Origin of the sequence: Streptomyces sp. NPDC012835 (assembly GCF_042900885.1) — a bacterium.
GTDB lineage: Bacteria > Actinomycetota > Actinomycetes > Streptomycetales > Streptomycetaceae > Streptomyces.
The window spans coordinates 685,283-742,953 of record NZ_JBIBBW010000004.1 but is presented as its reverse complement, the minus strand read 5'-3'; the positions used below and the strand labels follow the sequence as shown (position 1 = coordinate 742,953).

The following is a 57,671-nucleotide window of genomic DNA, read 5'->3' as shown; positions in this document are numbered from 1 at the left end:
CAGGAGCTGCGCGCCGCGGGCGCCGAGGCCATCCAGGTCAACGAGGTCCGTGTCGTCGCCCGTACATACTTCTCCGGTACGGGTGGTGACGTCCAGGTGGACGGCAGGGCCGTCACCGCGCCGTACAGCTTCAAAGTCATCGGCAAGCCGCAGGATCTGGAGCCCGCCCTCAACATTCCCGGCGGGGTGGTCCAGACATTGGAGAAGGAGCAGGCCACAGCCACGGTGACACGTGCTGAGAAGATCATCGTGGATGCCTTGCGACCGGCGAAGCGTCCTGACTACGCTCGGTCGTCAGCACGGTGATGCAGCGGTGCATGGCAGTTGCCGGACGCGGGCATGAGGTTGCGGGGGGTCGGCGCGCGATCAGCGTGGTGTGTGGTGGAAACTGTCCGGTGGATACGGACGTTGTCAAGATGTCCGGGTCGGCAGGTGTGTTCATTCAGGGTTCGTCCTGCCCCACGGGCGGGTCTGTTTCGGTCAAGGGGAATCGCCCGTGAAGTTGTTTGGGAAGTTGTTCGGCAAGAGCGCGCGCGAGGACGGCGGTTCCAACCGCCATCGTGCATCGCGCCAGGGTGGGAGTGAGGAACCGAGCGGTGAGCGTCCGCTCTTCCGGGACCAGGTGGGTGGCGAGCCGGCGCCTGGTCACGGCGCGTCGTCTGTTGACCCTGCCGGTACCGGACGCATAGGTTTCGGGGAGTCATCTGCCCCCGGCGGGCAGTCCCGGCAGGAGGAACCCACGATGGCGGGCTTGCCGGTCTGTACGAGATGCGGGCACCGGAACGCCGAGGCGAGCCGGTTCTGCTCCAACTGCGGTGCGCCGCTGCGGGGCGGGGTCCCCGCGGAACGCGCGTCGGAGACGACCTCGACGATCTCCATCTCGGGTCTTGAGGCGTACGACTCGGAAGTGACCGGACAGACGTCGCTTCCCTCGCTGTCCCCGGAGGCACAGGCCGCCGTCGACGCCCTGCCGCCCGGCTCGGCGCTGCTGGTGGTGCGCCGCGGTCCCAATTCGGGCAGCCGCTTCCTCCTGGACGGCGATCTGACGACGGCCGGCCGTCACCCCGAGAGCGACATCTTCCTTGACGACGTGACCGTGTCCCGTCGTCACGTGGAGTTCCGCAGGGGCGCGGACGGGCACTTCACCTGCTCGGACGTGGGCAGCCTGAACGGTACGTACGTCAATCGTGAGCCGACCGATTCGGTCCTGCTGGCGAACGGCGACGAAGTCCAGATCGGCAAGTACCGGATGGTCTTCTACGCGAGCCAGCGGGGCGTGTGACCCTCACCAGGGAAGGTCCATGCTGCGAACATCCAAGGGCGGTGCCGGACACGGCACCGCCCGCACGGCCGAGCCTCTGATCAGCATCGGCGCGGTGCTGGCCAGGCTGCGGGACGAGTTTCCCGAGGTCTCGATCTCCAAGATCCGCTTCCTGGACGCCGAGGGCCTCGTCGAACCGAGCAGAACACCCTCCGGCTACCGCAAATTCAGCCCCGACGACGTCGAGCGGCTGGCCCGGATCCTGCGCATGCAGCGGGACCACTATCTGCCGCTCAAGGTCATCAGAGAGCATCTGGACGCCCTGGCGCGGGGCGAGCGGGTTCAGCTGCCCCCGCCGCAGCGCGGGCCGCTGGAGGGCGTCCCGGACGCCGAATCGGGGCACCCGACCGTCGCGCGGATCGGCCGGGACGAGCTGCTGGCCGCCGCCGAGGTCTCCGAGAGCGCGCTGGAGGAGTGGGAGTCGTACGGACTCATCACCCCGTTGCGGGAGGGCGGGTACGACGCCGAGGCCGTCACCGTGGCGAAACTTGTCTCGGATCTCGGACGCTTCGGTCTGGAGCCACGGCATCTGCGCGTGATGAAAGCGGCCGCCGAGCGCGAGGCGGGACTGGTCGAGCAGGTGGTGGCGCCGCTGCGCCGGCACCGTAACCCGCAGACCAGAGCCCATGCCGAGGCGACCGCCAAGGAGCTGGCCACGCTCTCCGTACGGCTGCATCAGGCCCTGTTCCGCACGGCCCTCGGGGACCACCGGTACTGATCACGGGGGAGTCCGACTACCCAAACCTGCCGGGCACGTCCTAGGGTTGCTGTGTGAACGAGCTCGACGTTGTGGGTGTCCGGGTGGAAATGCCCTCCAACCAACCGATCGTGCTCCTGCGTGAAGTGGGAGGCGACCGCTACCTCCCCATCTGGATCGGACCGGGGGAGGCGACCGCGATCGCCTTCGCTCAGCAGGGCATGGCCCCGGCCCGGCCGCTGACCCATGATCTCTTCAAGGACGTGCTGGAAGCGGTCGGCCAGGAGCTGACCGAGGTCCGGATCACGGACCTGCGCGAAGGGGTCTTCTACGCGGAGCTGGTCTTCGCGAGCGGGGTCGAGGTGAGCGCCAGGCCGTCGGACGCCATAGCGCTGGCACTGCGCACGGGCACGCCGATCTACGGCAGTGACGGGGTTCTGGACGATGCCGGCATCGCCATCCCGGACGAGCAGGAGGACGAGGTGGAGAAGTTCCGCGAGTTCCTCGACCAGATCTCTCCGGAGGACTTCGGGACCAACAGCCAGTGACCGACCGGAGCGCCGCACCGGTCCCCGTCCGGGCATTCGGTCAGCCTTTCCCCGTAACGGGACACGGGAAACCACTCTCAGGGTGATTATCACTCGGCGTGGCGAGTGTGGCGATCGTTGACGCACCCCTGGTGACTGCCTACCTTCGACAGGGCAGGTCAAGGACGGAGGGTCGGCGTGAGAAGCAGCGGCGACGGCAGGGCGGCGGGCGGTCCGTATCCGCTGCACGGCAGCGTGCCCGACCCCGGTGCGGAGGCGGTCGGCTACCGGGGTCCGACCGCGTGCGCGGCGGCGGGCATCACGTACCGCCAGTTGGACTACTGGGCGCGTACGGGGCTGGTGGAGCCGAGTGTGCGCCCGGCGTACGGATCGGGCACGCAGCGGCTCTACAGCTTCCGCGACGTGGTCGTCCTCAAGATCGTGAAGCGGTTCCTGGACACCGGGGTGGCCTTGCAGAACATCCGGGCCGCCGTGCAGCATCTGCGGGCCAGAGGCTTTCAGGATCTGGACCGGATGACCCTCATGAGCGATGGCGCGACCGTCCACGAGTGCACCTCGCCCGACGAGGTGGTGAGCCTGCTCCAGGGGGGCCAGGGCGTCTTCGGGATCGCCGTGGGCGTGGTCTGGCGGGATGTCGAGGCCGCGCTGTCGCAGCTGCACGGGGAGCGGATCGACACCGGTGAGACGCTGATCGGGAACAACCCGGCCGACGAGCTGGCGCGCAGGCGCCGTGACCGGGCCGTCTGACGCCGTCGTCGGCGGCGATGAGCGGCCCGTTGTCAGTGGCGTGAGGCAGCATCGGTGGTGTGAGATCCGCGCCGACGATCCTGCATCTGGACATGGATGCCTTCTACGCCGCCGCCGAGCAGGCGGCGAAGCCGAGTCTGCGCGGAAAACCGGTGGTGGTGGGCGGTCTCGGCCCGCGCGGGGTGGTCTCGACCGCCTCGTACGAGGCGAGACGGTTCGGGGTGCACTCGGCGATGCCGATGGCCCAGGCCAGACGCCTCGCGCCGAACGCCGCGTATCTCGTGCCGCGCTTTGCGCTCTACCGCGAGGTCAGCGAGCAGGTCATGAGGCTGCTGGGGGCCCTCTCGCCGCTGGTGGAGCCGCTGAGCCTGGACGAGGCGTTCGTGGACCTGGAGGCGGGCGGATCGGCCCATGACACCGCCTCGGCGCTGGCGGCCGGTGAGCGGCTGCGCCGGGACATCAGGGCGGCGACCGGGCTGGCGGGCTCGGTCGGGCTCGCCGGCTCCAAGATGCTGGCGAAGATCGGCTCGGAGCAGGCCAAGCCCGACGGCCTGGTCCTCATAGAGCCGGGTACGGAGCGGGCGCTGCTGGGGCCCCTGTCCGTACGGACCCTGCCGGGGGTGGGCCCCGCGACCGGGGAGCACCTGCGCCGGGCCGGGATGACGACGGTCGCCCATCTGGCGGAGGCGGGCGAGGACGAACTCGTACGGCTGCTGGGCAGGGCCCACGGCGCCTCGCTGTACCGGATGGCCCGGGGGCACGACGACCGGCCCGTGGTCTCCGACCGCGAGACCAAGTCGGTGTCCGTGGAGGACACCTTCGACATCGACCTGCACGACCGGGTGCGGGTGCGCGCCGAGGTCGACCGGCTCGCCGAGCGGTGCGTGGGACGGCTGCGGGCGGCCGGGCACTCGGGCCGCACCGTCGTCCTGAAGGTCCGGCGGTACGACTTCTCCACGCTGACCCGTTCGGAGACGCTGCGCGGGCCCACGGACGACCCGGGAGTGGTGCGCGAGGCCGCCGGGCGGCTGCTGGAGGCGGTGGACACCACCGGCGGGGTGCGGCTGCTGGGGGTGGGGGTGACGGGGCTCGCGGACTTCACGCAGGAGGACCTGTTCGCCCAGGCGGCGGCCGACCGGGACCTGGCGGACCGGGCGGACGCGGCCATGGCGGCTGACAGCTCCGGTACGGCGCCGAAGGACCCGGAGGGCGACGGAGGGACACCGTCGGCGTCCGAGGCCGCGAGCGGGCCCGTGGCAGGGCCTTTGGCGGGCCCCCCGGAGCTGTCCGAGCGGCGCTTCCCCGCCGGACACGATGTGCGCCACACCGCGTTCGGGCCCGGCTGGGTGCAGGGCAGCGGGCTGCGGAGGGTGACCGTACGGTTCGAGGAACCGGGGTCCGCGCCCGGCCGGGTGCGGACGTTCTGGATCGACGACCCCGAACTGACCCTCTCCGAGCCGCTGCCCCTGGTGCCGGACCCTCCGCCGGGGCCGCGGGATCCCGACGTGCCGGAAGGCCCCGCGGTGCCCGGCGGACCCGGTCAGTCCTCCTGTCCGGCGAGCCGGCCGAAGTCGCGTTCCGAGTCCCGGTCGGAGAGGGACGCGGGGCGCTCCGGCGGCTGGGGATCGGGGAGGGCGAGACCGTAGTGGTGGTACAGCTGGAGTTCCTGGTCGGGGGAGAGGTGGCGGCCCACGCCGAAGTCGGGCGCGTCCTTGATCAGGGCGCGCGCGAACGGGACCAGCAGCCCGTTGTCGGCCAGCGTGCTGGGACCGAGCGGGACGAACGCGTCCCGGGTGAACAGGCCGGTGCGCACCGCCGCCCACTCCGGTACGCCGGTCGCGTCGTCCAGATACACCTCGTCGACCGTGCCGAGCTTGTTGCCGTCCCGGTCGAATGCCTTGCGCCCTATCAGGCTGCGCGGATCGATGTCGGTCTCCACGGTCCCTCCAACTGGTCACACCTGCTCGTAAGGACTACAGAAGTGCAGATCCCGGGCGGCGGCCACTCGAAAGCCGCCCCGGGAAGCCCGCTGGTAGGCTGGCGAACGGCTGCTGACCCCGTGCGGGAGAGTCCTCCGGTGAGACCACCGGAGGCGCCGAAGGAGCAAATCCTCCCCGGAATCTCTCAGGCCCCCGTACCGCGCGGACGAGGTCACTCTGGAAAGCAGGGCGGTGTCGGACGGCACCCGCTCTCACCGACGGTGAAAGCCGGACCGCCTCGCGGCGGACCGGTGAAGCTCTCAGGTCGAGATGACAGAGGGGGAGGCCGTCCGGGCACCCGCGTCCTGGTGCCCCTCGTAGGTCGTGGCAGACCAGGAGGCCCTCCGCAATGAACGCCCACCGCATTCCGCTCTCCCAGCTGGAGCGAGGCACCCCCTTCGAGCAGCGCCACATAGGTCCCGACGCGGGTGCCCAGGCGAAGATGCTGGCGCAGGTCGGTTACGGCTCGCTCGACGAGCTGACCGCCGCCGCCGTGCCCGACGTGATCAGGAGCGCCGAGGCGCTGCGGCTGCCCGAGGCCCGCACGGAGGCCGAGGTGCTGGCCGAGCTGCGCGGTCTCGCCGAGCGCAACCAGGTGCTCGCCCCGATGATCGGCCTCGGCTACTACGGCACGTTCACGCCGCCGGTGATCCTCCGCAATGTCATGGAGAACCCCGCCTGGTACACGGCGTACACGCCCTACCAGCCGGAGATCTCGCAGGGCCGGCTCGAAGCCCTGCTCAACTTCCAGACCGTGGTGGCCGAGCTGACCGGGCTGCCCACCTCCGGCGCCTCCCTGCTGGACGAGTCCACGGCGGCGGCCGAGGCGATGGCGCTCTCCCGGCGGGTCGGGAAGGTCAAGGGCGGCGTCTTCCTGGTGGACGCCGACACGCTGCCGCAGACCGTCGCCGTGATCGAGACCCGTGCCGAGCCGACCGGGGTGGAGGTCGTGGTCGCGGACCTGAGCGAGGGCATCCCCGACGGGATCGCGGAGCGCGGTGTCTTCGGTGTCCTCCTCCAGTACCCGGGCGCCTCCGGGGCCGTCCGGGACCTCCGCGCCGTGATCGAGCGGGCGCACGCGCTGGGCGCGGTCGTCACGGTCGCCGCCGACCTGCTCGCCCTGACGCTGCTGACGCCGCCCGGCGAGCTGGGCGCGGACATCGCGGTCGGCACCAGCCAGCGCTTCGGGGTGCCGATGGGCTTCGGCGGGCCGCACGCCGGGTTCATGGCCGTACGGGAGAAGTTCGCCCGCAGCCTGCCGGGCCGGCTCGTCGGGGTCTCCGTGGACGCCGACGGCAACAAGGCGTACCGGCTGGCGCTCCAGACCCGCGAGCAGCACATCCGCCGCGAGAAGGCCACCAGCAACATCTGCACCGCGCAGGTGCTGCTCGCCGTCATGGCCGGAATGTACGCGGTCTACCACGGCCCCGAGGGGCTGCGCTCCATCGCCCGCCGCACCCACCGCTACGCGACGCTGCTGGCCGAGGGCCTGCGGGCGGGCGGGGTCTCCATCGAGCACGGGGCGTACTTCGACACGCTGACTGCCGTCGTGCCCGGCCGCGCCGCCGAGGTGGTGGCCGCCGCCCGTGAGGGCGGGGTCAACCTCCGCCAGGTCGACGCCGACCGGGTCCTCGTGGCCTGCGACGAGACCACGGGCCGCGCCCAACTCGGCGCCGTCTGGAGCGCCTTCGGTGTCTCGGGCGACATCGAGGCGCTGGACGGGAGCACGGACGACGCCCTGCCGGCGGCGCTGCTGCGCGGCGACGACTATCTGACGCACCCCGTCTTCCACCAGTACCGCTCCGAGACGGCGATGCTGCGCTACCTGCGCCGGCTCGCCGACCGCGACTACGCGCTGGACCGCGGGATGATCCCGCTCGGCTCCTGCACGATGAAGCTGAACGCGACGACCGAGATGGAGCCGGTGACCTGGCCCGAGTTCGGGGCGCTGCACCCCTTCGCCCCGGCCGAGCAGGCGCAGGGCTATCTGACGCTCATCCGCGAGCTGGAGGAGCGCCTCGCCGAGGTCACCGGTTACGACGCGGTCTCCCTCCAGCCCAACGCCGGTTCGCAGGGCGAGCTGGCCGGTCTGCTCGCCGTGCGCGCCTACCACCGGGCCAACGGTGACACCGGGCGTACCGTCTGCCTCATCCCGTCGTCCGCGCACGGGACGAACGCGGCGAGCGCGGTGATGGCCGGTATGAAGGTCGTCGTCGTGAAGACCCGTGAGGACGGCGACGTCGACGTCGAGGATCTGCACGCCAAGATCGATCAGTACGGCCCGGAGCTGGCCGTCCTGATGGTCACCTACCCGTCCACGCACGGGGTGTTCGAGGAGCACATCGGCGACATCTGCGCGGCCGTGCACGACGCGGGCGGTCAGGTGTACGTGGACGGCGCGAACCTGAACGCGCTGGTGGGGCTGGCCAAGCCGGGCAGGTTCGGTTCGGACGTCTCGCACCTGAACCTGCACAAGACGTTCTGCATCCCGCACGGCGGCGGCGGTCCCGGCGTCGGCCCGGTCGGGGTGCGGGCCCACCTCGCCCCGTACCTGCCCAACCACCCGCTCCAGCCCGCGGCCGGGCCCGCGACGGGCGTGGGGCCGATCTCGGCGGCGCCGTGGGGCTCGGCCGGCATCCTGCCGATCTCCTGGGCGTACGTACGGCTGATGGGCGGCGACGGCCTCAAGCGCGCGACGCAGGTCGCCGTGCTGGCCGCCAACTACATCGCCAAGCGCCTGGAGCCGCACTACCCCGTGCTCTACACCGGGCCGAACGGGCTGGTCGCCCACGAGTGCATCGTGGATCTGCGGCCGCTGTCCAAGGCCAGCGGAGTCAGCGTCGACGACATCGCCAAGCGGCTGATCGACTACGGGTTCCACGCGCCGACGATGTCGTTCCCCGTGGCGGGCACGCTGATGATCGAGCCCACGGAGAGCGAGGACCTCAACGAGATCGACCGCTTCTGCGAGGCGATGATCGCCATTCGTACGGAGATCGAGAAGGTCGCCTCGGGCGAGTGGCCCGCCGACGACAACCCGCTGCGCAACGCCCCGCACACGGCGGCGGCGCTGGGGGGCGAGTGGGACCACGCGTACAGCCGGGGCGAGGCGGTCTTCCCGGCCGGTGTCCACGCCGCGGACAAGTACTGGCCGCCGGTCCGCCGGATCGACGGCGCCTTCGGCGACCGCAATCTGGTCTGCTCCTGCCCGCCGCTGGAGGAGTACGACCACTGAGCGGTCGGGCGACGAGCCGCTGAGGTGCCGCGCGGGCGGGGCCGAGGGCGGCGCGGGGCGGCATACGTCGGGGCCGGTGCGGAGGAAGTCTCCGGGCCGGCCCCCGTCATACCCGCGGCGTCAGGCCGCCGTCACCACGCGTTCGGTGCGCAGCGGCCGGTGCGGGGCGATGATCTTCCCGTTGGGCAGCAGCTCGCCGGTGTCCTCGAAGAGCAGAACGCCGTTGCACAGCAGACTCCAGCCCTGCTCCGGGTGGTGCGCCATCAGTCGGGCGGCGTCCCGGGCGGCGGAGTCGGCTGTCGGGCAGGCTGGTTGATGCTGGCACATGGGCGGGTTCTTTCGCTGAGTCGTGGTGAGAGTCCTGCGGCTCGATGGGTTCACGGCCGCCCCCCGAATCTGTCGTGTCCTGTCCTAAGGGCTGTCCCGTCATGCCCGCCGGGCATGACGGGACAGCCCTTAGTGTTGCCCCACGGACGGCGATCCGCAGGGATTTCGCGGCAGCGCTTCCTTCTGCTCAAGGACGCGTCACCCGGGCGGGCGGTTCAGCTCAACTGGGCTGACTTTTCGGATGGTTCGACGTGGTCCCAGCTGACTAGTCCGGATGGGCCATCGCCGTTCCGTGGATGGTCGTACGGGTGAGCGGCACCGTGCCCCGCGGCCGTCGGGGGCTGCGGGGCACAAGAGGCGCTGGCGCGGGGGCGGGGCGAGGAGTACGGGCGGCTGCCGTACGGTGCGGGGCTTCAGGCGGTGAGCAGCGGTGGCGGGGCGAGCCGCAGTCCGATCACCGGCAGCAGCTCGGCGACCCGGTGCGGACGGTGCGCGGCGATGCCCGGTGGGGCGGGCGCGAGGGGGACCAGGATGTCGGAGGGGGCGGGTGAGCCGGTGGCGGCGTCCGCCTCCGTGTCGCCGTGCAGCCAGAGCGTGAGCATGTACAGCTCGGGCACGGACAGCAGCCGTGGCTGGTACACGGTCGTCAGTCCGTCGGCCTGACGCAGCGCGCGCTCGGTGGCGGTGAGGTACGGGCCTTCGAAGAAGCGCGAGAAGGTCCAGCCGTCCGCGGTGAGCATCGTGTCGGCGGCGGCCACGGTGCGGTCGCCGCTCCGGATCAGGAAACGCCAGCCGGTCAGCCTGGTCCGCGGGGCACGGACCTCGGGCTCGGCCGCGCGGACCGCCGGGGTGACGTGATCGAGCACATGGACGGGGAGCGGGAGTTCGGGGCTGAGGGATCCCTGGACGGACTGGAGAGCGGGGGTGCGCGGATCGCGCACGGCGGTGGGGGAACTGAGTGCCGCGAGAACGCTGCGCAGGGCGGGCGCCGGGGCCGGGGGTACTTGCAGCGGCATGGTGGGTTGCCTCTCACTCAGGAGACAGGGTGATGCGTGAGGTGGAGCATGACTTCTGCGGACGTCGCTGTCGGCATGCGGGGTCAGAGGTGGGCTCCAGCACGGGTACGGCCGGACGCCGACTCTCTGCCTCGTACGCGGAGTTTATACGACGCGTGTTCACATCATGTTTCTTCTAGCTGTCCCGGATATTGCGGACAAGACACTATTAAGTCGTTCTCCCGCTGACTTTCCGTGGATAAAGCCTGAACAGAGGGTGCCTGGCCTGGAGTGATTCGCCCGGCGGGGACGGCTGAAACTCGTCTGCGTTATTCGCCGCGGAGCGGGCAGAGGAATCACAGCGCACGCCATGCCAAGGGAATGTGCCGCACGACTACAGGGCAACACTAGCGGTCCCGGCGCGTCAACGGGGCGGTAAGACGTTACGGATCACCAGGCGTGGGCATTATCGATCGTGACGCGAGCGGCCGGTGCCGCGGGCTGCCCACTGGAGGAGGGACCCTTCGATGGGGGAGAAGGTCGAAGCGGACGGTTCCGACCTGTCCGATCGGCAGAAATACCGCAGGAAGCTGCAGCAGTGCCTGGCGGTGCTGGAGCGGCTCCTGGCGGAGGAGCGGTTCGACCGGCCCAAGAATCTGATGGGCCTGGAGATCGAACTGAATCTGGCGGGCTCCGACGGGATGCCCCGCATGATGAATGCGGAGGTGCTGAAGCGCATCGCGAGCGGTGATTTCCAGACCGAACTCGGAATGTTCAACCTGGAAGTAAATGTGGCGCCGCACCGGCTGGGCGGCCGCGTTCTCGATCAGCTCGCGGAAGAACTGCGCACCGGACTGGGATATGCCCACCGAAAAGCGACGGAGGTGGACGCCGGGATCGTGATGATCGGAATTCTCCCGACGCTCACCCGGCAGGACGTGGTCTCCGCGAATCTCTCCGACGTGGACCGCTACACGCTCCTCAACCAGCAGATGGTCGCGGCCAGGGGAGAGGATTTCACTCTCGACATCGAGGGGGTGGAACGGCTCACCTGCACCTCGGCCTCGATCACTCCCGAAGCCGCCTGCACCTCCGTGCAACTCCACCTCCAGGTCACCCCCGACCGCTTCGCCGACGTGTGGAACGCGGCGCAGTGCGTGGCCGCCGTGCAGGTGGCACTCGGTGCCAACGCGCCCTTCCTGTTCGGCCATGAACTACTGCGCGAGTCACGGCCGCCGCTGTTCGAACAGGCCACGGACACCAGGCCGCCCGAGCTGAAGGCGCAGGGCGTACGGCCCAGGACCTGGTTCGGGGAGCGCTGGATCGACTCCGCCTACGACCTCTTCGAGGAGAACCTGCGGTACTTCCCGCCGCTGCTGCCGATCTGCGAGGACGAGGAACCTCTCGCGGTGCTCGACGGCGGGCGCGTGCCGGCCCTCCAGGAGCTGGCGCTGCACAACGGCACCGTCTACCGCTGGAACCGGCCGGTGTACGAGGTGGCCGACGGGGTTCCCCATCTGCGCGTGGAGAACCGGGTACTGCCGGCGGGCCCCACGGTCACCGACGTCATCGCCAACGCGGCCTTCTACTACGGACTGGTGCGGGCGCTCGCCGAGGACGCCCGGCCGGTGTGGAAGCGGCTGCCCTTCGCCGACGCGGCCGCCAACTTCGACACGGCCTGCCGCCACGGCATAGACGCCGAGCTGCGCTGGCCGCGCCCGGGGCGGCCCGCCGGGGTCACCACGGTGCCGGTCGTCAAGCTCGTACGGGACGAACTGCTGCCGCTCGCCGCGGCCGGGCTCGACGCGTGGAACGTCGGGCCGGCGGACCGCGACTTCTACCTCGGGGTGATCGAGGAGCGGTGCAAGCGGCGGGTGAACGGGGCCTCGTGGCAGGTGGACACCTTCCACCGGGCGCTGGAGGCCGGGCTCGACCGCGACACGGCGCTGGCGGCCACCACCCGGCGGTACGCCGAGCTGATGCACCGGGGCGATCCCGTGCACACCTGGCCGGTGGAGGACCCCCCGGACGCCGTCGTCGGGGAGATCCGGTGAGCTGAGCGAGCGGGAGGACGGGAAGAGGGCGGTTTCGCGCGCGGTACGGGCGGGGCCGCCCTCGCCCCGTCCCCTACGGTGCCGGGCCCGTGCCCCGCGCGGGCCCCGTCCCGTTCAGGACGTCGTCGACCCCGCCGACAGCATGATCGCCCGGAGCAGTACGGACCGGATGTCGGCGGGGTCGCTCACCTCGTACCCCGCCCCACCGGTGGCCTTCGCCACCTTGTCGACCTCGGCACGGTCGGCGTCCGGGCCGACGGCGACCGCGATCAGCGGCACCGGGCGCTCGGGATCGGCGAGCGCCTTGAGCCGCTTGATCAGCTCACCCCGCCCGATACCGTCGTCGTCCTTGTCGGAGCCGTCGGTGAGGATCACCAGCGCGTTGAACTTGCCCTTCGCGTAGGTGGCCCGGGCCTGGCCGTACGCGGCCAGGATCGTGTCGTACAGCCCGGTGTCCGCGTCCGGGACGGGTCTGAGCGCGCTGACCGCGTCCGACAGCCGCTCGCGATGGGTACCACCGCCGGTGACCGGCTCCCCGAGCCGCGCCGTCCTCTCCAGCTCGCGATAGTCCTTCCTGCCGTCGAGCCGCGTGGCGAACTCCCACAGGCCGATCTCGTCCTCCGGGCCGAACTGCGACAGCGCCCGCAGCAGCGACGCCTTGGTGACGTCCATCCGGCTCTGCCCGTCCCGGCCCGGCACCGGCGCGGCCATCGACCCCGAGGCATCGACGACGGTCGTCAGCCTCGCGCTGCGTACCGTCACCGTCCACAGCCCGAGCGTCCGCTGCACCGTCTCCGCGGACGGCGGCCACGCGTCCGCGCCGTCGTACGGCTGGGGTGAACGGCCGCCCGCCGTGCGCAGCACATCGCCGCGGACCGGGGTGTTCGCCACCCGGAAGCCGTGCTTCTCCAGCGTCCGGTACGAGGGCTCCTCGCCGAGCAGCGCCATGAAGCGCATCGCGGCACGGCTCTGGTCCGTGCTCAGCGCCGTCTGGTCGACCAGGCTGTACGGGTAGTCGAGCACCGGCGCGGCGTCGGTCGGATAGAAGAGACCGAGAGCGGCGACCCCGTTGCCCTCGGAGTTGTGGGCGAACGCGGCCTGCTCGGAGAGCAGCAGCGCCTCGTTGCGGCGCGGGTTGCCCTTCTCCGCTCCGGAGTCGTCCTGGGCCAGGGTGTCCAGCAGCCGCAGGTCCGAATCGGCCACCCGCTGCGACAGCAGCCGCGCGGTGGCGGCGGCGAGGGTGTCGCCCCCGCCGTCGCCACCGCCCCCGCCCTCGCGTTCGCCCTGCCGCGCGGACTCGGCGACACTGCTCAGCGCGAGCAGCCCGGTGGCGCTGCGCACCGGATCGGCCGAGCCGAGGCGGGGGCGGCCGGTGTCGGTCGCCGCCGTCGCCAACTCGGCCCAGGTGTACGTCTTCCGGGGCCAGCCGAGTGTCCGCGCGGACCGGGGCACGGCGGCCAGCGCCACCGGGGAGGACGCCACATTGCCCGCGGGGGCCAGTGGAGTCCCGTCCCCGGAACCCTTGGCGCGGTCCACCCACACGTCGGAGTCCGGCACCCACACCTGGTAGCCCGGTGCGGCGCCGGAGGCGAGCGCCGCGGCGACCTTGAAGTTCTCCTGTGCGCCCACCCGTATGTCGAGACAGTTGCCGTCGGAGGTCACCCGGTCCCGCCGGGCACGCTCGGCGACCTCGCGGAGCGCGGGCGCGATGTCCGGGGACGCGGCGATGTCCAGCCGTACGGGAGCCGTGGCGCAGGGCGCGCCGAACGAGAGCAGACCGGTGCGCGCCGCGGCTCCGGCGCCGGCGGCCACCGCCAGCACGAGCGCGGCGGCGACGGCGGCGCGTCGGCGGCGCGGCGAACGGGCCCTGCCCGCGCTTGTCGCCCGCGCGTCGGGCAAGCTGTGACGTCCCATGACGGTGACGCCCCTCCTCGGCTTCGTGAAGGGTGGGAAGAAAGGGGCCTCGGAGCGGATCGGAGCGGATCGCGCGATCTTCGTACCCGCATTCGAGACCTTAGCGGCAGCGGTGGTTTTCAATACCGGGAATGACTCAACTGGAGGCGAGTGTGCGGGTGGAGGCGGATCGGGTGGACGGTACCGGTCCGGGGGAGGCCATCTCCCACCGGACCCTGCGGTCGGAGACGCTGCTCGTACTGGCGCTCTCCCTGGGCGCGAGCGGCGTATCGGCGCTGATCAGGTTCATCGGTTCGCTGACGGCGCCGCAGGCGCTGAACGAGCAGGCGGCCCGGCTCAACTCGTCGGCCGCCCCCGGCCGGCCCTGGCTCGATCTGGCACTCCAGCTTTTCTACATCAGTACGGCCCTGGTGCCGGTCGCCCTGGTCGCGCATCTGCTGCTGCGGGAGGGCAGCGGTGTGCGGGACATCGGGTTCGACGGCCGGCGACCCTGGCCGGACCTGGGGCGCGGCACGCTGGTGGCGGCCGGGATCGGCAGCGCCGGGCTGGCGTTCTACCTGGTGATGCAGACGGCCGGGTTCAATCTGACGGTCGAGCCGGAATCGCTGCCCGACGTGTGGTGGAAGTTCCCGGTGCTGATCCTCTCGGCGGTGCAGAACTCCGTGCTGGAGGAGGTGATCGTCGTCGGGTATCTGCTCCGCCGGCTCGGGCAGCTCGGCTGGACGCCGATGGCCGCGCTGGTGGCGAGCGCGGTGCTGCGCGGCTCGTACCACCTCTATCAGGGGATCGGCGGCTTCATCGGCAACATGGTGATGGGTGTGGTGTTCGTGCTGCTCTACCGGCGCTGGGGGCGGGTCGGTCCGCTGGTGGTGGCCCACGCGCTGCTCGACATCGGGGCGTTCGTCGGGTACGCGCTGCTGGCCGGGAAGGTGGACTGGCTGCCCACCCTGTAGCGGCCGACCCGCCGTGACGGGTGCCGCCCACGGTGGCCCGGGGGCGGGTTACGGGGTGAGCAGTTCGCCGTCGATGACCGTGACCGCCCGGCCGGTGAGCAGCGTACGGTCGCCGCGCAGCGAGGTGTGGACCAGTCCGGTACGGGCGGAGCCCTGGAGGCCGGTGAGTTCCGTACGGCCCAGCCGGGCGGACCAGTACGGCGCGAGCGCGGTGTGGGCGCTTCCGGTCACCGGGTCCTCGTCGATCCCGACCTGGGGGAAGAAGCAGCGCGAGACGAAGTCGTAGCCGAGGGACGGGTCCTCGGCCGCCGCGGTCGCGATGACACCGCGCCGGGAGCAGGCGGCGAGGGCGCGGAGGTCGGGCGCCAGCGCGCGTACCGTCCGCTCGTCGGCGACTTCGACCAGCAGATCGCCGATGTGCTCCGCCGTGTCCCGCACCGCGACGGGCGACGTTCCCAGCGCTGCCGCCAGCCCGTCCGGCGGCGGGACCGGCGTCAGCGAGGACGTCGGGAAGTCGAGGGTCAGCGAGCCGTCCTCGTGCGCGGCGGCGCCGAGGATTCCGGAGCGGGTGGCGAACCGCAGCGCGCCGGTCGCGCGGCCCGTGGTGTGCAGGACGTGGGCGGTGGCCAGGGTGGCGTGGCCGCAGAGGTCGACCTCGGTGGTGGGGGTGAGCCAGCGCAGCGCCCAGTCCGCGTCACCGCCGGGCGGCAGCGGATGGGCGAAGGCCGTCTCGGAGAGGTTGACCTCGGCGGCGACCGACTGGAGCCAGTCGGTCTCCGGGAATTCGGCGGAGTCCAGCAGGAGGACCCCGGCGGGGTTGCCCGCGAAGGGGCGGTCGGTGAAGGCGTCCACGATTCGCATGCGCATGGGAGGAGCGTAGGAGGTGTGCGACCGACCCGGCCAAGGCCAATTCGGCCTCGGTGGCCCTACGATCAGCGTCGGCGGGACGCGCGCGGCGCAATCCCACGTGGTCGACCCGGAAGGTCGGGTGGCCGCGGCGCCGGACCGAGGCGCGGCGGCCCCCACCGCTCGCCGAACCGGCCGCCGCCGCGCGGCACGCGGTAACCGCCGTGCACCTCGGCGTCGTGGAGGTCCCAGCACCACTCCCGGTCGCCCCGAGTCCGGCGTGCGGAGTTTCGGGGCGACCGGCGGGCGGTCGCAGCGGATTGCGGGGTGGATTCAGGCGACATCGGCGACGGCGAACAGGCCGCGTGCCGAGGTGCCGTCCGGCAGCTGCCAGGGGGCGGTGACGTGTCCCTGGTGTGAGGCGTCCCGCGTCGGGAGCCCGTCCGGAAGGGGCTGGAGGACGCGGTTGACGCGGATGGTCAGCCGAGCGGAGCCGGCGGCGGGGCCGGTGCTGATGAGGACATCGGTGCCCTGAGCGCTGGTGGTCACGGAGATCAGGCCGGTCAGGGGGCCTTGGCCGGGGCCGGTGAACCGGCCCGTGACGGAGGTGTCGGGGGTGTCGCTCTCGTTCTGGTCCTGGGGGTCGGCCTCGCCGGTCATCAGGGCGAGGAGCTGGGCGACGAGCACCGGGTCGTGAGCGCCGTCGTAGACCCACCGCCGTCCGAGCACACCGTGCTCGGACGTGCCGATCAGGGCCTGGTCGGCGCCGTCGAGGGGTGCGCCGCGGTAGGTGACCGGCACGAGGTAGGTGGCCTCCCGGTCGCCGGACGTGTCGGTGACCACCATGAACTCGATTCCCACCCGGCCCTCGGGGTCGTCGAGACGGAAGCCGCCGGCCCTGGCGGGCGTCGGCGCCCGGTCTCCGCCCAGATACCAGGGCTGGGTCGGGAGCCATCCGGACAGCAGCTCGGCCTTGCTGGGGTTCATCGTCGTCCGGTGGATGACAGCCATGCCATGACTCCTTGTGCGTGCGACGGGATCGGCACGCCGAAACCTACCGGGCGGCGCCGGAGCAGCTCCGCGCACCGGCCGGTTCCGCGGAGCGGACCGGGCGCAGTCGCGGTACCGCGATGCCGGACGGCGAGTCGGTCAGGGGCGCGGGTGCCGGTCCTCAACACTTGCTTCCGCCCACGCTCAGTCGTCTTCGGTGATGAAGTCGGTCAGCGCGGCGGCGACGGCGTCGGGCTGCTCGTCGGGGATGAAGTGTCCTGCGTCCGGCACGACGATCCCGGTGGCGTGGTCGGCCCACGGCCTGACGGAAGCCGCCATGTCGGGGATGGAGCCGTGACTGCTGGAGATCCCGAGAACCGGCACCGTCAGGCGCTGTTGTTCCAGCGCTTCGTGGTTCTTCCGCGCCGACTCGGCGGCGTCCCGGTAGTAGGCCAGGGACGCGCGGAGACCGCCGTCGGCGGCCACGGACGCGGCGTACTGCTCGATTTCGGCGCCGTCGAAGGTGTCGGGGGAGAGGGCCTTGACCTTCAGGAACCAGCCGACGTACTCCCGTTCGCGGCCGGCGAGCAGTGTCTCGGGCAGGTCGGGCACGAGGTGGAAGGCGAAGTGCCAGGTCTTCCACGCCCGTTCGGGGTCGGTCGGAACGGAGTCGGGGAGGGTGATGCCCGGAATGCCGGCGTCGAGCAGTGCCAGGCCGCGCAACCGGTCCGGGTACTTCAGGGCGAGGGAGAAGGCGACCCACGCGCCGATGTCGTGGGCGACCAGCCAGTACGTCGGGACTCCGAGCGCCGTGACCGCGGCGTGGACGTGTGCGGCGACCGTGTGCGTGTCGTAGCTGATATCCGGGCGTTCGGAGTGGCCCTGGCCCGGCAGGTCGATCGCGATGACGTGGCACCGTTCGGCCAGGCGCGGCATCACCTGGCGCCACGCCCACCAGGTCTGCGGGAACCCGGCGAGCAGCACGACGGCCGGACCGTCCGGCTGACCGCCTTCGACCGCGTGGAGCCGGACGCCGCCCGCGTCGACCCAACGGTGGGTGAAACCGGCCAGGTCGGGCAGCGGCAGGTCGTGAACCGGGTTGCCGGCGGCGCTGGGGGTGCCTGCGGGGTCCTTCATGATGCTCCTCCACTGGTGTGAGGTGTGTTGACGGTCCGCTGAAGGTGTCAGGTGTGCCGGTGGATTCGGTGCGCCGGCCGAGGGCGGGGCCCATGAGCGCGGTGGACACGACGAGAGCGGCGGGCATGGTGCTGGAGACCCGTGTCCCGAGGGCCTGGCCGCCGAAACCGGGCGGCAGGACCGGGATCGTCAGCGGTCCGCCCGTCATGACAACGGTGTGGCATGACAACGGTGTGGACGAACGCGATGGCGCCGGCCACGAGCACACGGCGCGCGTGCCGCTGCGCCGTGCGGTCTGCGGGGTGTCCGGCCGCGGTCATGTCTGCACCCTAACCCATCTTGAACTGATTGGTTCAAGATGGGAGGATGGTCTCACCGGGAAGGCGGAGCGAGAGGGCGGTGCGGCATGGCGGGCAAGAAGCAGTTCGACATCGACAGGGCGCTCGATGCCGCGATGATCCAGTTCTGGCGGGCCGGCTACGCGGACACGTCGGTGGACGACCTGTCCCGGGCGACCGGACTCAACCGCAGCTCCATCTACTCCTCCCTCGGTGACAAGGACGCGCTTTTCACGCGCTGCCTGGAGCGCTACACCACGCGTTACGGAGACAAGTACGACGCCGCGCTGTCGTGCGCCGCCGACCGGCCCCTGGCAGCCGCGCGGGCGTTCTTCGACATCACCCTGGAACGCATCGCGGACCCCGGTCTGCCCGACGGATGTCTGGTGGCCCAGACGGTCATGGCGACCCCCGTGCTGAGCGCGAGCGTCGCGGCGCGCGCACGGGAGGCGATCGGCTTCCAGCACACCCGGCTGCGCGCCGCGCTGAAGGCCGGCCGGCTGCACGACGAGGCGGCCGAGTCCTTCGCGACCCACCTCGCGGCCGTGAACCAGTCCCTCGCCGTCATGAGCAGAGCCGGAACGAGCACGGAGCAGCTGCGCGCCATCGTCGACGTGACCCTCGACGCACTCGCGCGGAGTCTCGGCGCGCGCGACTGAGATGTGTCCGGCAGGGCGCGTTTCGCGGCTGACCGAGCGGAATCACCAGGCTGCCGCAAGGGCCGATCCGGTCCATCGCCGGCGCCGGGCGGTCGCGGTGGACGGCAGGTGCCCGGGCGGTGCGTGGCGTCCTGAAGGCGCCGGAAGGCGGACCCGGGCCCGGCGCGCTCTCACTGATCCGCGCTGTTCAACCGACCGGTCTCGTCGCTGTGAGCGGCGCGTACTGCCGGTTCGAGCAGCGACAACGTCCTCTTCTCCGCGTCAAGGGCGACGCGGATGCCGACCGGCATCGGCAGATTCGGCCCCGCGTGCCCGAACTCGACGTTGCCCAGGACCGGGATGTCACGGTCACCGAGGACGTCGAGGACGATCTCGGCCAGGGTCGGAGAGCCGTCGGGGGAGCCGAGTCCGTCGATCGCCTCCGGAATGCCCACGACCATGCCGGAGATCCGATCGAGGATCCCGCTGTGCCGCAGTGTCTGAAGGTAGCTCCATACGTGCGCCGCATGGCCGCCCAGCTCCTCCCAGAACAGCACCGCGCCGTCGAAGCGTTCGAGCGGCAGCGCGAAAGGCGTCGCCTGCGCCAGCACGATGCGATTGATGACCCCGCCGATCAGCGGACCTTCGGCCCGCCCGGCACGCCAGCACTCCCACGACGGACCGGCCGGCAGCGCGCCGATCGGCTCCGTGCCGGTCAGCAGGGTCGAGTACAGCTTCCCCAGCTCCTCCCGGCGGGCCGGGGACGCTCTGTGCCAGTGCCCGCCGAGACCCGGCGTGGCCAGGTCGGCGTGGAACCCGACCAGACCCGTGCGCGCGTGGAGCACCAGGTGCAGCAGGGAGATGTCGCTGTAGCCGAGGATCGGCTTGGGGTCGGCCCCGACCGCGTCGAAGTCGATCAGGTCGAGGTATCCCAGCACCGCTTGGCCGCCGTCGTGCGCGACAATCGCGCGGACCTCGGGGTCACGCAGCAGACCGTTGAACTCCTCGGCGATCTCGTCCGGCCGCGCCGCGCTCCACCAGTGGTGCCGTCCGGCTTCGAGGAGCGGCGCGAGACGCACCCGGAATCCCATCCGTTCGATCTCGGCCACCGCCCGTTCGAGATCGGGCGCGTATCTGGCGTCGAGCGGCCCGGACAGCGCCGCGACGACGACGAGTTCTCCGGGTACGAGGGCCCGGGGGCGCAGCAGTTGGGGCAGCTGGGGCAGTGCGGGGAGAGTCACCGAGGCAGTATCCCGGCACCTGCGGTGACAGGCGAGGCATTTACCGATCGGCTCCCTCCCGAGGTGGGAAAAGGCTCACTGGCCGGCCACGCGCGATGACGCGCGCCCACGGACGGCGATCGGCTCAGGGGCCGCCGTCGCACGACCCGCACGGTGCCCCTCGTCCCCGAGCGGCGGGCCCATCGCCCCGTCGTCGAGGTCAGAGACCAGCTGTGACCCGTCTTTCGCCGACACAAGCCGTCATCGGCCCGGCTTCCGTGCCCCCCGGCCCGAGATCGCCGTCACAGGGGCGGGGTGCCTCAGGACAGGGGATTGCGTTAAGAACAGTCCCGATATATCGTTGACGCATCGCGACAGATCAACGATGAAGGGAGCGTAGCGATGCGTTCACATGGATACGAATACGGACCGGGCGCCGGTCACCACGGCCCCGGCCGGCGCGGCCGGGAGGACTTCGAGGGGCGGCGTGGCGCCTTCGGGCCGTTCGGGCCTCCCTTTGGCGGTCCGTTCGGTGGCGGGGGTGGCCGCGGGCGTGGCGGGGGCCGGGGGAGGGCGCGGCGCGGAGACGTCCGCGCGTCGATCCTGGCGCTGCTGAAGGACCGGCCGATGCACGGTTACGAGATGATCCAGGAGATCGGCGAGCGCAGCGGCGGCGCCTGGCGTCCCAGCCCCGGCTCGGTGTACCCGACCCTCCAGTTGCTGGAGGACGAGGGGCTGATCGTCAGCCGGAGCGAGGGCGGCAAGAAGCTGTTCACGCTCACGGACGCCGGGCGCACGGAGGCCGAATCGGGGCCCGAGGCCCCGTGGGAAGAGGCCGGCCGCGGCATCGACTGGGACTCGATGAACGAGATAAGGCAGGCCGGCTTCGGTCTGATGGAGGCGTTCGGCCAGGTCTGGAAGACCGGGACGCCCGAGCAGCGTGAGAAGGCCCTCGCGGTCATCAACGAATCGCGCAAGAAGCTCTACCTGATCCTCGCCGACGAGAGCTGATCCCCCTCCCCGCGGGCCCGTCGCCGCTTCCCGGAAAGCTCCGGGGGCGGCGGCGGGCCCGCGGTCGTCCCCCGCCCGTTCCTCGGGGGAACAAGCGGGTGATCTCATCCGTAAGGAGGAGAACCCGTCCAGACGTGCCCACCCTGCGCGGGATTCGAAGATGCTTCCCGGCGGTGATGTCCCCGAAAGCCGGGACTGATGGGGTGGGAGCGTGCGAAACCCTCCACCCCGAGTGCCTCACCGACCTGTGCCGAACCGTGCCGAGGACGCGCTCGCGCCCGCCGAGGCCGAGGCCCGGTTCACCGCGGAGCTGGCGTCGGTCGTCGCGGGCGCCCGCAGAAGGGCGCACCGCGACGCGGACACCCAGATAGACACGGCTCACCTGCTGCACTCCCTGCTCGAAACCGATCCGGGGGTGCGCGCGGTCTTCGACGGCGCCCAACTCGCCCGGGTGCTCGGCTATCTCGTGCAGCGCAGCATCGGATACGGGCTGCGCTGGCAGGGGACGGTGGAGGATTCCGGGGCGCTGCCCGTCATCCGGGGACGAGCGGTGGCCGGCTGGTCGCCTCCCGCGGTGACCGCCATGTCCGGCGCGCTGGAACGCGCGGCGCGGCGTGGGGCGCCCCGGGCCGGCGGGGTCGATCTGCTGGCGGCGCTCGCCTCGGACGCCTCCTGCCGGGCGGTCGAGGTGCTCGAACGGGCCGGAGTGGACTCGCTGTCCCTGGCCGCCCGGCTCGCCTGCCCGCCCCCACCGTCCCGACAGGTGTCATAGGGGTGTCACTCCTGACCGGAGCTGTCATGATGGCGCCATGTACGCGTCTCAGGGGAGGAGCGCCGGACCAGGGCTGGCCCTGGCCTCGGCGTTCGCGTTCGGCGGTTCGGGCGTCGCGGCCAAGCCGCTGATCGAGGCGGGGCTCGACCCGCTCCATGTGGTCTGGCTACGGGTCATCGGCGCCGCCCTCGTCATGCTGCCGGTGGCCTGGCGCCACCGGGCGCTGCTCACGCGCAGGCCCGCGCTGCTGGCCGGCTTCGCCCTGCTGGCCGTCGCGGGGGTCCAAGCCTGCTACTTCGCCGCGCTCTCCCGCATCCCCGTCGGGGTCGCGCTGCTCATCGAGTACCTCGCCCCCGCGCTGGTCCTGCTCTGGGTGCGCTTCGTCCAGCGGCGGCCCGTCACCCGCGCCGCGGCCGTGGGTGTCGTGCTCGCGGTGGGCGGGCTCGCCTGCGTGGTGGAGGTGTGGGCCGGGCTCGGCTTCGACCCGGTCGGGGTGGCGCTCGCGCTCGGCGCGGCCTGCTGCCAGGTCGGCTACTTCGTCCTGTCCGGCCAGGGCGGCGAGGACGCGGCCGACCCGCTCGGTGTGATCGCGTACGGGCTGCTCGGGGGAGCCGTCGTGCTGACGGCCGTCGCCCGCCCGTGGGGCATGGACTGGTCGCTTCTCGGCTCCGACGCCGACATGGGCGGGACGCGGGTGGCGGCGTGGCTGCTGCTGGCGTGGATCGTGCTGATCGCCACCGTGCTCGCGTACGTGACCGGCGTGATCTCCGTACGCAAGCTCTCCCCGCAGGTGGCGGGCGTGGTCGCCTGTCTGGAGGCGGTCATCGCGACCGTACTGGCGTGGGTGCTGCTGCGCGAGCACCTCTCCGCGCCGCAGATCCTCGGCGGGGCGGTGGTGCTGGCCGGCGCGTTCATCGCCCAGTCGTCCACGCCCCGGGCGCCCTCCGGGCCGGTGGCGGGCGGTGACGGTACGGGCGGTCCCGATACGGCGGATGCCGAGGCCGTCGAGCGGACGCGGGTCCGTCGGGACCGCCGCCCGGACGGTGCCGGACGCCGTGACGATCCGGCCGGTGCCGGAGGCCGCGACGATCCGGCAGGTGCCGGGAGCCACGACGATCCCGCTCGGTTGTCCCCCGATCGCACCGCGACATAGAGTGCCGACCATGCACCTGACTGTTCTGCCGCCTCCCGCGAACTGACGCGGGCGGCCATCCGCCGACGAGGACCGGGCTCGGAGGGACGCGCACGTCCCGTACCGAGTGGTTCGTCGCTGCCCGCGTGCCGCAGTGAGCGACCACCCACCCGTTCTTCCACGGAGACATCACGTGCCGCAAACCACCGCAACACCCTCTTCCGGCCTGCCCGTCGGGCGGAGCCTGATCTTCCTCGCCGTCGCCGGAGTCGCCTGGGGCACCGCCGGCGCGGCGGCCTCGCTGGTCTACCGGATCAGCGACCTCGGCCCTCTCGCCCTCTCCTTCTGGCGCTGCGTCGGCGGACTCCTCCTGCTGCTCGGGGTGCTGGCGCTGCGCCGGGGGCAGGGGACAGCGCGCGAGGAGCCGCGCCGTCGCCGGCTGCTCCGTATCCTCGGCACCGGCATCGGCCTCACCGTCTTCCAGAGCGCGTACTTCGCCGCTGTCGAGGCGACCGGCCTCGCCGTCGGCACCGTCGTCACCCTCGGCGCGGGCCCCGTGCTGATCGCGCTCGGCGCCCGGATCACGATGGGGGAGCGGCTCGGCGCCGGCGGGGTGCTCGCCGTGACCGGGGCGCTGGCCGGGCTCGGCGTGCTGGTGCTCGGAGGTGAGGGCGGCACCGTACGCCCCGCCGGGATCGCCCTCGCGGTGCTGTCCGCCGCCGGATACGCGGCGATCACCCTGCTCACCCGCCGGCTGGGGCGCGGCGGCGGCGGCGCCGACCCGATCGCCACGACCGCCTGGGCCTTCGCGGTCGGCGCCGTACTCCTGCTGCCGCTCGCCGCGGTCGAGGGCGTGCTGCCGCACACCGCGCAACCGGGCCGGATGCTGTGGCTGCTGGTGTACGTGGCGGCCGTGCCCACGGCGCTCGCCTACGCGCTGTACTTCTCGGGGGCTGCCGCGGTGCGGGCCGCGACCGTCTCCGTGATCATGCTGCTGGAGCCGGTGAGCGCCGCGCTGATCGCGGTGGTGTTCCTCGGCGAGCGGCTGACCTCGGCCACCGTCGTCGGCACACTGCTGCTGCTCACGGCGGTGCTGGCGCTCGCGGCGACGGAGGCCGGCCTGGCCGCGGGGCGGCGCCGGACATCCGGTCCCGCCCCGCTCGCCGGAGGCTGAGAGCCGTCTCGGGGCGGCTGTGCGTCCGGGCCGGGGGGCACAGCGTCTGTGCTGTCCCGGCGCATCGGCGGCCCCGGTGAAGCGGGTGGCGTGCCCGCCTCACCGGGGCCGCCCCGGGCGGCGCCCATGGTCATCCCGCTTCCGGGAGCGCCGCGAGATAGCCGGGCAGCGGGGCGGCCGGGCCGGTGCCGTCGTCCGGTACGGGCGTTCCGTAGCCGTGCACGACGGGTACGACCCCCGCCCAGTGCGGCAGCGCGAGATCCTCGGGGTCGTCGTTGGGGCCGCCGGTGCGGACCTTGGCGGAGACCTCGTCGAGGTCGAGCCGGATCACCGCTGTGGCGGCCAGTTCCCGGCCGTTGGCAGGGCGCGAGTCGCGCGAGCGGCCGGGGACGACGTGGTCGACGAGCGCGTCCAGGGCGGTGCGCCGCTCCTCGGGGTCGGTCACCTGGTGAGCGGTGCCGTGCACCACGACCGAGCGGTAGTTGAGCGAGTGGTGGAAGGCGGAGCGCGCCAGCACCAGACCGTCGACATGGGTCACGGTGACACAGACGGCCACCCCGGAATCCGCCGTCGCGTTCCCCGTTCCGTCGCCTCCTTCCCGTCCGTCGCGCACCCGCGTCCCGTCGGCCGGTCCGCCCGCCATGCGCAGCGGGCGCGATCCGGTGGAGCCGTGGAGGTACAGCCGCTCGCCCACCCTGGCGAAGAGGGTCGGGAGCACGACGGGGGCGCCGTCACGGACGAAACCGAGATGGCAGACGTACGCGTCGTCGAGTATCCCGTGCACCAGTTCCCGGTCGTAGGAGGCCCGTTCGCGGGCGCGGGTGGGGACGGTGCGCGGAGTGACGGGGTACGTGGTGCTGTCCGGCATTGGCGTTCTCCATTGCACTAGTGCATACTATTCTTTGTGCTAGTAGAGTATCGGATCACCGGGCGGGGTGCCGCGGAGATTTCCGCGAGCGTGGAGCGGGCGGTCGGAGCCGGCGAGTTGAAACCGGGGCAACTGCTGCCCCCGATGAGGGAGTTGGCGACCGAGCTGGGGGTCAATCCGAACACCGTCGCCGCCGCTTACCGCACCCTGCGCGAACGCGGGGTGATCGAGACGGCCGGGCGCAGAGGCAGCCGGGTCCGGCCGCGCCCCGCCAGTACCGCGCGCGGCTCGATCCGGGTCGAGGCGCCCCCCGGCGTCCGGGACATCTCGGAGGGCAACCCCGATCCCGCCCTGCTGCCCCCGCTGCACGACGCGCTCGCCGCCGCCGCGCGCCGGAACGCCGAGCGGCCCGGACTGTACGGACAGGCGTCCGTCGACACGGACTTCGCCCGGCTGGCGCGCGCCGGGCTGGACGCCGACGGAGTGCCCGCCGGGCCGGTCGCGGTGGTCTCGGGGGCGCTGGACGCGATCGAACGCGTACTCTCCGCGCATCTGCGGCCCGGCGACGCGGTCGCCGTCGAGGACCCGGGATGGGGGAGCCTGCTCGATCTCGTGCCCGCGCTGGGGCTCCGTCCCGTGCCGGTGGGCGTGGACGACGAGGGGCCGCTGCCCGCCGCGCTGGCGCGGGCGCTGAGCGCGGGCGTACGGGCGGTGATCGTCACCGACCGCGCGCAGAACCCGACCGGCGCGGCGATCGGCGCGGCCCGCGCCGCCGAGCTGCGCGCCCTGCTCGCCGGCCACCCCGGGGTCCTGCTCATCGAGGACGATCACGGGCACCACATCGTGGACCTGCCGCTGCACCCGCTCGCCGGGGCCACCGAGAGCTGGGCGCTCGTGCGCTCCACCGCCAAGGCGTACGGTCCCGATCTGCGGCTCGCCGTACTGACCGGCGACCGCGTGAGCGTGGACCGCGTCGAGGGGCGCCAGCGGCTCGGCCCCGGCTGGGTGAGCCGGCTCCTCCAGCGGGCCGTCCTCCACCTGTGGACCTCCGGCACGGTGGACGCGGCGGCGGTGGCGCGGTCGTACGGGGAGCGCCGCGACGCGCTCGTGGCGGCGCTCGCCGACCGGGGCGTCGGGGCGTACGGCCGCAGCGGGATGAACGTCTGGGTGCCGGTCTCCGACGAGACCGGCGCGGTGACGCGGCTGCTGGGCGCCGGCTGGGCGGTCGCCCCCGGCGCGCGGTTCCGGATGGCGGCGCCGCCGGGTGTGCGGCTGACCGTGTCGGAGCTGACGGCCGACGACATCGCGCCGCTCGCCGACGCGGTCGCCTCGGCGGCCGGCCCCGCCCCGGCCCGTACCCACGGCTGAGTGCCGTTCGCGGCGGTGTCCGTGCAGACGTTCCGGATCGGCGGTGTCGTGGTGTGATCAGGCGGGCGGGGGCGGGGTGAACTGCTCGACCAGGCGGGCGAAGCTGTCGTCGGCATGGCCGCGGGCGACGGCCCGCTCCATGAGTCCCTGGATGTACCGCGGCAGCCGCTCGTCGACCGCGCGGTTCCCGCTCTCCTCCGTGAGGTGTCTGATCCCGGCCAGGTGGGTGCCCAGACTGGAGTCGTCGGCAGGGTACCTGCCGTCCGCGATCTGCTGCGCGTAACGCGGGACGAAGGCGCCGACGCCGGTGTAGAGCATCGAGGCGAACGGCGCGAACTCCGTCGCGGCGATGCCCTCCGTGCCGACCAGGGCCATCGCGTGCAGGACCCCGGTCAGGCCCGTCCACAGGATGTCCAGCAGGGCCACCTCGTAGAGCGAGGGGATGCCCGGATCCTCGCCGAGGTAGGTGGCACCGCCGCCCAGGGCGGACAGGGCCGGGGCATGCGCCCGGAACGCGGCCCGCGGCCCGCCGTACAGGACGACCGCGTCGGGCTCACCGATCCCGTCCGGGATGGTCAGGATCGCGCCGTCGAGACAGTGACCGCCCAGCTCGGCGGTGCGCCGCGCGATGGCGCGGGCCGCGTGGGAGGAGCCGGAGGTGAGGTTGACCAGGACCCTGCCCGACAGGGCGCCGGGGGCGGTGTCGAGGATGTCCATGACGGCTTCGTGACCGGTGACGCAGACCACGATCAGCGGTGCGGCGGCGAGGGCCTGCGCCACGTCGGCGGCGAGGACCGCGCCTCTCGCGACGAGCGGGTCCGCCTTCTGCGGCGACCGGTTCCAGACCGTGGTCGGGTGCCCGCCCCGCAGGAACGCCGCCGCCAGCGCCGAGCCCATCAGGCCCAGCCCGATCACGGTGACGGCCCGACGCTCCGGGGCCCCCTCGTCCCGCGGTCCGGCCGGCCGTTCCCCGGCCGTCGGCACCCGCGTGTGCGGCGGTGTACTCATCGTCCCGCCTTTCCGTGGAGTGTCGTGTCCGACCCCGGGAGCGGGGCGGGTGGGCCGAGCGGACCGGCCGGGGCCAGGGGGCCCGCGACCGGCGCCGGTTCGGCGGCCGGCTCCCCTGCCGGTGGTGGTACGACGGCCGGTGGCGGTACGGGCTTCCCACCGCCGCCCGGCGGCCGTGCCGCGCCGCGCAGCCGGGACATCAACGGCCGCTCCACACACGTGTGCAGGAGCCACGCGAGGGCGAGCGAGACCGCCAGCAGCAGCGCGGTGTCCACCACCCGGGCCGCCGCGCCGGTGGCCCGCGCGCACTCCAGGAGGCGGCAGCCGTGCTCGATGACCAGCAGGTGGCACATGTACAGCGCGAACGACAGTTCCCCCAGCCGTACCGCGACCGGGTGCCGCAGCGGTGACCGGGCGCCGCGCAGGTCGGCGCCGGCTGCGCCGAGCAGCACCAGGGCCAGCGGTACCACCGTGACCGCCACGGCGCCCCAGACCAGCGGGACCGCGATGGCCAGCGGGTAGAGAACGACGTACGCGGCCGCTGCGTGCCAGCCCCGGACACCCCGCGCCAGCCCCTCCTTGACGACGCGCGCCAGCAGCATCCCGAGGACGAACTCGGGCAGCCGGGCCGGCGGAAACGAGTAGACCAGCCCCATCTGGTGCGTGGTGTCGGGGAACGGGCCGAACGTCGCCTGACCCGCCACCGCCGGACGCAGCGTCACCACCAGGAGCGGGATCAGCGCCACGGCCGCCACACACGCCCCGGCGCATACGGGCAGCAGCCGGGGCGCGATCCGACACACCCGCGGCGCGAGCAGCGGGAACAGCAGATAGAAGACGGCCTCGCAACACAGCGACCAGGAAACCCCGTTGACGCCGGGATCGAGAATGCTGAACCCCGGTGACCAGGACTGGACGAGCAGGGCGTTGGGCAGCCACGCGCGGACCGGGGGCAGTTGGCCGGCCGTCACCGCCAGCAGCATCCCGGCCGCCAGCGTCACCAGGTGCACGGGGAGGATCTTCGCGGCACGGCCTTGCCAGAACCGGCGCGCGCCCCGGCCTGGTTGCCACGACCAACTGAGCAGGAATCCGCTCAGCAGGAAGAAGAACGACACCCCCGAGAAGGCCACACGCAGCAGGACGGCGCTCTCGCTGCCGCCGTTCCAGACGCCGCTGGCGTGCTGGGCGAAGACGGTCACGGCGGCGGCGAAGCGCAGACCGGTCAGGGTGGGCAGCGGTGTGGTCTTCATGGATTTCTGGCGTCTCCCCGTAAAAGTTCCCCTCCGATGGTGCCCGCATTCCGTGGAGTTGGGGCACCGGGTCACACTTCCGAGTGAAGAATGCGACGAGAAATGCGCTCCAACGAGTATTCAGCGGGATTTCGGCGGCCGGGTGACGGTCGAGCAGGACGACTTCGGAGACGGGTGCATTAAGCTTTCCGTAGACGCTGCGGGAATTCACCGCGACGCGGTGCGCCGCCGACGCGCGGACGTCCCCAATCTCCCGTCCTTTTCCCGTCCCCCGGCTTTTCGCCGCTTCCGCCCCGTCCGCCCGTCCTCGTGGCTGACCCGCGGGCGTCGTCGAGCGAATCGTCCGCAGGATTTCGTGAGGTCTGATGCGCACACTCATCATCGACAACTACGACTCGTTCACCTACAACCTGCTCCACTACCTGGCCGAGGTGACCGGGGACGAGCCAGTCGTACGGCGCAACGACGAGATCGACGCGGCCACCGTGGCGCGCGAGCGGTTCGACAACGTCATCGTCTCGCCAGGACCGGGACGGCCCGACCGCCCGGCCGACTTCGGCGTGTGCGCCGAGGTGATCCGGTCCGCCGCCGTACCCGTGCTCGGGGTCTGCCTGGGGCACCAGGGCATCTGCCACGCCTTCGGCGGGACCGTCCGGCGCGCGCCGCAGCCGTACCACGGGCGGATCTCGCCGGTGGTGCACGGGCGGACCGACATCCTGGCCGGGCTGCCGTCGCCGTTCTCCGCGGTCCGGTACCACTCGCTGATCGCCGAGAACATGTCCGGGGACATCGAGGAGATCGCCCATACCCCGGACGGCCTGCTGATGGCGGTGCGCCACCGGCACCGGCCACTGTGGGGCGTGCAGTTCCACCCGGAGTCGGTGTGCACCGAACACGGCCACCAACTGCTTCGGAACTTCACCGAGTTGACCCGCGACTGGTACGAACGCAACCCGGCCGCCGCGGCCCGCGCGACGCCTGTGGCGCCTGCGACACGTGTGGCCCCGGCGCCGGCCGCTCCTTCTCCCGTACCGCCCGTACCCTCTGTGACCTCCGGCGTCCCCGTGGTCCCGGCGCCGCGACCGTCGTCCGCCACGGAGGAGGTGCGCCACCTGCGGGTGCTGCACCGGCAGCTGGACATCGCGGTGACCGCGCAGACCGTGTACGACGCCCTCTACCGCGACTCCGAGTGCTCGTTCTGGCTGGACAGCAGCGGGCCCCGGGAGGGTGACGGGCGGTTCTCCTTCATGGGCGACGCCAAGGGCCCACTGGCCCGGGTGGTCAGGGCCGACGTGTGGTCGGGCCTGGTCGGCGTCGAATCGGCGGAGGGCACGGTGCGGGAGCCCGGCGGATTCTTCGACTGGCTCCGCGCCGACCTCGCCGCACTGCGTACCGACGTACCCGACCTGCCGTTCGACTTCGCGCTGGGCTGGGTCGGTTACCTCGGCTACGAGCTGAAGGCGGAGTGCGGCGGCGAGCGCGCGCACCGCTCGCGCCACCCGGACGCGGCCATGATCTTCGCCGACCGGGCGGTCGCGTTCGACCACCGCGACGGCACCGTGCATCTGCTCGCGCTGGCCGAGGGGCCCGACGACGCGCGCGCCGAGCGGTGGGCGGCGAGCACGGAGGAACGGCTCGCGGCGCTCACCGGCGGGCCGCCGGCCCCACGCGGCGCCGGGACCGTCCCGACAGCGGGACCGCTGCGGCTGCGCCACGACCGGGAGCGCTATCTGGCCCATATCGACAGCTGCCTGCGGCAGATCGACGAGGGCGAGAGCTACGAGGTGTGCCTGACCAACATGCTCGGCGCACGCGGCAAGCTCGACCCGGCCGAGGTCTACCGGCTGCTGCGCGCCGCCAACCCGGTACCGTTCGGCGCCCAGTTGCGGTTCGGCGGGCTCTCCGTGCTCAGTTGCTCCCCCGAGCGGTTCATCCGGGTCGCCGGGGACGGAACAGTCGAATCCCGGCCGATCAAGGGCACCAGACAGCGCGCTGCGTCGCCGGCCGAGGACGCCGCGCTCCGCGTCGACCTGGCGTCGAGCGTCAAGGACCGGGCGGAGAACCTGATGATCGTCGACCTGGTGCGCAACGACCTGGGCCGGTGCGCGCGGTTGGGCTCGGTCCGGGTGGACGGGCTGTTCGAGGTGGAGACCTACGCCACCGTGCACCAGCTGGTCAGCACCGTCTCGGCACGACTGAGACCGGAACTGTCGGCGGTCGACTGCGTGCGCGCGGCCTTCCCCGGCGGCTCCATGACCGGCGCCCCGAAGATCCGGACCATGCAGATCATCGACGAGCTGGAGGAGGGCCCGCGAGGCGTCTACTCCGGGGCGCTCGGCTTCTTCTCGCTCTCGGGCGCCGCCGACTTCAGCATCGTCATCAGGACGTTGGTGGTCGACGGGGACCGGATCGAGTACGGCGTCGGCGGCGCCGTCATCGCGTTGTCCGACGCCGAGGCGGAGTTCGAGGAGACCGCGGTGAAGGCAGCTCCGCTGCTGCGCCTGCTGGACCAGGAATTCCCCGGACGACGTCCTTCGGGCGCGCCCCCGGCCGGACCGGCCGGAGCCGGACCCAAGGCCCAGCCCGTTTCGTGAAGATAATCAGAACAGCGTCGTCCTATCGTCCCGTCATTACTTCATATGGGGCACATCGCGCCGGATGACTTCACCGCTTCCACCGAATGGCCGACGATGGTCCCGCACGGGGCGAATTCGAGGAGCGGCACCGAAGCCCGGCAGCCCCCGGCGCATCCCAGTCCCCCCGCCACCGAAAAGCGGTGCGCGGAATTTCCCGTGCCAAGTTTCCGGCGCACTGAGTTAAGAAATCCGAGACGCACGTGACCGAAGAGGAACGACTCCGCACGTATCTCAAGCGCGTGGTCGCCGAGGCCGTCGACGCCCGGAACCGCCTGCGCGAGATGGAGGAGCGGCACCACGAGCCGCTCGCCGTGGTCGGCATCGCCTGCCGCTACCCCGGAGGCGCCGACACACCGGCGCGATTATGGCGCCTGGTCGCCGAAGGAGCCGACGCGGTCTCGGAGTTCCCGGTCAACCGCGGTTGGCCCACGGACGGCCTTCACCACCCCGACCCCGACAGGCCCGGCACGACCTACGTCCAGCAGGGCGGCTTCCTCCACGACGCCGACCTGTTCGACCCCGGATTCTTCGGCATGTCGCCCCGCGAGGCGCTGGCCACCGACCCCCAGCAGCGGCTGCTGCTGGAGATCGCCTGGGAGGCGTTCGAGCGTGCGCGCATCGCACCGGACACGCTGCGCGGGAGCCGGACCGGAGTGTTCACCGGCGTCATGTACAACGACTACGGCGCCCGCCCGAACCTGCCGCTGGACGACTTCGAGGGCTATCTGTTCTCCGGCAGCGCGGCCGGAGTCGCCTCCGGCCGCCTCGCCTACACCTTCGGGCTGGAGGGCCCCGCCGTCACCGTCGACACCGCGTGCTCCTCGTCGCTGGTCGCGCTGCACCTGGCGGCGGCCTCGCTGCGCCGGGGCGAGTGCGACCTGGCGCTGGCGGGCGGGGTGACGGTGATGTCCACACCGGCCACCTTCGTGGGCTTCTCCCGGCAGCGCGGGCTGGCCAGGGACGGCCGGTGCAAGTCGTTCGGCGCCGACGCCGACGGCACGGGATGGTCCGAGGGCGCCGGCCTGCTGCTGCTGGAGCGGCTCTCCGACGCCGTACGTCTGCACCACCCCGTCCTCGCCGTGATCAAGGGTTCCGCGGTCAACCAGGACGGCGCGTCCAACGGACTGACGGCGCCCAACGGCCCTGCGCAGGAACGTGTCATCCGGGACGCGCTGGCCGATGCCCGGTTGCGGCCGGCGGACATCGACGCGGTCGAGGCGCACGGCACCGGCACCCCTCTCGGCGACCCCGTCGAGGCACGGGCACTGCTGAGGACGTACGGGCAGGACCGTCCCGCCGACCGGCCGCTGCGGCTCGGATCCCTGAAGTCCAACATCGGCCACGCGCAGGCCGCGGCGGGCGTCGGCGGTGTGATCAAGATGATCGAGGCCATCCGGCACGGGCGGCTGCCACGCACCCTGTACGCCGAGCGGCCCACGCGGGAAGTCGACTGGGACAGCGGCGCGGTGACCCTGCTGACCGAGGCGTGCGACTGGCCCGACACCGGACGGCCGCGCCGGGCCGCCGTCTCCTCCTTCGGCCTGGGCGGCACCAACGCGCATGTGATCGTCGAGCAGGCGCCGGAAACCGCCGAGGTCCCGGCCCCGACGGGCGGCGCGGCCGGCCCCCGGCTGCCCGCGCTGCCGTGGATCGTGTCGGCGAGGTCGGCCGAGGCCCTGCGCGAACAGGCCCGTAACCTCACGGAACTCGCCGCCGACCCGGCGGCGCCCGACCCCGCGGACGTGGCGTTCTCACTCGCGGACACGCGCGCCCTCATGGAGTACCGCGCCGTGGTGGTGGGCAGCGGGCCCCAGGACTTCCGGCGCGGCCTGGCCGACGTGGCCGAAGGCGGCGGAGGTTCACGCGTCACGCCCGGCCCCGTGGCGTACGCCTTCACCGGCGGCCCGGTGTCACGGGTGGAGGCCGCCCGAGCGCTGCGCGACGCCTTCCCGGTGTTCGCCGCCGCGTTCGACGCCGCGAGCGCCGAACTGGACCGGCACCGGTCGGCAGCCGCGCACACGGTCGCGGACCGGGCGCCGGACGGCGAAGGCGAGGGCGAGGAGGCGCACTTCGCGGTCGAGATCGGGCTGTTCCGGCTGTTCGAGGCATGGGGGGTGCGGCCCGAGGCCGTGGTCGGACACGCGGCGGGCGAGCCCGCCGCCGGATACGCGACGGGCCTGCTGTCCCTGTCCGACGCGGCTGCCCTGACCGTGGCGCGCGCTCGCCTGCTGCGTCACGCCGACACCGGCGAGGCGGCAGCGGCCGACTTCCGCCGTGCGGTGGCGGGGCTGGTCATCGCACCCTCCGCGCTCCCGCTCATCCGCGTCCCCGATGACGCGACGCCGCCGGAGCGCGCGTGGACCTCCCCCGAGTACTGGATCGACCGGGCCCGGCAGCCCGACGGCCCATCCGGCACGGCACGCGCCCTGGAACCGGCCCGGATCGCCACGATCCTCGGACTGGGCGCGGACGGCCTGCTGCCGGAGACCGCGCAGGACGACGCGACCGCGGCCGTCACCCCCGTAAGGACCGGTGCACCCGCCGCGCACACCGTCGTCGACGCCTTGGGACGGCTGTATCTGCGGGGAGCGGACCCGGACTGGCGCGCGCTGTTCGCGGATACGGGCGCACGCCACGTCGACCTGCCGACCTATCCGTTCCGGCGCGCGCGATTCTGGCTGGAGGCCGAGGAGCCGGCCGACTCCGCCACGTCTCCGTCGGCCGCCCCAGCCGGACAGGACGACCCACCGGCCGCTCCGGCGCCGGCCGTGGAGCCGCTGGCGGGCCGGCTGACCGGCCTGTCTCCCGCGCGGCGCCGTGCCGTGGTCCTCGACCTGGTCTGCGCGGAGGCGAAAGCCGTGCTCAAGGCGGCCGACGGAGACGTGGTGGAGCCGCGGCGGCCGTTCCGGGACATGGGCTTCGACTCGCTCACCGCCGTCGAACTCCGTACCCGGATGAGCGCGGCGTGCGGGCTGCGGCTGCCGGTGACGATCGTCTTCAGCCATCCGACCCCCGGCGACCTCGCTGACTATCTGCTGACCCGACTCGCCGTGCCGGACGGCGCGGGTCCCGACGCCGGTCCCGAAGCGCCGTCGTCCCCGACCGGCGACGACCCCGGGGCCCCGCTGCTCGCGGCCGAACTCGACCGGCTGGAGCGGGCACTCGCCGCGCTCCCGGCCCACAGCGACCGGGCGGCCGGGGCCGAGGCCGCCGCCCGGCTGCGCGGCCTGCTGGGGAGCCCCCCGGCGGCCCGCCGGGAGCCGTCCCCGGCCGTCCTGGCCGACATGACCACCGTCATCGAGTCGACCTCGACCGCCGAACTGCTCGCCCACATCGACAGCGAGCTCGGCAACACCACCACCTGACGTCACACGCCGTCCGATACCGAGAGAAGAGTGACCGATGTCGGATGAGGAAAAGCTCGTCCAGTACCTGAAGCGCGTCGCCGGGGAACTGCGGGACGCCCGCGCCCGTATCGCGGACCTGGAGTCCGCCGACCGCGAACCGCTGGCGATCGTCGGCATGGCCTGCCGCTTCCCCGGCGGCGTGGAGAGCGCGGACGACCTGTGGCGCCTGGTCGAGGACGGCCGTGACGCCATCACCCCGTTCCCCACCGACCGCGGCTGGGACCTGGAGGCGCTGTACGACCCCGATCCGGAGACCCCCGGCACCACCTACGCCCGCGCGGGCGGCTTCCTCTCCACCGCGACCGGCTTCGACGCCGCGTTCTTCGGCATCTCGCCGCGCGAGGCGCTGGCGATGGACCCGCAGCAGCGGGTGCTGCTGGAGACCTCCTGGGAACTCTTCGAACAGGCGGGCATCGACCCGGCCTCGCTGCGCGGGGCACCCGTCGGGGTGTTCGCGGGCGTCACCGAGCAGAGCTATCTCGGGCTGACCGGCCCCCGCGAGTGCGAGGGCTATCTGCTCACCGGGAGGCTGGCCGCCGTCGCGTCCGGCCGGATCGCCTACACGTACGGCTTCCAGGGGCCGGCGATCAGCGTGGACACCGCCTGCTCCTCCTCCCTGGTCGCCCTGCATCTCGCGGCGCGCTCGGTGCGCGAGGGCGAGTCGCGCATGGCCCTGGCCGGCGGGGTGACGATCACCGCGACGCCCGGCGGGTTCGTGGACTTCGCCCGGCAGCGCGGTCTGTCGCCGGACGGCCGGTGCCGGTCGTTCGCCGCCTCGGCGGACGGCACCGCCTGGTCCGAGGGCGTCGGACTGGTGCTGCTGGAGCGGCTGTCCGACGCCCGTCGCCACGGACACCGGGTGCTGGCGCTGCTGCGCGGGAGCGCGGTCAACCAGGACGGCACGTCCAACGGGCTGACCGCGCCCAGCGGCCCCGCGCAGGAGCGGGTGATCCGGGAGGCGCTGGCCGACGCCGGACTCGCACCGGCCGACGTGGACGCCGTCGAGGCGCACGGCACCGCCACCACCCTGGGCGACCCGATCGAGGCCCAGGCCCTGCTGTCCGTCTACGGAGCGGGCCGGCCGCCGCAGCGTCCGCTGCGGCTGGGCTCGCTGAAGTCCAACATCGGTCACACCGCCGCAGCGGCGGGCATCGCCGGCGTGATCAAGATGGTGCAGGCCATGCGGCACGGGACGCTGCCCGCGACCCTCCACATCGACCGGCCGACGCCCCTGGTGGACTGGTCGGCTGGCGGGGTGGAACTGCTCACCGAACCCCGGCCGTGGCCGGCCGCCGGCACACCGCGCCGCGCCGCGGTGTCGGCGTTCGGGGTCAGCGGGACCAACGCCCATGTGGTGCTGGAGCAGCCCCCCGCACCGGAACCCGCACCGGCCGGAGCGCCCGGCGCCGGGGCCACCACCGTCCCGTGGCTGCTGTCCGCCGCGAGCCCCGAAGCGGTGCGCGCCCAGGCCGGCCGGCTGGCCGGCTTCCTCCGGGGCGAGCCGGACATCCCGTACCGCGACGTGGCCCTCACCCTCGCCCGTGGCCGGTCGGAGCTCAAACACCGGGCCGCCGTGGTGGGCACCGACCGCGCCACGCTCCTCGACGCGCTGGACGCGCTCGCCCGCGACGGCGGCGGACCACGGACGACGCGCGGCTCCGCGTCCCCCGGCGGGCTGGGATTCCTCTTCACCGGCCATGGCGCGCAGCACGCGCGGATGGGCGAGGAGCTGTACCGGGAGTTCCCCGTGTTCGCCTCGGCTTTCGACGCGGTGTGCGCCCATCTCGACCCGTATCTGGAGCACCCCCTGCGCGAGGTGATCGCCGACGGCGGGCGGCTGCGGGAGATGACGTACGCCCAACCGGCCCTGTACGCCTTCGAGGTGGCGATGTTCCGGCTCGTCGAGTCCTGGGGGGTGCGCCCGGACTACCTGGTCGGACACTCGACCGGCGAACTGGCCGCGGCCCAGGTGGCGGGGGTCCTGTCGGCGGCGGACGCGGCCGTCGCGATCACCGCCCGGGGCAGGCTGATGCAGGCACTGCCCACCCACGGCGCGATGGCGGCGGTGGAGGCGGCCGAGGACGAAGTCGCGCCGCTGCTCGCCGAACACGGCGGCCGTGTGGACGTGGCGGCGGTCAACAGCCCCTCGTCCGTGGTGATTTCCGGCGACGCCGACGCGGTGTCCGCGGTGGCCCGCGCCCTGGAGGCACGCGGGCGCCGCACCAAGCGGCTGCCGATCGACCAGGCGGCGCACTCCTCGCACATCGACGCGATGCTCGGTGAGTTCGCCGAGGTGATGCGAGGTCTCGAACTGCGCGCCCCGCGGATTCCGATCGTCTCCACCCTCACCGGCGAGGTCGCGGACCCCGAGCGGCTGTGCTCGCCCCGCTACTGGACCGAGCAGCTGCGCCGGCCGGTCCGTTTCCTGGACGCCATGCGCACCCTGGCGGCCCGGGGGGTCGGGGCGACCCTGGAACTCGGGCCCGCCGGTGTGCTGTCCGCCCTCGTCGAGGAGTGCACCGCCGGACCGCGGCCGGTCACCCCGCTGGCCGCGCTGCGCGCCGAACTGCCCGAGTGCCACAGCGTCGTGACGGCGGTGGCCCAGCTGTGGACCATCGGACTCCCGGTCGACCGGGCGGCGTTCGCCGCCCCCTCCGGCGCCCGGCCGGCGCAACTGCCCGGCTATCCGTTCCAGCGGGAGCGGTACTGGGCGGAGCCGTCCGACGACGGGACGGCCACCCCGGAGAGCGGCCACCCGGTGCCGGGGACACCGGTCGTGGTCGCGGGCCGCGGCGACGTGGTGTTCACCGGCCGGGTATCCGCGCGCTCCCACCCGTGGCTGGCCGCCCGCGCCCGGTGCGGCGACCCGGTGCTGCCCACCGCGCTGCTGGCGGAACTGGCCGTACGGGCCGGGGACGGCGTGGGCTGCGAAGTGGTCGAGGACCTCGTGGTGCACCACCCGGCGGTGCTGCCCGAGCGGGGAGCACTGGAGCTCCAGGTGGTCCTCGGGCCGCCGGACGACGCCGCGCGCCGCGCGTTCACCGTCCACACCCGCCCCCGGGACGGCGGCGCGGCGTGGACGGCGTGCGGAGCGGGCACGGTCGCGCCGGGCGCCGGCGAAGTGCCCTTCGGCGTGGCCGAATGGCCCCCGGCCGGCGCCGAGCCGATCGCTCCCGGCGCCGAGCCGCTCGTCCCCGGCGACGGCCCTGCGGATACGGAGAATCCGGTGCGCGCGCTGTGGCGGCGCGACGACGAGATCTTCGCCGACATCCGGCTGCCGCGGGACACGCCGGTAGAGGGCTTCGTCCTGCACCCCCTGCTGCTGGACGCCGCGCTGCGTCGCGCCGTCACCCCCGAGGACGGCGGAGCGGCCGGCGAGGCCGGAGCACCGGACGCGGGGCGGCTCGGCGACGTCCGGCTGTACGCGTCGGGCGCGACCGAGGTGCGCGCCCGGATCACCATCGGCGGCCCGGACGGTGTGACGGTGCGCCTGGCCGACCCGGCGGGCCGCCCGGTCGCGTCCGTCGGCTTGGCCACGGCGCCGCTGATCACCGGCGACCGGGACGACGCCGAGGCGGCGCGCTCCCGGCAGCGGGACGCGCTGTTCCGACTGGACTGGCGGCCGGTGTCGGTGGCGCCCTGCGGCCAACCGGCCGACTGGGCGCTGCTGGACCACGGCGACACCGACACCGCCCCCGGACTCACCGGCGCCCCGCGCTTCGCCGACCTGGACACGGCGCTGGACGCGGCCACCGGCCCCGGCGGCCCTCGGCCGGTCGTGGCGACGTTCCTCTTCCGGCCCGGCGACGACGTCCCCGAGCGCGCGCGCGACGCCGCGCTCGGGGCGCTGGCACTGGTGAAGGCGTGGCTCGCCGACGACCGGGCCACCGCCGTCCCGCTGGTCGTCCTCACCCGGGGCGCGGTCCGGGTCGGCCCGGCGGACCACGGCCCGTACGAGGTGTCCGACCTGGTCGCCGCCCCGATCTGGGGCCTGGTCCGCTCAGCGCAGTCGGAGGCGCCCGGACGTATCGCCCTGGTCGACCTGGACGACGACCCGGCGTCCGGTGCCGCGCTGGCGGCGGCGATCGCCTCCGGCGAGCCGCAGAGCGCGGTGCGCGCCGGTCGGGTCCTGGTGCCGCGTCTGGGCCCCGCCCCGGCCGCCGAGCCCGACGGCCACCGCGCACGGGAGCCGCTCACGGGGCCGTGGCGTCCCGGCGACACCGTACTGATCACCGGTGGCACCGGAGCCCTGGGCGCCCTGTTCGCCCGCCACCTGGTGCGTCGGCACGGCGTCACCCACCTGCTGCTCGCCGGACGCCGGGGCGCGGACGCGCCCGGCGCGCGGGAGCTGGCCGCCGAACTCACCGCACTGGGCGCCGTGGTGACACTCGCCGCGTGCGACCTGTCCGACCGGACGGCAGCCGCCGGGCTGCTCGCCACCGTCCCCGGCGACCACCCGCTCGGCGCGGTCGTGCACACGGCGGGGGTACTCGACGACGGCGTGCTCGCCGCCATGACCCCCGAGCGGTTCGAGGCGGTGCTCCGGCCCAAGGTGCACGCCGCGTGGCACCTGCACGAACTGACCCGCGACCTCGACCTGTCCGCGTTCGTGCTGTTCTCGTCGATCGCGGGCATCATCGGCGGGCCCGGACAGTCCAACTACGCCGCCGCCAACGCCTTCCTGGACGCCCTCGCCGAACACCGCGCCGCCCACGGCCTCCCGGCGGCCTCACTGGCCTGGGGCCTGTGGGCGCACGAGAGCGGAATGACCGGCCACCTGGCCGACGTGGACCTGAAGCGGATCGCCCGGGCCGGCTTCGCGCCGGTCACCGAGCACGACGGCCCGGCGCTGCTGGACGACGCGCTGCGCACCGGGCGGCCCGCGCTGGTCGCCACCCCGCTGGACCACCGCGCGGTGCGCGCGGACGGCGGTCGGGTACCCCTGCTGTTCTCCCGCGTGCTGCCGGGGGCGCCCCGCCGTACCGTGCGGGCGGCCGGCGCCGACACCGGACCGTTGTCCGCGCGGATCGCCGCGCTGCCGGAGGGCGAACGCCTGGAGGCCGTCGGCACAACGGTCCGCGCCGAGACCGCCCGCGTGCTCGGACACAGCGATCCGGGTGCCGTCGACCCCACGGAGCGCTTCACCGGGATGGGCTTCGACTCCCTGGTCTCGGTGGAACTGCGCAACCGGCTCGCCGAGGCGACCGGGCTGCGGCTGCCGGCGACCGCCGTCTTCGACCACCCCACGCCCCAGGAGCTGGCGCGGTACCTGCTGGGCGAACTCCTCGCCGCCGCGACCCCGGTGACCGCCACCGGGGCTCCCACCGCCACGGCCCCGGCCACCGGCGTCGAGGACATGCGCGCCGACGTACGGCTGGCCGACGACGTACAGCCCGCGGGGGACGTCAGCCTGGTGGCGGAGAACCCCCGCGAGATCCTGCTGACCGGCGCGAGCGGCTTCCTCGGGGCGTTCCTGCTGCGCGACCTGATGCGGTCGACCGACGCCACCGTCCACTGCCTGGTGCGCGGCGCCGACCGGGCCGAGGCCGAGCGCCGGCTGCGGGCCAACCTGCGCTGGTACCGGATCGACGACCAGATCGACCCCGACCGGCTGACCGTGGTCGTCGGCGATCTGGCCGCGCCCCGACTGGGCCTGTCCGAAGCGCGGTTCGACCTGCTCGCCCGCAGCGTCGACGTCGTCCACCACGCCGCCGCCGCCGTCAACTGGCTCCGGCCCTACACCGAGTTGCGGGCGGCCAACGTGGGCGGCACCCAGGAGCTGCTCCGGCTGGCGGCCCTGCACCGTACCGTTCCGATGCACTACGTCTCCAGCACCGGAGTGTTCGCCGGCGAGCCGGACGACGGCGCTGCGCTGCGGCCCGGCGACCCCACCGGTCCGCCCGAGGCGCTGTCCAACGGCTACCTCCGGAGCAAATGGGTCGCCGAGCAGGTCGTCGGCATCGCCCAGGACCGGGGCCTGCCCGTCTCCGTGTACCGCGCCGACGTGATCAGCGGCGACCAGGTCAACGGGGCTTGCCAGACACGCGACTTCGTGTGGATGAGCCTGAAGGGGCTGCTCCAGGCCGGCGCGGTGCCGGCCGGGCTGGACGGGCCGGTGCACATGGTGCCGGTCGACTACGTCAGCGCGGCCATCACCGAGCTGGCCGCCCGCAAGGAGAACACCGGCCGCACCTTCCACCTGCACAACCCCGAGGGCCACGGCTACGGCGACTTCGTGGCCGACCTGCGCGCCCTCGGCTACCCGCTGCGCGAACTGGATCTGCCCGCCTGGCGGGAGCGGGTGCTGGCCGACCGGGAGAACGCGATCATCCCGCTGCTCGACTCCTTCGAGCTGATCGCCGAACGACGGGCGTCGCATCCCCGGATGGACGTCTCCGACACCCGCGAGGCGCTCGCCGGCAGCGGGGTGCACTGCCCGCCCGTCGACAGCGCCCTCTTCGGCAGGTACGTCGACTTCTTCGTCCGCGCGGGCTGGTTCCCGCCACCGTCCGGCACCTCCGCGGCGCCGGACCCCGCGGCCGGCTGACGATCCGTTCCCGCCACCCCTCCAGGAGATTCGCATGCAGGTGGACATCAACCCGGCGGCAGCCGTCCGGAACACGGCACGGCAGCCGTCGCCCGGACCGGCGATCGTGTACGAGGACGTGGAGATCGGCTACCCCGCACTGGCCGACCGGGCCGGCCGGCTGGCCGAGGTGCTGGCCGGCACCGGGGTGACGGCGGGAGCACGCGTCGCCCACCTGGGGCTGAACAGCCCGGCGCTGCTGGAGACCTACCTCGCCTGCGCCTGGCTGGGCGCGGTCTTCGTACCGGTCAACCACGCCCTGGACGCCGCCGGGGTCGGCTCGGTGCTGCGCGACTGCGGGGCACACACACTGATCGCCGAACCCGCGCACACCGCCGTCGCGGACGCCGCCGGGGCCGCCGGGGAACTGCGGTGTCTGGTCGTCGACGACGACCCGCGGGCCGCCGCGGACCGGCCGGTGGGACCGCACTGGACACCACTGTCCGGGGCCCTGGCCAGGGCGCCCCACCCGGTGCGCGAGCCCGTGCCGCTCCAGGCCCACCATCTGGCCCTGCTGCTGTACACCTCGGGAACGACCGGGCGCGCCAAGGGCGTTCGGCTCACCCACGGCAATGTGTGGTGGAACTCGGCCAACCTGGAATGGGCCTCCGGCGTCCGCCCCGACGACATCAACCTGGTCGTCACCCCGCTGTTCCACATCGGCGCCCTGGGCTGCCACACCCTGCGCAACCTGGCCCGTGGCGGGACCACGGTGATCCGCCGCCGGTTCGACCCGGACCGCGCGCTGCGGGACCTCACCGAACTGCGGGTCAACACCATGTTCGCGATCCCCTCCCTCTACGCGGCGATCGCGCAGGCGCCGGGCTTCGCCGGGGCGGACCTGTCCCGGCTGCACACGCCGATCGTCTCGGGCGCCCCGGTGCCGCCCGACCTGATCGTGTCGTACGCCCGCCGCGGGGTGCTGCTCCAGCAGGCGTGGGGCCTGACGGAGACCTCGTGCTACGCCACCTATCTGCCCGCCGCGTCGACCGGGACGAAGGCGGGCTCGGCGGGCCGGCCGATGCCGTTCACGCAGGTCCGGCTGGTGGATCCGGCGGACGGCCTGCCGGTCACCGAGCCCGGCGTACGGGGCGAGGTGTGCGTGCGCGGGCCCAATGTCACCTCGGGCTACTGGGAGGACCCGAAGGCCACCGCGGACGCGTTCGACGCCGACGGCTGGTTCCACAGCGGCGACATCGGCCGCTTCGACGACGAGGGCTGCCTGTCCATCGTCGACCGGCTCAAGAACATGATCATCTCGAACGGGGAGAACATCTACCCCGCCGAGGTGGAACCGGCCCTGGCCGGCTCCCCGGAGCTGGCCGACCTGGCCGTGCTCGGTGTGCCCCACCCCCTCCAGGGGGAGGCGGTGGCGGCGGTGGCCGTCGCGGCCGAAGGCGCCGAACCCACCGTGGAGACGGTACGGGCCTTCGCCGCCGCCCGGCTGGCGCGCTACAAGCTGCCGACATCGCTGCACCTGGTCGACGCGATCCCGCGCAACGCCGCCGGCAAGATCGATCGCACCGCGCTGCGCCGGATCGTGGCCGACACCGCGCCGGGCTCCCCGGCCGCCACCGACCCGGCGGGCGGGGCGACCGGGGACACGGCCCGCCCGGCGCCATGGGCCGAACGCGCCCGGCCGACGCTGGAGTTGGTGGAGTGGGCGACCGAGCGGGCGCTGGGCCGCCGACCGGACGGCCTGCGCACCGGGGCCGGGTTCGCCGACATGGGCGTGGACTCACTGGCCGCCGTGCGCGTGCGCGATCTGCTGGCCGAGGCGGCGGATGTCGCCCTGCCCGCGACCCTGTTGTTCGACCACCCCGACCCGGCCGCCCTGGCCGCGCACCTGGACACACTGCTGGAGGGGGCGCCGGCCGCCCACGTGCCCGTACCGGCGCCCCGCCTCCCGGCCGCTCCGGAGGACCCGGTGGTGATCGTCGGCATGGGCGTGCGCGCGCCCGGCGGCGTGACCGGCCCCGAGGAGCTGTGGCGGCTGCTGATCGAGGAACGCGACGCGGTCTCCGGATTCCCACAGGACCGGGGCTGGGACCTGGACGGCCTGTTCGACCCGGCCCCGGACACCGGGGGCGGCAGCCGCACCCGCAGCGGCGGCTTCCTGCACGACGCGGCCATGTTCGACGCGGACTTCTTCGGGATCTCCCCCCGCGAGGCGCTGGCCATGGACCCGCAGCAGCGGCTGCTGCTGGAGACCTCGTGGGAGGCGATCGAGCACGCGGGGATCGACCCGGCGTCGCTCAAGGGCCACGACATGGGCGTCTACACCGGGCTGTTCGCCAACGGGTATCTGGGCCGGGTCCCGTCCCGGCCCGACCTCGACGGCTACCGCGCCGGCGGCAACGCCACCGGGGTGGCGGCGGGCCGGGTGGCGTACGTCCTGGGGCTGCACGGCCCCGCGGTCGCCGTCGACACCTCCTGCTCGTCCTCGCTGGTCGCCCTGCATCTCGCGGTACGGGCGCTGCGGGCGGGGGAGTGCTCCATGGCGCTGGCCGGCGGCGCGACGGTGATGGCGACCACCGAGCCGTTCGTCGAGTTCTCCCGGCAGCGCGGACTCGCGGCGGACGGACGCTGCAAGTCGTTCGCCGACGCGGCGGACGGCACCGCCTGGTCCGAGGCGGTCGGTGTGCTCGTCCTCGAACGGCTGTCGGACGCCCGCCGGCACGGCCGGCGGGTCCTCGCCGTGATCCGGGGCAGCGCGATCAACCAGGACGGCGCCTCCAACGGTCTGACGGCGCCCAGCGGACCGGCCCAGCAGCGGGTGATCCGGGCCGCGCTGGCGGACGCGGGCCTGTCGCCGGGCGAGGTCGACGCCGTGGAGGCCCACGGCACCGGCACGGTGCTCGGCGATCCCATCGAGGCGCAGGCGCTCCAGGCGGTCTACGGGCCGGACCGTGAACATCCGCTGCTGCTCGGCTCGGTGAAGTCGAACCTCGGGCACACCCAGGCCGCCGCCGGGCTGATCGGCACGGTCAAGACGGTGCTGGCCCTCGGCCACGGGGTGCTGCCGCGCACCCTGCACGTCGACCGGCCCACCCGCGAGGTGGACTGGTCCCGCGACGAGGTGCGGCTGCTGACCGAGCGGCGCCCCTGGCCGGCGTCCGGCCGGCCGCGGCGGGCCGCGGTGTCCTCGTTCGGAATGAGCGGCACCAACAGCCATGTGATCCTCGAACAGGCACCGGCCGGGACACCGGACCCCGCCGCCCCCGGCGCCGCCCCGGACACGCCGGCGCCTCTCATGGTGTCCGCGAGGTCGCCGCGGGCTCTGGCCGACCTCTCCGGCCGACTGGCCGAGCGGCTCGACTCGGGCACCGCGCCCGCCGATCTGGCGCACGCGCTGGCCGCCCGTACCCCCTGGGAACACCGCGCGGTACTGATGGGAGACGCCGGCCGGCTCGCCGAGGGGCTGCGGGCGCTCGCCTCGGGCAACCCGGACCCGCGCACCGTCACCGGCACGGCGGGGACCGGCGGCCCGGCCGGCCGGACCGTGTTCGTCTTCCCCGGCCAGGGCGCCCAGTGGGCCGGCATGGGGCGTGAACTGAGCGCCCGCGAACCGGTGTTCGCGGCCCGCATGGCGCAGTGCGCACAGGCCCTCGCGCCGCACACCGACTGGTCGCTGGCGGATGTGGTGGACGGCGCGGACGACGCGCCGCCGGGCGACCGGGTGGATGTGGTGCAGCCGTTGTCGTTCGCGGTGATGGTGTCGCTGGCGGCGCTCTGGCAGAAGTGCGGCGTACGCCCGGACGCCGTGCTGGGCCACTCCCAGGGCGAGATCGCCGCCGCCTGTGTGGCCGGCGCCCTGACCCTGGAGGACGCCGCACGGGTGGTGGCGCTGCGCAGCCGGGCCATCGCCTCCCGGCTCGCGGGGCACGGCGGGATGCTGTCGGTGCTCCTCCCGGAGCACCGGGTGCGTGAGCTGCTGCGGCCCTGGCGCGGCCGGGTGGAGGTGGCCGCGGTCAACGGCCCGGCCGCTGTGGTCCTGGCCGGCGAGCCGGAGGCGCTGACCGACGCGCAACTGGCGCTGGAGTCGCGCGGCGCCCAGGTCCGGCTGATCCCGGTGGACTACGCCTCGCACGCCCCCGGCGTGGAGGCGGTCCGCGAGGAGTTGGCGCCGCTGCTCGACGGCATCACCCCGGCGGTCCCGGAGGTGCCCTGGTACTCGACCGTCGACGGGGAGTGGAAGCGCGGCGCGGAGGCGGACGGCGACTACTGGTACCGCAATCTGCGCCGCCCGGTGCGGTTCGATCCGGCCGTACGGGCGCTGGCCGCGCAGGGCTTCGGGGTGTTCGTCGAGGTGAGTTCGCATCCGGTGCTCACCGCCGCCACCCAGGACATCCTGGAGGACGCCGGCCGGCCGGGCGTGGTGTGCGGCACGCTCCGCCGGGACGAGGGCGGCCCGGAGCGGTTCGCCCGTTCGCTGGGCGAACTGTTCGTACGCGGTGTCCCGGTCGACTGGACGCCGTTGCTGCCGGCCGGCGGCAGAGCGGTGGCGCTGCCCGCCCACCCGTTCCTGCGGCGCCGCTTCTGGCCGGCCGACCGGCCGTCGTCGGGTCTCGCCGCGGCCGGGCTGGAACCGTTCGACCATCCGCTGCTGGGCGCCGAGGCGCACGATCCGCGCGACGGCGGCGTACTGCTGACCGGGCGGCTTTCGCAGGAGGCACAGCCGTGGCTGGCCGACCACGCGGTCGGCGGCGCCGTGCTCCTGCCGGGTACGGCGCTGGTGGAGATGGCGCTGCGGGCGGGCGAGCGGGTGGGCTGCCCGGTGCTGGAGGAACTGGTGGTGCAGGCGCCGGTGCGGCTCACCGGAGCGCTGTCCGCGCAGGTGCGGGTGGGCGGCGCCGACGAGCAAGGGCGCCGGGAGGTGACGGTCCACACCCGGCCGCGTGACGCGGACGCGCCGTGGACCCGCCACGCGGTGGGCCGCCTGGCGGAGGCGGGGCCGGCCGGCGCGGTGCCCGCGAGGACCGGGACATGGCCGCCCGAGGGAGCCCGTCCGGTCGACGTCGCCGCGTTCTACGACGCGCTGGCCGATCGCGGCTACGACTACGGCCCGGCGTTCCGCTGCCTGACCGCCGCCTGGACCCGGGGGACGGAGGTCTTCGGCGAGGTGGCGCTGCCCGAACCGGCCGACGTGGCCGGGTTCGCGGTGCACCCCGCCCTGTTCGACGCCGCCGTGCACGCCGCGTTGGCGGCCGCACCGGACGGCGAACCGGTGCTGCCGTTCGCCTGGAACGACGTGGCGCTCCACACGACCGCGGTGAGCGCCGCGCGGGTGCGCGTCGGGTCGGGACCCGACGGGATCAGCGTCGACATGGCCACCGCGGACGGCGTCCCGGTGCTGAACGTCGGCTCGTTGTCGACCCGTCCGCTGCCACCGGACCCGGCGGGCGGTCCTGACGGTACGGACGACGCGCTGGCGCGGCTCGCCTGGAGCGCCCTCCCGGCATCCGGCGCCGGTCCGGTGCCCGTCGTGGTGTACGGGGCGCCCCCCGGCGCGGCGGACGCGCCGGACTGGCAGGTGCTGCCGCCCGCGACCGACCGGCCCGGCCTGCCCGAACCGGAACGCGCCCGGCAGGAGGTCCACCGGGTGCTGGCGGCGATCCAGTCGCTGCTGGCCGACCGGGAACGGCCGGGCGGCCGGCTCGTGGTGGCGACCCGGCGGGCCGTCGCCGTCGGCGACGACGACCCCGTCGATCCGGTCGCGGCCGCCGTCTGGGGGCTGGTGCGCAGCGCGCAGACCGAGCACCCCGGCCGGTTCGTGCTCGCCGACCTCGACCAGGACCCCGGCGACGCCTCACCCGACCGCTGGGCCGAAGCGGTGGGCGCGGTCCTGGCCACGGCCGTCGAGGCGGGCGAACCGCAGTTCGCGGTGCGCGCCGGGGCACCGCACGTACCCCGGCTGGTCCGGGTGCCCACCGGGGAGACGGCGGGCGGTGCCGCCCGCCCGCTCGATCCGGCGGGCACCGTGCTGATCACCGGCGGCACCGGTATGGCGGGCACGGTGGTCGCCCGGCACGCGGTCGCCGACCACGGCGTGCGCAATGTGGTGCTGGCTTCGCGCCGGGGCCCGGCCGCCCCGGGCGCCGGTGAACTCTGCCGCGAACTGGGCGCGTTGGGCGCCCGGGTCGAGGCGGTCGCCTGCGACGTCTCCGACCGCGAGCAGGTACGGGCGCTGCTGGGCCGCATCCCCCCGGACGCGCCGCTGACCGCCGTCGTGCACACCGCGGGTGTGCTGGACGACGGTGTGATGGGCACCCTGGACGCCGACCAGGTGGACGCGGTCTTCCGGCCCAAGGCCGACGGCGTCACCTGGCTGGACGAGCTGACCCGGGCCTCGGACCCGGCCGCGTTCGTGGTGTTCTCCTCGGTGGCCGGCGTCCTGGGCACCGCGGGCCAGGGCAATTACGCGGCGGCGAGCGCCTTCCTCGACGCCGTCGCCACCCGGCGCCGCGCGGCCGGGCACGCCTCGGTGTCCCTGGCCTGGGGCCCCTGGGACCGGGCCAGCGCCATGACCGGGCATCTGGGCGAGGCCGACCTCGCCCGGATCGGCCGCACCGGGATGCGTCCCCTCTCCGGCGCGCACGGCATGCGACTGCTGGACGCGGGTCTGGCGTCGCCCCACCCGGTGCTGGTCGCCGCGCCGCTGGACCAGGCGGTCCTGCGCCGGCGCGCCAGGGACGGTGTGCTGCCGCACGTACTGCTCACCCTGGCCGGCCGGGTCGGGCGCGCCCTGCCGGCGGCGCGCCGCACCCTGCGACTGGACGGCCTCGACCCGGTGGCCCGGCGGCACGCGCTGCTCGCCCTCGTACGCCAGGAGGCCGCGGCCGTCCTCGGGCACTCCTCCGGGGACCGGATCGACCCGGCGCAGCCCTTCAAGAAGGCCGGTTTCGACTCACTGACCGCGGTGGAGCTGCGCAACCGGCTGACCGCGGCGACCGGCGCCCGGCTCCCGGCGACCCTGGTGTTCGACTTCCCCACCCCGGCGGACACCGCCGCGTTCCTGCACGACGAGCTGCTGCCCGAGCTGCCGGCCCCCGGCCTCACCGAACTGGACTGCCTGGAGAAGGCGTTGAGCGACCCGCCCGACGAGGGGACGGGCCGGCTGATCGCCGCACGGCTGCGCGGACTGCTCGCCCGGATCGAGGAACCCCCGCGATCCGGCGCCGAGGAGGCGACGGAGGCGGAAGACCTCCGGTTCGCGGACGACGACGAGTTGTTCGCGTTCATCGACACCAACCTCTGAACACCCGGTTCCGGCCCGGGGGCGACAGACGGACACCCGACCCCGGGGAACCGACACCCGACCCCGGGAACCGACAACCGACCCCGGGGAACGGACCACCGCCCCTGTCACGGGGGAGAAAGGCATACGGCATGGTCACAGCAGCACAGCCGCAAGCGGAACCGGCGGCACCACCGGCACGGTCCGCACCGCGCGGGGCGGATCTCGCGGAGCCGTATCTGTCCGGGCACCTGTCCTCGCTCGGGCTCGCGGTCGAGTACGTGCGCGCCGAGGGCAACACCCTCTACCACCTGGACGCGGCCGGCGCGGAGATCCCGGTACTCGACCTGGTGGGCGGGTTCGGCTCGACCATCCTCGGTCACAACCACCCGGAGATCGTCGCCTGCGCGCAGGGCCTCCTCGACCGGCGCGCCCCGGTGTTCGCCCAGTTCTCCCTGCACCCCTACGCCCATGACGTGGCGGAGCGGCTGAACGCCATCGTGCGCCGCGAGTCAGGAGACGACGAGACGTACCTGGCGATCTTCTCCAACAGCGGCGCCGAGGCGATCGAGGTGGCCGTCAAGCACGCGGAACTCGACCGGGTGCTCAGGGTGGCGGAGCTGACGCGGGCCATCGAGGGCGAGGCCGATACGGTACGCGCCGCCGTGCGCCGTGGCGCCGCCGTGCTCCCCGACGACATCTGGGAGCGGCTCGGGACCCGGCCGCCGGAGACGGCCCCGGCGGACGGCTCGGCCGACGCCCCGGTCGATGCCCTGATCGACGCCGTGCGGACCGCCAACACGGCGCTCGCACAGTGTCCGCCGGTCCTCCTCGCACTGGAGGGCTCCTTCCACGGGAAACTGGTCGGCAGCGTCCAGCTCACCCACAACACGGCCTACCGCGAACCCTTCCGCGCGCTGGCCGCCCAGTGCCGATTCGTGCCGGTCGGCCGGCCCGAGGTCCTGGACGAGATCGTCGCGGCCGGGCGCAGGACCCTGTTCGGCCTGACGGTGCTGGACGGCCGGGTGCGCCTGACGGAGCACGAACTGCCGGTGTTCTGCGCGTTCGTACTCGAACCCATCCAGGGCGAGGGCGGGGTCCGGCCGCTCGACGAGGAGTTCGCCCGGCACATCCGGCGGACCTGCGACGCCCTCGGCTGCCCGGTCGTGGTGGACGAGATCCAGAGCGGTATGGGGCGCACCGGCACCTTCCTCGCCAGTTCCGCCATCGGCCTGCGCGGCGACTACTACGCGCTGGGCAAGAGCCTGGGCGGCGGCATCGCCAAGGCGGCGGTGACCCTGGTGCGCGGGTCGCGCTACCGGGCACAGTTCGAGATGGCGCACAGCTCCACGTTCGCCAAGGACGGCTTCTCCACCCTGGTCGCGGCCCGCACCCTGGAGCTGCTGGAGGCCGGCGGCGGCGACGCGTACCGCCGGGCCGAGGAGCGCGGCCGACGGCTGACGGCGATGCTGAACGCCGTGCGCCACGATTTCCCCGACGTCGTCAGGGAGGTACGGGGCAGGGGCCTGATGCTCGGCCTGGAACTGCACGACCCGAGCCGTTCCAGCTGTCCCGCGATCCGGGAGCACGCGGAGGCGGGCACGTTCGGCTACGCGGCCGCCGGTTATCTGCTGCGTACGCACTCCGTACGGATCTTCCCGACCGCCAGCGCCCCCGCCACCTTGCGGTTCGCGCCCTCCGTGTATCTGACCGACGCCGAGATCGACCACGCGGAGGCGGCCCTGCGCGGCCTGTGCGCGGTGCTGCGCGAGCACGACGGCGCGCGGCTGCTCGGGGTGAGGGACGACCCGAGCGGGGACGGACTGACATCCGACGACGCGACCGCCCACGACGTGATCGCTCACGACGTGACCGGGGCCGACGCCACGGCTCACGACGTGATCGCGAACCACCCGACCGGAGAGGGACACCGCCGTTGAGCACCGAGCAGCCGGCCGGCCCGGACGCGGCCTCCGAAGCCACCCTGCGCCGCATCGTCGACGCGTGGCCGCAACGGGCGGCGGTGGTCAAGGCCCCGGACGCCACCCGGACCGCCGAGGCGTGGAACCCCGATCTGCCCGACTATCCGCCGGGCCTGGTGCCGTTCGCGGACCATCCGCTCTTCCTGGCCGCCGCGCCCGAGCAGCGCGAGCACGTACGGACCGGCCTGTGGCTGGGATACAACGAACGGGTCATCGCCACCGAACAGTTGGTCGCCGAGCCCGGATTCCACCTCGTCATGGCCGGTGGCCTGGCGGGCAGCGAAGCCCCGTTGATCCGGCAGGCGATCCAGCAGGCGCTGGTGGACGAGAGCTTCCACACCTACCTGCACATGACCGCGCACGACCGCACCATGCGCCTGCGCGGCATCCGCGAGCGACCGGGGCAGCCCGTCCTGGTCACGTACCGGCGGCTCCAGCAGATGATGGCCGAACTCCCGGAGGCGTGGGAGCGCGACATCGCGGTCCTCACCTGGAGCGTGGTCGCGGAGACCTGCATCAACGCCCTCCTCGCCCTGGTCGCCCGGGACAAGGAGATCCAGCCGGTGCACTCGCTGATCACCACACTGCACCTCCGGGACGAGTCGGCGCACGGCTCGATCCTGGTGCACGTGATGTGCGAGCTGTACGCCAGGATGAACGCCGCGCAGCGGGAGACGGTGGCCCGGTGCCTGCCGGTGGCACTGGCCGCGTTCGCCGAGCAGGACCGCTCGGTGCTGCGGCTGGAACTCACCGAGGCGGGCATCGAGGGGGCCGACGAGATCCTCGGCGACCTGGCCGCGATGCCACAGGGGCGGCAGCTGGTCCGCGACTTCTCCGGTGCGCGCCGGCTGGTGGCCGAACTCGGTCTGACCGACAGGGTCGACTTCACCTTCCCCGAGCAGCCGGACTGGTCGCCGGTGGGCCACCCGGACCAGCTTCCCGAGATTCCGTCGTTCCGCACGGAACCGGCCGCCGCGCCACGGTGAATCGCACTCCGACCGGCCGACGAGGCGGCCGGCACCGTACCCGACCGGTCGGAGCGGACACCGCTCTCCGCGATCCCGGAACAACCAGGCGCAGGCACAGGCACAGACGCAGGCACAGACGCAGGCACAGTGGAAGAGGCATCATGACCGACCGGACCCCGACCGTCCAGACCATCGCACCGCAGCCCTACACCACGGTGGCGGAGACCTACGACCGGCTCGGCGAGCTGGTCACCACGGGACTGGGCGAGAAACTCCACCACGACAAGGCCGACTTCCTGACCGGGCTCTGGTCCGACAGCGCCCCACCCGTCGAGAGCGTCCTGGAACTGGCCTGCGGTACGGGCCTGATGCTTCAGGAATTGGTGGAGCGCGGCCATCGCGTGGTGGGCCTGGACCGCTCGGAAGCCATGCTCACCCAGGCCCGCTCACGGTTGGGGCCGGACGTGCCACTGCTGTGTGCCACCCTGCCCGACATCCCTGTCGACCAGCACTTCGACGCGGTCATCAGCCCCGGCGCCTCCCTGAACTACCTCACCGAAACCGAATTGGCGGCCACCTTCCGTTCGGTCGCGGCGACGCTGCGCCCGGGGGGCCTGTTCGTCTTCGACGTCCTGTCACCCGCCGGGATGGGCGGCCGCGGCGGGGGCCGCGTCCTCGCCGGGGACTTCGACGACATGGCCTTCATCCTGGCTTTCGCCAACAGTCCCGACGGAGACAGCTACGAGATGACCTGGACCCAGTTCGTACGCATGGAGTCCGAGGCCGCCGCCCCGTACCTCAAGTCCGTCGAGCGCCACCAGGTGTACGGCGTCGGCCCCGAGACGATCCGGGCCTCGGCGGACGCCTGCGGGCTGGTCGAACAGGGCGTGTACGACAATTACGTCTTCCGTCCCTCGGACGACGCCACGTTGGTGCAGACGTGGGTGTTCCGGCTGCCGGGGGCCTGAGCCGGGACGCCTCCCGACTTCTCCCGCCTCTCCCGGCTCCCCCGGCTTCTCCCGCCTCTCCCGCCGACCGGCGCCATGATCCCGCTCCCAGCGCGCCCCTGTGCCGGAAATCGGGAAGAATTCCCAAGGGCCGGTGCATTTCCCGCCCGGGTGTGAAGATCCGACCTCCGGGCAGGCGGGTGCAAGCCGTGCTGTACCGACGAGGCGGCACGGGAAGGCACTACGGAGAGAGGACGTGAGTCGCATGCGAGTGGCATTCCTCGTGGCCCCCGAGGGCGTGGAACAGGTCGAGCTGACCGAACCGTGGAAGGCCGTGGGCGACGCGGGTGGGGAACGCACGCTGGTCTCCACCGCCTCGGGGGAGATCCAGGCGTTCAACCATCTCGACAAGGCGGACACCTTCCCCGTCGACCGGACGGTGTCCGGCACCAGTGCCGCGGATTTCGACGCGCTGGTGCTGCCTGGTGGCGTCGCCAACCCCGACGTGCTGCGGACGGACCGGTCGGCGGTCTCCTTCGTCAAGAGCTTCTTCGAGGCGGGCAAGCCGGTGGCGGCGATCTGTCACGCACCCTGGACGCTGATCGAGGCGGATGTGGTGCGCGGCAGGACGCTGACGTCGTGGCCGTCCTTGCGGACCGACCTTCGCAACGCGGGGGCCACCTGGGTGGACGAGCAGGTCAAGGTGTGCACCGCCGCCCCTGGCACCCTGATCACCAGCCGGAAACCGGACGATCTGAACGCCTTCTGCACCGCGTTCCTCAAGGAGTTCGGCTCCTGAACGCGGCTCCTGAACGCGACAGGGCCGGGACCCGGGCCGCCCCGCCGGGCGCCCCGGGTCCCGGCGCGGTTGATGGTGATCCGTTGAGCCGGGGCAGGTCAGGACGGGTCAGGGCAGCACGGTCAGGATGAAGGAGTGCCCCGCCGGGTCCGAGTAGAGCCGGGTGTCCCGCGGCCCCCCGTTGTCCTTCGTGTCCAGGGGCCGGGCGCCGAGAGCTATCGCCTCCCGCTCCGCTTCGTCGATCTCCTCCCGGGACACCAGGATCCGCAGATGGGCCTGCTGGGAACTCTCGGGCCGTGGCCAGCTCGCTGGTGCGTAGCCGTGGTCCCGCCGGACCGCGAGATGGACCCCGGCGTTGCCGACGACCTCCACGAAGTCCGGGTCGGAGCCGATGCGTGTCTCGGCGCCGAGGAACGAGGAGTAGAACTCCGCCAGTTCGGCGGGTTCGGCACAGTCAAGGACGAGAACACTGGTCTTCGCGACGGTCATGTCACTGCGCCTACCCCCGGTCATCGCCCGCACGCGTCGCGTCGCGACGCGGCGCCCCTCCGGGCCCGCGCGCCACGACGTCGCCCCGCCTCCCCGCCACCCCGTCACGCCGGACCGTGAGGCGGGCAATTGCGTCGGTGGAGCAGGCGCATGACACTGGGGAAGCGGGCCGCGCCCAGTGAGGAAGTGCCCTATGCGCGAGAGCGACGACTTCGAAGAGAAAACGTCAGAGGAAACGGCAGAGAAAGCCGAAGAGGGATACGCCCGGGACGGCGACGACTACGACCGGGACGCGTACGAAGGTGAAGACGCGGAGATCGTCACCGCGGAACCGGACGACTACACGGAAGGCGACGTGCCCGACGAAGGGCCGTCGGATGTGTATTTGGACGTCCCGGTGCTCAAAGTCGACGAGATTCATCTCGATGTGAAGGATTTGCGGGCTCATGTGTCTCTCCAGGCCGAAGTCCTCGATCTCCTCAAACTGAATGTCGGCGCCGATGTCGCGCTGGGCTCGGTCGACCTCGACATCAAGGGTGTGGAGGCGCAGGCGCAATTGAAAGTGCGTCTTCACAATGTCGCGACCATCGTCAATCGCGTACTGACGACGATCGACCGCAACCCGGAGATCCTGACGCAACTCAGCAAGGGGTTGGGGCAGGCGGTCGAGGAGGTCGGCACGGGCGCGGGCAGTGCCGTCAAGGAGATCGGCAGGGGCACGGGGGGCGCGGTGCAGGATGTGGGCCGGGGGGCGGGCGAGGCCGTGGAAGACGTCGGGCACGGGGCCGGTGCCGCCGTCGAGAACGTCGGCGAGGGTGCCGGGGGCGCGGTGGAGCACGTCGGCGAAGGGGCCGGGGGCGCCGTCGACAACGTAGGAGCGGGCGCCGGCGAGGCCGCCCGGGATGTCGGCGAAACCGCGCGGAACGTCGGTGAGGGCGCCGGCCAGGCGACGAAGGCTGTCGGCAAGGGAGCCGGGGACACCGTCGAGTCCGCCGGGCGAAGCGCCGGTGGAGCCCTCGAAGGCGTCGGCGAAGATGCCGGTGAGACGGCGAAAGGCGCCGGTCGGGACGTGGGGAAGGCCGCGAGCGGCGCGGGCCGGAAGGGGGCGCGCGCAGCCGGAGACGCCGCCGGGGCCGTGGGATCGGACCGGGCCGGGGCGGCGGGCAAGGCGAAGCGGCGCACCCGGAAGCCCGTGGACGGTGACTCCGGGCGGGCGAGCGCTCCGGCGGCGAAGGGCGGCCGGAAGCCGGTCGGGACGTCCGAGACGCGCCGAGCCGAATCCGGCGACCGGCGGCGGGACACCCGGAGCGCCAGGGCGGCCGCGCGTCGCGACGCGCACAAACGCTGATGGGGCGTCGCCACGCGCACGAACGCTGATTCCCGCCGGGCGACGGCCGGTGGGTGGCGTTGTTCCGGGGGCGGCTCACTCGAATGGCGTTATACGGGTGAGCGGAGCACAGTGGACAGTGGGCGCAGCCGTTGGAGGAATTCCCGCCTCCGCGGACTGTGGCGTCCGACCTCCGCCCGGGGTGTTCGAGAGCGGCGGAGGTGATTCTCCGAAGCCTTCTATTCTCAGGAAGATGTGTCGGCCATGACAGTGAACGAAGCCACATCAACGCCGATGTCGAGCGGTCACCACGGTGCCGTCAAAGGAACGACGACGATCGCGGATTCCGTAGTGGCCTCCATAGCCGGTGTCGCGACCCGCGAAGCGTCCGGCGTATATGCGATGGGCGGCGGTATTTCCCGGACTCTGGGAGCCGCCAGGGACAAGATGTCCGGTTCCGAGGACGTCACACGCGGTGTACGGGTGGAAGTCGGTGAGAAGCAGGCCGCTGTGGATGTGGGCGTGGTGGTCGAGTACGGCTATCCGATTCCCCGGACCACCGACGACATCCGGTCGAGCGTCTCCGACGCGGTCGAGAGCATGACCGGGCTCGAAGTCGTCGAGGTCAACATCGGTGTTCTCGACGTACACGTACCGGGTTCGGACGACGACGGCAGCAACGATGCGTCTCGCACTCGATAGTCGTCGGCTTCGCCGCGACAACTGACCGCAGCACTGCTGAGACGGCAGCCGAACCGGCAGCCGGGACGGCACGTGCCGGTCGAACCGCGAGAATCTGGCGAAGGTGGATCACTCATGGAAGATCAGACGAAACTCGCTCTGGCGACCGCGGTCCTCGGCGGATACGTACTGGGGCGGACCAAGAAAGGCCGACTCGCCCTGACGGTGGCCACGGTCGTCGCCGGAAAGGGACTGGGCTTCGGCCCCAGGGAACTGGTTGCCGAGGGAGTGCGCCGCCTGGCGGAGGTGCCGCAGGTCGCCGAGTTGCAGGAGCAGGTCCGCGAGCAGGGTGCGGAAGCCGCCCGTGGCGCGCTGTCGGCGGTCACCGACCGGGCCATGGGATCGCTGGCCGACACGATCAGTGGCCGGACGACCCTGCTCAGTCGCAAGGGCGACGAGGAAGAGGACGAGGAAGAGGACGAGGAGCAGGCCCCGGAGGAGTCCGAGGAAGAGCCCGAGGAGCCGGAAGAGGAAGAGGAAGAGGAAGAAGGAGAGGAAGAAGAGGAGGAAGAGGAGGAGGAACCGCCGCCCGCGCGGCGTCCCCGGACCTCCCGCTCCGCCGGCAAGTCGGCGCCGCAGAAGAAGGCCCCGGCCAAGAAGGCCCCGGCCAAGAAGGCCGCCGCTGAGAAGACCGCGGCACCGGCGAAGAAAGCCAAGAAGACCGCATCCCCCCGCTCCAGCCGTCGGAGGTGACTCGGTATGACCAGCACGCAGAAGGGCGCGGCCGAGACGGCCACCTCGAACGCCGGTCGGCTGCGCGAGGAGGTCTCACGCTACTTCAGCGCCCAACTGGACCGTGCCGTCGGCCGGGTGGGTGACAAACTGACCGATCTCACCGGGCAGTTGACGGATATCGCGGACAACGGCGGACAGCTCCCCGCGATCGGCTCCCGCATCCTGCACGGCGAATCGCCGGTACGCGCCCTTTTCTCGGAGAAGGCGAAATCCGTCAAGGACTCGGTCGTGGACAAGGCCAAGGACCTGACGGGCACCGGCGGCGGCAGCGGGCCGGGCAGCGGTGACGTGAAGGTCACGAACATCGTCGAAGTACTCGATGTGGGAGTGCCGTTGAGGACGGCGTACGACCACTGGACCGCGTACGACAAGTTCGCCGGCTTCACCAAGGGCGTGGGCAACGTGTCGAAGGCCGATGACACGACCAGCGACTGGAAGACCAAAGTCGGCCCGTCGACCCGGAGCTTCAAGGCGACCATCCTGGAACAGGTCCCCGACGACCGGATCGTATGGACGTCCGAAGGCTCGAAGGGAACCACTCAAGGGGCCGTCAGCTTCCACGAATTGGCGCCCAACCTGACCAGGATCGTCCTGGTGGTCGAGTACTACCCTTCGGGGTTCTTCGAGAAGACCGGGAACATCTGGCGCGCCCAAGGCCGCCGTCTGCGGCTGGACTTCAAGAACTTCCAGCGGTACGTCACGCTCACCGACGAGGAACCCGAGGCTTGGCGCGGGGAGATCCGGGACGGCGAAGTCGTCCGCACCCACGAGGAGGCCGTGGAGGAGGAGCAGGACGAGGACGAGGACGAAGACCTCGACGACCAGGAGCCGGACGGGGAGGACGAGGAAGAGGGAGACGAGGAAGAGGACGAGGGAGACGAGGAAGAGGAAGACGAAGACTAGTCCGGGGCTCGGCTAGTCCGGGGCTCGGCGCGTGGATGCCCACCCGCCGGGGCCCGCCGTGTACGTCCGCGTGCGACAGGCGTCAGCGGCCCGCGTCCCTCGTCACCCCCGCTACTCCGCCGCTGCCGTCCGCGCACGCCGAGCGGCCTCCGAAGGCGGCCCCGGCGTGCGAAGCGTGGGCCTGGGCCTTTGTATGAGAGGGATCGGTCTCCCAGGCGCTGCCCCTCTCGACGCGTCCGCCCGGTGCGTTCCGGGGCGGCGGGAGACTGCCTCGCTCGCTCCCTCGACCAGGAGGCACTGTGACAGCGGACGCGGTATCGCCGGTGGTCGGCGAGCACGACAACCACGCCGCCCGGCCCCCGGAGGCCCCGTGCACCAGGGTGGCGGACCGC

General features: G+C 73.0%; 39 protein-coding genes and 1 riboswitch (1 of these 40 cut by a window edge). Of the genes, 27 read left to right on the top strand and 12 right to left on the bottom strand.

Annotated features, from left to right (window positions below; translation table 11 throughout):
* The 6 genes from ACFY6S_RS21380 to ACFY6S_RS21355 form a co-directional block, all read left to right on the top strand.
* Nucleotides 1-306: the 3' portion of a DUF881 domain-containing protein gene (locus tag ACFY6S_RS21380; RefSeq protein ID WP_388829750.1), read on the top strand. 546 nt of this gene lie to the left of the window's left edge; 306 of the gene's 852 nt are visible here — the last part of the coding sequence; its start codon lies beyond the left edge, outside the window; the stop codon is at nt 304-306.
* 70 nt (nt 307-376) lie between these two features.
* Nucleotides 377-1,282: an FHA domain-containing protein gene (locus ACFY6S_RS21375; protein ID WP_388829753.1), complete on the top strand. Its 906-nt coding sequence runs from the start codon at nt 377-379 to the stop codon at nt 1,280-1,282.
* A 19-nt stretch (nt 1,283-1,301) separates the two neighbouring features.
* Nucleotides 1,302-2,039 (top strand): MerR family transcriptional regulator, encoded by a 738-nt coding sequence (locus ACFY6S_RS21370; RefSeq protein ID WP_388829756.1) that lies wholly within the window; start codon nt 1,302-1,304, stop codon nt 2,037-2,039.
* A gap of 53 nt (nt 2,040-2,092) precedes the next feature.
* A complete protein-coding gene (locus ACFY6S_RS21365) occupies nt 2,093-2,566 on the top strand; it encodes a bifunctional nuclease family protein (protein WP_006123076.1) in 474 nt (157 codons plus the stop codon).
* A 177-nt stretch (nt 2,567-2,743) separates the two neighbouring features.
* Nucleotides 2,744-3,313 (top strand): MerR family transcriptional regulator, encoded by a 570-nt coding sequence (locus ACFY6S_RS21360; RefSeq protein WP_388829759.1) that lies wholly within the window; start codon nt 2,744-2,746, stop codon nt 3,311-3,313.
* A gap of 59 nt (nt 3,314-3,372) precedes the next feature.
* On the top strand, nt 3,373-4,959 hold the full coding sequence (locus tag ACFY6S_RS21355; protein WP_388829762.1) for a DNA polymerase IV: 1,587 nt from the start codon (nt 3,373-3,375) through the stop codon (nt 4,957-4,959).
* Here ACFY6S_RS21355 and ACFY6S_RS21350 read toward each other — a convergent pair.
* A complete protein-coding gene (locus ACFY6S_RS21350) occupies nt 4,854-5,252 on the bottom strand; it encodes a PRC-barrel domain-containing protein (RefSeq protein ID WP_388829765.1) in 399 nt (132 codons plus the stop codon). The genes ACFY6S_RS21355 and ACFY6S_RS21350 overlap by 106 nt on opposite strands.
* Nucleotides 5,253-5,365: 113 nt before the next feature.
* Nucleotides 5,366-5,463, top strand: a riboswitch (glycine riboswitch).
* A 178-nt stretch (nt 5,464-5,641) separates the two neighbouring features.
* Here ACFY6S_RS21350 and gcvP point away from each other — a divergent pair.
* Nucleotides 5,642-8,527 carry an aminomethyl-transferring glycine dehydrogenase gene (gcvP, locus tag ACFY6S_RS21345; RefSeq protein ID WP_388829768.1) on the top strand — a complete coding sequence of 962 codons (2,886 nt, stop codon included), beginning with the start codon at nt 5,642-5,644 and terminating at the stop codon, nt 8,525-8,527.
* 120 nt (nt 8,528-8,647) lie between these two features.
* On the opposite strand, the gene ACFY6S_RS21340 is transcribed toward gcvP, so the two are convergent.
* Complete coding sequence (locus ACFY6S_RS21340) at nt 8,648-8,854, bottom strand: DUF5999 family protein (protein WP_388829771.1); 207 nt, start codon at nt 8,852-8,854, stop codon at nt 8,648-8,650.
* 413 nt (nt 8,855-9,267) lie between these two features.
* Nucleotides 9,268-9,870: a hypothetical protein gene (locus ACFY6S_RS21335; RefSeq protein ID WP_388829774.1), complete on the bottom strand. Its 603-nt coding sequence runs from the start codon at nt 9,868-9,870 to the stop codon at nt 9,268-9,270.
* Nucleotides 9,871-10,376: 506 nt separating this feature from the next.
* Between ACFY6S_RS21335 and ACFY6S_RS21330 the strand changes: the two genes are divergently transcribed.
* Nucleotides 10,377-11,903 (top strand): glutamate--cysteine ligase, encoded by a 1,527-nt coding sequence (locus tag ACFY6S_RS21330; RefSeq protein ID WP_388829776.1) that lies wholly within the window; start codon nt 10,377-10,379, stop codon nt 11,901-11,903.
* 114 nt (nt 11,904-12,017) lie between these two features.
* Here ACFY6S_RS21330 and ACFY6S_RS21325 read toward each other — a convergent pair whose 3' ends face one another.
* A complete protein-coding gene (locus ACFY6S_RS21325; protein ID WP_388829779.1) occupies nt 12,018-13,817 on the bottom strand; it encodes a substrate-binding domain-containing protein in 1,800 nt (599 codons plus the stop codon).
* Nucleotides 13,818-13,948: 131 nt separating this feature from the next.
* On the opposite strand from ACFY6S_RS21325, the gene ACFY6S_RS21320 reads away from it, so the two are divergent.
* Nucleotides 13,949-14,770, top strand: coding sequence for a CPBP family intramembrane glutamic endopeptidase (locus ACFY6S_RS21320; protein ID WP_388829782.1), 822 nt, complete (start codon nt 13,949-13,951; stop codon nt 14,768-14,770).
* 48 nt (nt 14,771-14,818) lie between these two features.
* Here the strand turns inward: ACFY6S_RS21320 and ACFY6S_RS21315 are convergent, their stop codons facing one another.
* The 3 genes from ACFY6S_RS21315 to ACFY6S_RS21305 all read right to left on the bottom strand — a co-directional run bounded on the left by ACFY6S_RS21315 (nt 14,819) and on the right by ACFY6S_RS21305 (nt 17,743).
* A complete protein-coding gene (locus ACFY6S_RS21315; protein WP_388829785.1) occupies nt 14,819-15,637 on the bottom strand; it encodes a PhzF family phenazine biosynthesis protein in 819 nt (272 codons plus the stop codon).
* Between the two features lie 312 nt (nt 15,638-15,949).
* A complete protein-coding gene (locus ACFY6S_RS21310; protein WP_388829788.1) occupies nt 15,950-16,627 on the bottom strand; it encodes a 1,4-alpha-glucan branching protein in 678 nt (225 codons plus the stop codon).
* Between the two features lie 183 nt (nt 16,628-16,810).
* Nucleotides 16,811-17,743, bottom strand: a complete 933-nt coding sequence (locus ACFY6S_RS21305; RefSeq protein WP_388829790.1) for an alpha/beta fold hydrolase — start codon at nt 17,741-17,743, stop codon at nt 16,811-16,813.
* A 406-nt stretch (nt 17,744-18,149) separates the two neighbouring features.
* Here ACFY6S_RS21305 and ACFY6S_RS21300 point away from each other — a divergent pair, with 406 nt between their 5' ends.
* Nucleotides 18,150-18,740: a TetR/AcrR family transcriptional regulator gene (locus tag ACFY6S_RS21300; protein ID WP_388829793.1), complete on the top strand. Its 591-nt coding sequence runs from the start codon at nt 18,150-18,152 to the stop codon at nt 18,738-18,740.
* 170 nt (nt 18,741-18,910) lie between these two features.
* Here the strand turns inward: ACFY6S_RS21300 and ACFY6S_RS21295 are convergent, their stop codons facing one another.
* Entirely contained in the window at nt 18,911-19,960 is a 1,050-nt protein-coding gene (locus tag ACFY6S_RS21295) for an LD-carboxypeptidase (RefSeq protein ID WP_388829795.1), read from the bottom strand.
* A gap of 381 nt (nt 19,961-20,341) precedes the next feature.
* Between ACFY6S_RS21295 and ACFY6S_RS21290 the strand changes: the two genes are divergently transcribed.
* The 4 genes from ACFY6S_RS21290 to ACFY6S_RS21275 all read left to right on the top strand — a co-directional run bounded on the left by ACFY6S_RS21290 (nt 20,342) and on the right by ACFY6S_RS21275 (nt 24,028).
* On the top strand, nt 20,342-20,950 hold the full coding sequence (locus tag ACFY6S_RS21290) for a PadR family transcriptional regulator (protein ID WP_388829798.1): 609 nt from the start codon (nt 20,342-20,344) through the stop codon (nt 20,948-20,950).
* A gap of 211 nt (nt 20,951-21,161) precedes the next feature.
* Entirely contained in the window at nt 21,162-21,722 is a 561-nt protein-coding gene (locus ACFY6S_RS21285) for a Clp protease N-terminal domain-containing protein (RefSeq protein WP_388829801.1), read from the top strand.
* 37 nt (nt 21,723-21,759) lie between these two features.
* Nucleotides 21,760-22,875 carry a DMT family transporter gene (locus tag ACFY6S_RS21280; RefSeq protein ID WP_388829803.1) on the top strand — a complete coding sequence of 372 codons (1,116 nt, stop codon included), beginning with the start codon at nt 21,760-21,762 and terminating at the stop codon, nt 22,873-22,875.
* 172 nt (nt 22,876-23,047) lie between these two features.
* Nucleotides 23,048-24,028, top strand: coding sequence for a DMT family transporter (locus ACFY6S_RS21275; RefSeq protein WP_388829806.1), 981 nt, complete (start codon nt 23,048-23,050; stop codon nt 24,026-24,028).
* Nucleotides 24,029-24,158: 130 nt separating this feature from the next.
* Here ACFY6S_RS21275 and ACFY6S_RS21270 read toward each other — a convergent pair whose 3' ends face one another.
* On the bottom strand, nt 24,159-24,896 hold the full coding sequence (locus tag ACFY6S_RS21270; RefSeq protein ID WP_388829814.1) for a pyridoxamine 5'-phosphate oxidase family protein: 738 nt from the start codon (nt 24,894-24,896) through the stop codon (nt 24,159-24,161).
* Nucleotides 24,897-24,932: 36 nt separating this feature from the next.
* Here ACFY6S_RS21270 and ACFY6S_RS21265 point away from each other — a divergent pair, with 36 nt between their 5' ends.
* On the top strand, nt 24,933-26,264 hold the full coding sequence (locus ACFY6S_RS21265) for an aminotransferase class I/II-fold pyridoxal phosphate-dependent enzyme (protein WP_388829818.1): 1,332 nt from the start codon (nt 24,933-24,935) through the stop codon (nt 26,262-26,264).
* A gap of 57 nt (nt 26,265-26,321) precedes the next feature.
* Here ACFY6S_RS21265 and ACFY6S_RS21260 read toward each other — a convergent pair whose 3' ends face one another.
* Together ACFY6S_RS21260 and ACFY6S_RS21255 are read right to left on the bottom strand one after the other, a co-directional pair.
* Nucleotides 26,322-27,272: an NAD(P)-dependent oxidoreductase gene (locus ACFY6S_RS21260; protein ID WP_388829821.1), complete on the bottom strand. Its 951-nt coding sequence runs from the start codon at nt 27,270-27,272 to the stop codon at nt 26,322-26,324.
* Entirely contained in the window at nt 27,269-28,522 is a 1,254-nt protein-coding gene (locus ACFY6S_RS21255; protein ID WP_388829824.1) for an acyltransferase family protein, read from the bottom strand. The genes ACFY6S_RS21260 and ACFY6S_RS21255 overlap by 4 nt, the downstream gene beginning before the upstream one ends.
* A 365-nt stretch (nt 28,523-28,887) precedes the next feature.
* Here ACFY6S_RS21255 and pabB point away from each other — a divergent pair, with 365 nt between their 5' ends.
* The 8 genes from pabB to ACFY6S_RS21215 all read left to right on the top strand — a co-directional run bounded on the left by pabB (nt 28,888) and on the right by ACFY6S_RS21215 (nt 53,084).
* Complete coding sequence (gene pabB, locus ACFY6S_RS21250; protein WP_388829827.1) at nt 28,888-31,116, top strand: aminodeoxychorismate synthase component I; 2,229 nt, start codon at nt 28,888-28,890, stop codon at nt 31,114-31,116.
* Nucleotides 31,117-31,358: 242 nt separating this feature from the next.
* On the top strand, nt 31,359-34,523 hold the full coding sequence (locus ACFY6S_RS21245) for a type I polyketide synthase (RefSeq protein WP_388829830.1): 3,165 nt from the start codon (nt 31,359-31,361) through the stop codon (nt 34,521-34,523).
* A gap of 67 nt (nt 34,524-34,590) precedes the next feature.
* Nucleotides 34,591-41,112: a thioester reductase domain-containing protein gene (locus tag ACFY6S_RS21240; RefSeq protein WP_388830103.1), complete on the top strand. Its 6,522-nt coding sequence runs from the start codon at nt 34,591-34,593 to the stop codon at nt 41,110-41,112.
* A gap of 34 nt (nt 41,113-41,146) precedes the next feature.
* A complete protein-coding gene (locus ACFY6S_RS21235) occupies nt 41,147-48,409 on the top strand; it encodes an SDR family NAD(P)-dependent oxidoreductase (protein ID WP_388829833.1) in 7,263 nt (2,420 codons plus the stop codon).
* A gap of 131 nt (nt 48,410-48,540) precedes the next feature.
* Nucleotides 48,541-50,328 carry an aspartate aminotransferase family protein gene (locus tag ACFY6S_RS21230; RefSeq protein WP_388829836.1) on the top strand — a complete coding sequence of 596 codons (1,788 nt, stop codon included), beginning with the start codon at nt 48,541-48,543 and terminating at the stop codon, nt 50,326-50,328.
* Nucleotides 50,325-51,356, top strand: a complete 1,032-nt coding sequence (locus ACFY6S_RS21225; protein ID WP_388829839.1) for a diiron oxygenase — start codon at nt 50,325-50,327, stop codon at nt 51,354-51,356. The genes ACFY6S_RS21230 and ACFY6S_RS21225 overlap by 4 nt, the downstream gene beginning before the upstream one ends.
* A gap of 143 nt (nt 51,357-51,499) precedes the next feature.
* Entirely contained in the window at nt 51,500-52,306 is an 807-nt protein-coding gene (locus ACFY6S_RS21220) for a methyltransferase domain-containing protein (RefSeq protein WP_388829842.1), read from the top strand.
* 244 nt (nt 52,307-52,550) lie between these two features.
* Nucleotides 52,551-53,084, top strand: coding sequence for a type 1 glutamine amidotransferase domain-containing protein (locus ACFY6S_RS21215; protein ID WP_388829845.1), 534 nt, complete (start codon nt 52,551-52,553; stop codon nt 53,082-53,084).
* Between the two features lie 108 nt (nt 53,085-53,192).
* On the opposite strand, the gene ACFY6S_RS21210 is transcribed toward ACFY6S_RS21215, so the two are convergent.
* Complete coding sequence (locus ACFY6S_RS21210; RefSeq protein WP_388829848.1) at nt 53,193-53,573, bottom strand: VOC family protein; 381 nt, start codon at nt 53,571-53,573, stop codon at nt 53,193-53,195.
* Nucleotides 53,574-53,766: 193 nt separating this feature from the next.
* On the opposite strand from ACFY6S_RS21210, the gene ACFY6S_RS21205 reads away from it, so the two are divergent.
* The 4 genes from ACFY6S_RS21205 to ACFY6S_RS21190 all read left to right on the top strand — a co-directional run bounded on the left by ACFY6S_RS21205 (nt 53,767) and on the right by ACFY6S_RS21190 (nt 57,279).
* A complete protein-coding gene (locus tag ACFY6S_RS21205; RefSeq protein ID WP_388829851.1) occupies nt 53,767-54,921 on the top strand; it encodes a hypothetical protein in 1,155 nt (384 codons plus the stop codon).
* A gap of 243 nt (nt 54,922-55,164) precedes the next feature.
* Nucleotides 55,165-55,602, top strand: a complete 438-nt coding sequence (locus ACFY6S_RS21200; RefSeq protein ID WP_388829854.1) for an Asp23/Gls24 family envelope stress response protein — start codon at nt 55,165-55,167, stop codon at nt 55,600-55,602.
* 114 nt (nt 55,603-55,716) lie between these two features.
* Nucleotides 55,717-56,334, top strand: coding sequence for a histone protein (locus tag ACFY6S_RS21195; RefSeq protein ID WP_388829857.1), 618 nt, complete (start codon nt 55,717-55,719; stop codon nt 56,332-56,334).
* A gap of 6 nt (nt 56,335-56,340) precedes the next feature.
* Entirely contained in the window at nt 56,341-57,279 is a 939-nt protein-coding gene (locus tag ACFY6S_RS21190) for an SRPBCC family protein (RefSeq protein ID WP_388829860.1), read from the top strand.
* Nucleotides 57,280-57,671: the final 392 nt, after the last annotated feature.

Excerpts from the sequence above, each read along its gene's own strand:
- ACFY6S_RS21370 (WP_388829756.1), top strand. The coding sequence starts at position 1,302 with ATGCTGCGAACATCCAAGGGCGGTGCCGGACACGGCACCGCCCGCACG.
- gcvP (WP_388829768.1), top strand. The coding sequence starts at position 5,642 with ATGAACGCCCACCGCATTCCGCTCTCCCAGCTGGAGCGAGGCACCCCC.
- ACFY6S_RS21340 (WP_388829771.1), bottom strand. The coding sequence starts at position 8,854 with ATGTGCCAGCATCAACCAGCCTGCCCGACAGCCGACTCCGCCGCCCGG.
- ACFY6S_RS21335 (WP_388829774.1), bottom strand. The coding sequence starts at position 9,870 with ATGCCGCTGCAAGTACCCCCGGCCCCGGCGCCCGCCCTGCGCAGCGTT.
- ACFY6S_RS21330 (WP_388829776.1), top strand. The coding sequence starts at position 10,377 with ATGGGGGAGAAGGTCGAAGCGGACGGTTCCGACCTGTCCGATCGGCAG.
- ACFY6S_RS21325 (WP_388829779.1), bottom strand. The coding sequence starts at position 13,817 with ATGGGACGTCACAGCTTGCCCGACGCGCGGGCGACAAGCGCGGGCAGG.
- ACFY6S_RS21320 (WP_388829782.1), top strand. The coding sequence starts at position 13,949 with ATGACTCAACTGGAGGCGAGTGTGCGGGTGGAGGCGGATCGGGTGGAC.
- ACFY6S_RS21315 (WP_388829785.1), bottom strand. The coding sequence starts at position 15,637 with ATGCGCATGCGAATCGTGGACGCCTTCACCGACCGCCCCTTCGCGGGC.
- ACFY6S_RS21310 (WP_388829788.1), bottom strand. The coding sequence starts at position 16,627 with ATGGCTGTCATCCACCGGACGACGATGAACCCCAGCAAGGCCGAGCTG.
- ACFY6S_RS21305 (WP_388829790.1), bottom strand. The coding sequence starts at position 17,743 with ATGAAGGACCCCGCAGGCACCCCCAGCGCCGCCGGCAACCCGGTTCAC.
- ACFY6S_RS21300 (WP_388829793.1), top strand. The coding sequence starts at position 18,150 with ATGGCGGGCAAGAAGCAGTTCGACATCGACAGGGCGCTCGATGCCGCG.
- ACFY6S_RS21290 (WP_388829798.1), top strand. The coding sequence starts at position 20,342 with ATGCGTTCACATGGATACGAATACGGACCGGGCGCCGGTCACCACGGC.
- ACFY6S_RS21280 (WP_388829803.1), top strand. The coding sequence starts at position 21,760 with ATGTACGCGTCTCAGGGGAGGAGCGCCGGACCAGGGCTGGCCCTGGCC.
- ACFY6S_RS21270 (WP_388829814.1), bottom strand. The coding sequence starts at position 24,896 with ATGCCGGACAGCACCACGTACCCCGTCACTCCGCGCACCGTCCCCACC.
- ACFY6S_RS21260 (WP_388829821.1), bottom strand. The coding sequence starts at position 27,272 with ATGAGTACACCGCCGCACACGCGGGTGCCGACGGCCGGGGAACGGCCG.
- ACFY6S_RS21255 (WP_388829824.1), bottom strand. The coding sequence starts at position 28,522 with ATGAAGACCACACCGCTGCCCACCCTGACCGGTCTGCGCTTCGCCGCC.
- pabB (WP_388829827.1), top strand. The coding sequence starts at position 28,888 with ATGCGCACACTCATCATCGACAACTACGACTCGTTCACCTACAACCTG.
- ACFY6S_RS21235 (WP_388829833.1), top strand. The coding sequence starts at position 41,147 with ATGCAGGTGGACATCAACCCGGCGGCAGCCGTCCGGAACACGGCACGG.
- ACFY6S_RS21230 (WP_388829836.1), top strand. The coding sequence starts at position 48,541 with ATGGTCACAGCAGCACAGCCGCAAGCGGAACCGGCGGCACCACCGGCA.
- ACFY6S_RS21220 (WP_388829842.1), top strand. The coding sequence starts at position 51,500 with ATGACCGACCGGACCCCGACCGTCCAGACCATCGCACCGCAGCCCTAC.
- ACFY6S_RS21215 (WP_388829845.1), top strand. The coding sequence starts at position 52,551 with ATGCGAGTGGCATTCCTCGTGGCCCCCGAGGGCGTGGAACAGGTCGAG.
- ACFY6S_RS21210 (WP_388829848.1), bottom strand. The coding sequence starts at position 53,573 with ATGACCGTCGCGAAGACCAGTGTTCTCGTCCTTGACTGTGCCGAACCC.
- ACFY6S_RS21205 (WP_388829851.1), top strand. The coding sequence starts at position 53,767 with ATGCGCGAGAGCGACGACTTCGAAGAGAAAACGTCAGAGGAAACGGCA.
- ACFY6S_RS21200 (WP_388829854.1), top strand. The coding sequence starts at position 55,165 with ATGACAGTGAACGAAGCCACATCAACGCCGATGTCGAGCGGTCACCAC.
- ACFY6S_RS21195 (WP_388829857.1), top strand. The coding sequence starts at position 55,717 with ATGGAAGATCAGACGAAACTCGCTCTGGCGACCGCGGTCCTCGGCGGA.
- ACFY6S_RS21190 (WP_388829860.1), top strand. The coding sequence starts at position 56,341 with ATGACCAGCACGCAGAAGGGCGCGGCCGAGACGGCCACCTCGAACGCC.